Origin of the sequence: Empedobacter sp. GD03797 (assembly GCF_029842105.1) — a bacterium.
In the GTDB taxonomy this organism is placed as follows: Bacteria; Bacteroidota; Bacteroidia; order Flavobacteriales; family Weeksellaceae; genus Empedobacter; species Empedobacter falsenii_C.
Genome location: NZ_JAOCFS010000005.1, coordinates 1 through 57,671, shown reverse-complemented (window position 1 = coordinate 57,671; position 57,671 = coordinate 1). Strand labels below are relative to the sequence as shown.

The window sequence follows — 57,671 nt, the reverse complement described above, 5'->3', positions numbered from 1 at the left end:
TTCTTCTCGTCATCATTTTTCTATTATTAATGATGGTTAACTTCACGTTTGTCAAAGCTTTTTGGTTTGGAGGAAATTTTTGGATAGACGAACCTTTTTTACGCATTGGCATTTTCATGATCTCTTTACTTGCTTCGATGTCAATTTTATATGATTTAACGTTTAATTTGACCTTATTTACGTTAAAAGAAGAAACGTTCGAAATCAGAACAATTTTCAAAAAAGATGAAATTCCATATCGAGCAATTTATTATTTGTACGAAGAAGAAGATATTTTTCGTTTGAATCGTAATCAAGTTTTAACCATTCAAACCAAAAAATCAAAGTTTAGATTACGCAGTTTTTTTGATTCAAATTACGATGAGGTAAAAACTAAATTGACCGAAAAAGCGCAGCAATATGTTAATTTATTGGCTTAATGAGTACCGAAAAATCAACGATAAAAGCTGATGTTGCGATAAGATGGACAATATTAATTGTGTTGTCTATATTTTGCTTTGTGAAAATTATTGGAGAAAGAAATAAATTTTCTTCAAAAGCTTTTGTATTCGTTACTCCTCCAAAATTAGATGAACAAGAAGATAGTTCATTTTATCAAGTTTATAATTATTGGAAAAATCCAATCTATAAATATGATTCAACAATTATAAAGGTGAATTATAATAAAGCTGCTGCGGTTCATTATGCTGAATTAATCCAAAAAATGCAGAAAAATAATATCGAAAAATCTGGAGTTAAATTCAAACTAAATGATAATAATACGTTTGCTGATTTGACGAATTTGTTGCAAATCATAGAAAATGAAAATCATAAAATTTTTACATTCGATTTTGAAAATGATTATTTATATGTTTTAAAATCTAATTCAGATTCTGATAAAATCAAAATGAGAGAAACTCAATTATAAATTAAAAAACGTCGCTCACAGAGTGACGTTTTTTAATTATTACTATTGTTTTTTAAGTAAATCAAAATGTTTTGTATTAGCACTAAAATTGCAAGAGATGTAAAAAACATAAAGCCAACATAAATGGCAACTTGCTTGTCTTGACCAATTTTTATGAAGATAAAATAAGCCAAAAGCGTTCCCATGATTTGCATCAAAACGGCGCGCCAAGCAATTTTTTTTACAACAGCAGCATCTTTGGTTCTAAATCCAGCAATTCCTTGATAAATTGTCGGAAATATCAACATAATAAATGCGATTATTTTTAGAGGTGTTTCCATTTAACAATAAATTTTTTCCCTTTATTTTTTCAAAGTTAAATAGAAACATCTTTATAGCCTAATTCCAAATAAAAGTTGCAACACTATTTGAGGGTAAATTTATTGGAGCAAACTTATTGTTATATTTAATATCAAATTTTTGATCAGTATTTGTTTCATTAAGAGCAATCAAAACTTTTTGCTTATTCGGTAATAAAAAAGCTACGGTGTTGATTGCTCCGAGATGAGAAGAGGCAATTCTTTTAGATCCTGCAGGAACAAATTTCGAAGCTTGAGCAACGATATAATACCCTACATTTTTTTCAATTTTTTTTCCATTTATTGTTAACCCTCCTTTACAAGTTGTACAACCACCTGGTGTGTGAGGTTTGAAATTCTGATCATTTGCCAAATTCCATTCAAAAGCTGCTTTACTCCAGTTATTTAATGATCCGATGATTACGTTTTTCATGTGCCATTTCAAATCATCTTCAAATTTTGTTGTAGTCGCAGTATATTGTTCTGTAAAGTATAAGTTTTTAGTTGGAAAAGCATCGTGTACTTTTGATAAAGCTGAGATATCACCTAAATACAAATGAAATGCAGATCCATCGATATAACGATTTGCTTTTTCGTCACTTAAAACAGTAATAGGATATTCTGGATGATCGCAATTGTGATCGTAAATAATAATTTTCGTTTTGATTGAATTATTCTCAAACGCTGGACCTAAATTATTTTTAATAAAATCAGCTTGCTCTAAAGCTGTCATTACTAAACTTGGCTCGTTACCTGGATGTTCTGGTTCGTTTTGGGGAGTGATAGCAAAAATATTAATTCCATTCCCTTGCATTGCTTTGATATATTTTACAAAGTATTGTGCATAAACTTCATAATATTCTTTCTTTAAACTTCCTCCAATTAATTTTTGATTAGTTTTCATCCAAGCAGGAGCAGACCAAGGTGTTGCAAAGATTTTAACTTTAGGATTAATGTCTTGGATATCTTTTAAAACATTAATTAATTCCTGGTCTTTTGCAATACTGAAATTTTTCAATTCAAGATCAGTTTTCCCTGCAGGCATATCATTGTAAGTGAAGGCAGTTTCGTTTAAGTCAGAAGCAGCAATACTAATACGTACAACATCCATTCCGATACCATCATTTCCTCTTCCAAAAAGTTCTTGAAGTAATGCTGCACGTTGATTTTTTTCTAATTTATTGATTAGTTCAGCACTACCACCAGTTAATGTAAAACCAAAACCATCAATATCTTGGTATTGCTTAGTTTCATCAATCACAATATTATTAGAAGTTGTAGATGATGACGAAAATTGAATTGGATTAGCTTGTTTTTTTAATAAAACTGATTGATCCGCTTTTGTTAACCAAGTTTCTATTGTCGAATTTTTAGAAGAAATATTAGTTTTTGTTGTAGAACATCCTATAAAAGAAAGTGCTAATATTCCTAATGCTATTGTTGATTTAATATTTTTCATTTCAAAATCGTTTAAGATATAATAATAGATTTGATTGAGTTAGCTTCGGCATTCATTTTTACAGCTTGACCTTGAATCCATAAACTATAATCCATCGGTTTACTTGATTGATTCATCACTACGACTACAATTTTTCCGTTTTCGTTAACAAAAGAAGTTGTTAATAAATCACTTCTATTTGATGAGGCAGCAATTCTTTTAGCACCTGGACGGATAAATCTTGAAAAATGTCCCATATAATAGTAAGCATTTGTGTAATGAACTTCGTTTGTGCGAGTATCTGCAATTATTGGAGCAAAACAGAAGTTACCTACGTGATTTGGTCCCCCAGTTTCGTCTAACAAAATATTCCAATCTGTCCATGCAGTTGTTCCATTGTTGAAATCATTAATCATTGCTCTACCATACATTTCTCCTAAATACCATTCGTAGATATCTTCGAATTTGAATTTCTCTTTACATCCTTCTGTAAAAATTAAGTTTACATTTGGAAAAGTTTTATTTACTAATCCAACATTATCATACAGATTTTGGTTTCCATTCCATGTTTCGTACCAATGAAATCCTACTCCCCAAACATATTTTGCTGCTTCAGGATCGTTAAGAATTGTTGAAGCACGTTGGTAAATTAAATCACGATTATGGTCCCAAACAATGATTTTTTTGTCTTGAAATCCATTTTTATGAAAAGTCGGTCCAAGGTAGTTTTTTAAGAAATCACGTTCTTGTTCAGCTGTATAGATACAAGATTCCCAAGTTTGTACTGCCATTGGTTCATTTTGAATTGAAACACCCCAAATAGGCATTCCTAATTTTTCATACGCATTCACAAATTTCACAAAATAGTTAGCCCAAGTTTGGTAATATTCTGGTAATAAACTACCACCTTTGAGCATACTATTGTTATCTTTCATCCAAGCTGGAGGACTCCATGGACTTGCGTAAAATGTAAATTCTTTTTTATCAATTTTTTTCTGAGCTTCTTTAATCATTGGAATCTTATATTTCAGATCATGAGCAATAGAAAAAGTTTTCAAATCTTTATCATGGTCTTTTACATATGTGTATGATTCACTTGAAAAGTCAGATGAATTAATAGTTGTTCTCAATAAATTATATCCACTTCCTTTCTCTTTATCAAAGTAAGCATTGATAATTTCTTGTTGTTTAGTTTTCGGAAGTTTAGCAAATGTTTCTGCCGAAGCATCTGTAATTGCGCCACCAATTCCGACATAATTTTGAAAGCTATGTATTGGATCTACGAAAATACATGGATCTGTTTCTTTTGGTTGATTAAAATCCGTTACAGAATATTTTTGATTAGATTTTGATAAGCGTTCTTTTGTCGCTTTTACAGTGCTATAAACTTCAATTTTTTTCTGTTTTAGATTAAAATTTTGTTGACTAAATGCAATACTTGAAGAAAATAAGGCAAGTAAAAGTTGAATATTATATATCGATTTCTTTTTCATTTTGTGATGAATTAAAGGAAATCCTGCCGTAACAAGATTTCCAAAATGTTATAAAATGTTTAGTATCCTGGGTTTTGCACTAAATTCTTGTTGGCATCAATTTTACTTTGAGGAACTGGCCATATTAATTTTGATGTACTAATGTTAGAGGTATATGGAAGAAGATTTCCTTTTCCGTCTTTTTGTTTTGATAGAATTTCTATTGCTTTACCAAATCGTTTCAAATCGAACCAATATTCACCTTCAAAAGCTAGCTCTAATTTACGTTCATGCAATATTTTTGTTAAAGCATCATCTTTTGAAGTTGCAGTTACAGCATTTAATTTTACTCTCGATCTTACTTGATTAACTAAAGACATTGCAGATGTTACATCTCCATTTTGGGCCAATGCTTCAGCTTTTAATAATAGAATATCTGCAAATCTGAAAATGTAAAAATTCTGAGTTCCATCTGTTTTTCGCATTTTATATGCAAATGGATATTTGTTAGATGGCCAATAATTATCAGACCAAGGAACGGTACTTGTAGCAAACCAAATAGTTGAATTTTTTCTAATTAAATCTCCCTCATCATCATAAGCTGCTACTAAAGCATTGGATGGTGTGTTGAATTTTTTCCAATCTGTTCCATAAAACATAGAGGCTCCCCAGGCACCAATAGAAGAACCCCATCCTTCACCATTTGCTTCGAAAATAGATTCAGCATTTCCTTCATGATTTCCATCAAATAATTGATCATAAGTAGATAATAACGTATAACCTTCAGCAATTACTTTGTCACAATTTTGAATAACTTGATTCCAATCTGGTGATGGTTTAGTTGCATTAACTTTAGCTTTTAATGCATTAACAGCAGCTTTATTAGCTATATATTTTTGATCGCTACTTGGAATATTTGTACTTGCAGCATCTAAATCAGCTAATATTTGAGCATATACTTCAGCTACAGGTTTTCTTTCTGGATAAGTCTGAGCATAAACTTCATCAAAATTATCTTGATTAACTGATGTTATTGCTTTTGTAATGATTGGAAAATCTCCCCAAATTTGAACTGCTTTAAATAAAGTATATGCTCTAAAGAATGAAGCTTCTGCTTTCATTTGTTCTTTACGTTTAGCATCTAAATCTTTTACATCATCCACATAATTTAGGACAAAGTTGCAACGAAATAACATATCAATAATATATCCCCAATCTCTATTCGAAATGGTGTTTGTTGCTACCATTCTATATTCATCGATTTGGAACATCTGTACGTTATCGGCTCCTGCATAAGAGTTATCCGTTTGTGCATCGCCAATGAAGAATTGATCAAATTGCCAGAATTCACCACCTAATTGAGAATATACAGCATTCATTGCTCCTTCTGCTTCAGTTGCATTTTTTATAGGTTGTTCTTCTTTCGTAATCACTTCTACAATGGGTTCTGTGTCTAAATAGTCATTACAAGACGTGTAAAAGCATAATAATCCTAATAAAGCAACACTTTTTATATTTAATATATTTTTTTTCATTTGATTAGCTTTTGAATTTATAAATTAGCTTTAAGTCCAACAATAAACGTTCGTACTTGAGGATAAACTCCATAATCAATCCCGATTATACTACCTCCGTTTGAATTAACCTCTGGATCAAATCCTGAATAGTTTGTGATTGTGAATAAATTTTGCCCAGTTACATAAAGATTTATATTATTAAATCCTAATGCTTTTTTGAAGTTATAACCTAATGTAACAGCTTTTAATCTTACATATGTACCATCTTCTACAAAACGATCTGAAATAAATAAAGCACTTGAACTTCCTGCTTTCGGAACATTTGTAACTTGTCCTGGTGTTGTCCAACGATCTAGTACCGCTGTTGATTGATTTTTGAAATCGTTCATTAATTCTAAATCCAATCTTGAAGCATTGAAAATATCATTCCCAACAGAACCTGTTATTAAGAAGTCTAAATACAAGTTTTTGTATTTGAAATTATTTGTAAAACCAAACGTAAAATCTGGATTAGGATCACCAATAAATGTTCTGTCTCCTACATTAAATTCACCATTGCCATCTAAATCTTTATATAAAAGTTCTCCCGTATTTGGGTCAACCTTGTCAACTTTGTAACCATAGAAAGCACCTACAACATGACCAGGCATTAAACGAACAGCATCTGCACCAACTGTTTCGAAATATCCCATATCACGAATATCCAAATAGTTAATACTTTCTACTTTATTTTTATTGAATGAAATGTTGAATGATGTATTCCATTTAAAATCAGCTGAATTGATGTTGATAGTACTTAAAGAGAATTCGAATCCTTTGTTAGTCATTTCTCCACCATTATATTGGTACGGGACTGGAATACCAGAGAATGATAAACTCATCAATAAATCTTTAGTATTTCTGTGGTAGTAATCTGCAGAAAATCTAATACGATCTTTTAAGAATCCAAAATCAATTCCGATGTTTTTATCCTCTGTTGTTTCCCATGTTAAATCAGAATTTTCTGTTTGTACAGGGTTTAAAACATCACTTCCTATATTAGCTTCTTTTCTTAAAGACCAATAAGAATATGCCGGAATTCCAGAAACATTTCCTGTAATACCCCATCCAGCTCTTAATTTTAAGTAATTGAATGCCTTACTTCCTTTAAGGAATTCTTCGTTAGAGATAACCCAAGCAGCAGAAACTCCAGGAAAATAACCCCATTTATTTCCTGGTGCTAATGATGAAGCTCCTGAAGCACGAATAACAGCCATTAATGAGTATTTATCGTTGTATGTATAATTTGCTTGTCCGAAGTAAGAAACATACCTTGTAATAGATTCGTCACGAGATTGTGTTCTACTATCTTCTCTAGCTAAATTATAATCAAATGAACGTACATCAACAGGGAAATTTCTACCCCAATATCCATGACGTTTATATTTATTTTCTTGTATCGAATTTCCAACTATAAAACCAAAGTCATGCTCATCTTGGTTTAATTTATAGTTCAATGTATTTTCGATATTATAGTTTTGATATAAGTAGTTGTCTAAACTTCCTGTTCCGCTTTCTTGTCTACCATAACTAGTTCTATATGGATCAATGAATTTTTCATTTTTCATGTTCATATAATCCAAAGTAAAAGCAGGTTTCCAAACTAAATTTTTTAATAAATTAACTTCAAAATTTAAGCTTGAAAGAAAACGATCAGTTACATTTTCATCTTTTTGAGATTGATAAGCGACTGGATTTTCCCAAGATGATTGATAAGGATTTTGAGCAAATTGCCCGTCTTTGTATCCATCAATGTATTGTCCTGTAGCAGGATCTGTTTCTCTAACTTTTAATTGTTCAGCATAAATAGGTAAAAAAGCAGGTGTATTTAAAGCAGCAAGTACAATTCCTCCTCTTGCAACACTCTTATTATCACTACTATTGTACATATTAGTTCTTGTATAACTAAAAGCACCGTTTACTTTAAGCCATTTTGCAATATCAGCATCAAAATTTACACGTGATGAAAAACGATTGTTTCGTGCTGGTTTAATGATTCCTTCAATACCTTGATAACCAAATGAACTATAAATTCTGAAGTTTTCTTCACCAAAACCATAGTTAACATTATAGTTTTGATCAATTCCAGTTTGAAATACTTCATTTCTCCAATTAGTATTAATTCCAGCATATTTTTCTGAATTTGCAGTTGCTAAATAACCAGGATTAATCTCATTCAATAACGTTTTGTATTGATCAAGGTTTAAAACATCAATGTTATCAGCGACTTTAGAAAAACCAGCATAAGCATTAAATCCGAAAGTTGTTTTGTTCTTTTTAGCTTTTTTAGTAGTTACGATAATAACACCACTACTTCCGTTAACACCATAAATTGCTGTAGAAGAGGCATCTTTTAAGACAACCATATCTACCACATCATCTGGGTTTATACTTGAAATATCATAGGTTTGTATACCATCAATAACATAAAGTGGTCGTGTACTTGAATTGATAGAGTTTATACCACGAATTCTAACTTCTAATCCAGAACCTGGTTTCCCAGAAGGTTGTACTACGTTAACACCTGCAGCATTTCCTTGTAAACCTTGTTCTAAATTATATATAGGACGATCTTCAAAAACGTCAGCTTTAACTTGCTCTACAGCACTTGTCAAATTTTGTTTTTTTACAGATCCATATCCAATAACTACAACTTCTTGTAAACTTCTCGCAAAATTATCATTGTTTTCTAAAACCAAAGAATCTTTTCTGTTTTTAGAAATGGTGTCTTCTTGAGAATAAGCTTTACTTAATAGTAATGTACCTACTATTCCAAGCAGGAAAAGTTTTAGCCTCATATTGTCTCATTTTTTTGTTTAACACAAATTTAACTTTAAGTTGGTGTAAATTCTACAATTAAGGGCTTAGTGAAATAAAAATGTAGAATATTAAAAACTTAAATTCTTTTATTTCAGTCAGATATTTGATTAAGTGGATATTAAAAAGTAGGTCTGTTTATGAACTATTTTCTATAATTTATGTTAATTTATTATCATTGTCTTAAGTTTTTTTTCATATTTTCGAAAGATGAATAAAGTACTTTTTTTAATCATTCTTTTGTCGCAAATTTCTCAATTTGCATTTGGAAATACTGTTGATTCCCTTCTTACAGAGTTGGATAGAACAATGCACAACCGTGTAGAATATGATTTAAAAAAAGAAAAAGCTTTATCAAATTTTAAAAAAGAGCTTTCATCTGAAAAAAATGAGTTAAAAAAATATTTTTTGATGAATGAGATTATCAAAGAATATATTCCTTATCAATTGGATTCTGCTTTGTTTTACATGAACAAGAATATTTATCTATCGTCTAAGTTTTCTGATAAAAAATACATAGATAAAGTAAAAATTGACTTAGCAGGGGTTTTATCTTCTACAGGAAATTACAAAGAATCAGTAGATATGTTGAATTCTATTGATGAAAGTAATTTGGATGAGGTAACAAAAAATCAATTCTACCATGAGTCAATGTGGACTTATTACCGCTTATTTTTTTACAGTCCTTTACCTGATTCTAAAAAAATATATGGTCAGCTGTATAATGATTATATGAATAAACTTTTAGCAAGGCTGGATAAAAATAGTACATTTTATTTATCAATTATTGAGAGAGTTTATAGAGAAAAAAATGATATTAAGAATAGTATAGCGACCAACAATGAGCTGCTAAAGCGTAATGGTATTGGAACTCGTGAATTTTCAATGATTGCTTTTTCTCAAGCCCTTAATTATAGAAATTTAGGAGATAGAGAGTCTGAGAAGAAATATTTAATTTTATCTTCTATTTCTGATATCAAAGCCTCTGTTAAGGATAATGCGGCTACAACCGAATTGGCCTTGATGTTATTCAGACAAGGTGATTTAGAAAGGGCACATCATAATATCAATTTTGCTTTTGAAGATGCTGCTTTTTTCAATTCAAAATTACGATTTGTATCGATTTCAAATATTTTACCTATTATCGATAAGGCCTACGAAACAGAAATTCATAAGAAGAATAAAAAACTTCAAATTAGTTTGATCGTTATTAGTATCCTTAGTTTGGTAGTTCTGTTCACATCATTTTATATCTATAAACAATATCGAAACTTAGTAATAGCTCGAAAAAAATTAGAAGAAGTTAATAATAAACTAAAGCAGATTAATAAAGAATTGTCAGATTCTTACGATAAGATATCTGAAATTAATCAAGTTAAAGAGCATTACATTGTTAATTTATTGATCAATAATTCCGAAAACATTGATACTTTGGATGTATATGGAAAAACGGTTGTTAAATTGATTATTTCGAAGAAAACGGAAGAGTTATTGAAATTAACAAAGAGTAAAGATTTTCTAGATAAAGAATTAGCCAAGTTTTATTATAATTTTGACAATATTTTCTTGAATATCTATCCTGATTTTGTAGAAAAGTTTAACAATTTATTAAGTGATGAAGAACGAATAATATTGAAACGAGATGAATTATTAAATACAGAATTACGAATTTTTGCTTTAATTCGATTAGGAATAAATGACAGTTCTAAGATTGCAAAAATTCTTCGATATTCTGTTACAACAATCTACAATTATCGTGTTAAAACAAAAAATAAAACCAAGATTAATCGAGATGAGTTTGAGAAAGAAGTGATGAAGATTGGATCTTTAACAAACAAAACCCAAGTAGAATAATTCGACTTGGGTTTTTTTGATATGATTAGTTCAAAGTAAATTTTGAGGTCAAATCAGCATTCGAAGAATTACCAACATACACTTCAAAATCTCCTGGTTCTGAAACAAATTTTAGTTCAGAATTATAAAACTTTAAATCGTCAGGTTTTATCGTAAAAGTAACTTGTTTAGATTCGCCTTTTTTCAAGAATATTTTTTGAAAACCTTTTAATTCTCTAACCGGTCTTACAGTACTTCCGAAAACATCTTTAATATATAATTGCACAACTTCTGCGCCGTCATAATCTCCATTGTTTTTTAGTTGAACTGTAGCTGTTAGCGATTCATTTTGGTTGATAGAAACTTTGTTTAACTTAAGATCTGAGATAGTAAATGTTGTATATGATAGTCCATAGCCAAATGGATAAAGAGGTGTATTACATTGATCTAAATAATTAGAACGATATTTTTCGAATTTACAATTATCATTTGCATCTTTACTAATCGGACGACCTGTGTTGTAATGTGCGTAATAAATAGGAATTTGGCCTACACTACGAGGAAATGTAATAGGCAATTTTCCGCTTGGATTAACATCACCAAATAAAACATCCGCAATTGCATCTCCAGCTTCAGTACCACCAAACCAAGTGTTTAATATGGCTGTTGCTTTCTCGTTTTCTTCTCCAATAGTCATTGCTCGACCTGTGAAAAGAACTACGACGACAGGTTTTCCTGTATCATACAAAGCTTGTAGTAATTTCTTTTGAGTTGAAGAGATGTCTAAGTTTGTTTTACTACTACTTTCACCGCTCATTTCAGATGATTCTCCAACAGCAGCTACAATTACATCTGATTTTTTAGCAGCTTCAACAGCTTCTTTTATTAAGACGTCTGCATTTCTTTCGTCCCATTTTGGCTTTTTTCCAAAGATTGTGGCATTGTCAAAATCAACTTTATTTTCAACTAAATTAGCTCCTTGTGCGTAAATGATATTTTTATTTGATAACGCTTTTTTCAAAGAAATTGCATCATTGTATCTTGCTGCGATTGCCCAAGTTCCAGGCATATTATCAGATGCATCCGCCATAGGTCCAACTAACGCAATTTTAGTATCTTTTTTTAGTGGTAAAACTTGTTTGTCATTTTTCAATAAAACCATAGATCCAGCAGCTACTTTTCTTGCTTCTGATCTATTCTCTTTTGTAAATATTTCTGTCTTTGCACGTTTAGGATCTGTATAACGATATGGATCTTCAAATAAACCTAGTTTATATTTCGCTTCTAAAACTCGCTTTACAGCTTGATCAATTGTTCCAATTTTTACTTTACCTTCATCTAATGATTTTTTGGTTGTAGTTAAAAATCCTTCACCAACCATGTCCATATCTGATCCTGCATTTAAAGACATTGCCGAAACTGTTTGTAAATCTCCAATTCCGTGATTAATCATTTCATTAATCGCTGTATAATCCGTTACAACTAATCCTTTGAAACCCCATTGATTTCTCAAAACTTCTGTCATTAACCATTTATTCCCAGAGGCAGGTATCCCATCAACCACGTTAAAAGAGGTCATTACAGAGCCTACTCCTGCATCAACTGCGGCTTTATATGGAGGAAAATATGTGTTGTACATTGCCCAACGACTCATATCTACATGATTGTAATCTCTTCCAGCTTCAGATGCTCCGTATAAAGCAAAATGTTTTACTGTAGCCATCATAGTGTTTTTAAGAGAAAGATCATTTCCTTGATAACCTTTAATCATTGCTTCACCTGATCTACTTGCTAAATATGGATCTTCACCTGCGCTTTCCGCAATTCGTCCCCAACGCGGATCACGACTAACATCTACCATTGGCGAAAAAGTCCATTGTATTCCGTCAGCAGTTCCTTCTTTAGCAGATATTCGAGCAGACTTTTCAATTGCGTTCATATCAAATGTAGCAGATAAAGCAAGTGGAATAGGGAAAACGGTTTCATATCCATGAATAATATCCATTCCAAATAATAAAGGAATTCCTAAACGACTTTTCTCAATAGCGATGCGTTGCATCTCTTTTATTTTATCAACGCCTTTTATATTAAATAGTCCTCCAACTAAACTAGATTCAATTTTTTTTCCAACATCAGTACTCTGTGCTGATCCTGTTATAAAATCATTAGAAGTGGGGAAATTTAGTTGTCCCAATTTTTCTTCTAAAGTCATTTGACTCATGATTTCAGAAATAAACTGATCTTGAGTTTTTTTTGAATCAAATTTAATTTTTTGACCAAATGAAAAAGACATTCCTAAAGCAGTCACCAATAAGATGAAGTTTTTTCTCATAATGTAATTTTTGTTTTTTTGTGGTAATGTGCTTAATAAAAAGCAAAGAATAGAAAAATAGAATTTCTATTGTTGAGGTAAATTCACTTAACGTGAAAAACCAAATAAGATTCTAATTTAAAAAAAAGAATCTTATTTGATGTTAATTTCTTTCTGCATTTGTTCCACAACTTCATAAGTTGCAGGACAAATTAGCGTATTTTTTAGGGTAAGATGATTAATTTGATAAAACTTTTTGCGATCTGTATGTGGATATTCACGGCAAGCTTTCGGGCGATCTTCGTAAACCAAACAATAATTTTCACTATCCAAAAATGGACAAGGAACTTGTTGCAAAACGTAATCATTGTCCTCATCAATTCGTAAATATTTATCAATAAATTGACTTGGTTTGATGCGAAAAACATGCGCTAAACGCTCAATATCTTTTTGCGTAAAAAGCGGACCAGTTGTTTTGCAACAATTCGCGCAAGAAAGACAATCGATGCGATTGAAAACATCTTCGTGAATTTCTTCCATTTTTTGATCCAAGTTTTTTGGTGGTTTCTTTTTCAACTTTTCCAAAAACTTTTTGTGCTCACGTTGTTTTTCTTTTGCTTTCGCAAAATATTCTTCTAAGAAATGATCTCCCATTTTTCTATTTCTCCTTCTTTTACTTCGAAAATCTCCGCGCAATCAACCATTTTGAGGTTTTCAAATTGTTTGAATCGCTCTGGATCTCTTTGTTCTAACTTCTTTAATAAATGGTTGAATTCATATTGCATTTGACCTATTGTGACCTCAATTTTAATCTTTTTGAAATCAAAATCAATTTTATTTCGGTCAAAGCTATAACCTCGTCTTGTGGCTTCGTCCCAAACTTCTGCCAAATATTGATTAATCGCTTCAAGCGGCTTTTTGACAGCTTTGAAGCGAATTAATTGCGGATGATTTTTATAACCTTTAGTATTGCCTTCCAAAACATTTTTTGCCAAAAGCGTTTCGCGCCAAAGCGCTACAATTCCTTTTGCATCGAGATATTTTGGATGAACAGACCAAATTCGCATTTGTTAGTTTATTTATCTTTTTTGATGTCTTCTACATTTTTTACACCACGTAATCTGCAAAACTCCTCGATAACATTGTGATGTGAAACCGTTTTATCTTTGAAATAATTGACAAAATATTTCTTTTCTTCTTCGGTTGCTTCTAACTGATTTAAGATATTCATTAAGTGCATCTTCATGTGACCTTTCTGAATTCCAGTTGTAACCAAAGAACGCAATGCACCAAAGTTTTGCGCTAATCCAGCAACAGCAACAAATCCCATCAATTCTTTAGCATTCGGTTTTCCAAGAATTCCCATCGCTAATTTTACTAAAGGATGTAAAGCTGTCAATCCACCAATTGTTCCAAGCGCAGTTGGTAAATCAATCCAAAAACGGAAAATTCCATCTTTTACTTCGCAATGTGTTAATGAAGAATATTGACCATCTTTTGCGGCATACGTATGCGCACAAGCCTCTACAGCACGAAAATCGTTGCCTGTTGCAATGACAACAGCATCAATTCCGTTCATAATTCCTTTGTTGTGCGTTGTTGCACGATAAGGCTCTATTTCTGCAATTCGAACAGCGCGAGAAAATTTCTCCACAAACTCTTCTGATGTTACATTTCCTTCTGCTAATTGCTCAACTGGACAAGAAACTTCTGCACGAACAATACAATCTGGCGTATAATTCGATAAAATACACATCACGATTTGAATTGAATCTTTTTCATCATCTGTAAAAGTAGAATCAGCTTCGATTTCGTTTCGTAATGTTTTGGCGAATTGCTCTAAACATGAATTGATGAAGTTAGCACCCATCGAATCCATCGTTTCGAAAGAAGCTTTTATTTGATAATAGTTCTCTAAATTAGCAGTTTTATCAATTAGTTCTAAAGCCAAAATACCACCACCACGCGCACGCATGTTTTTTGTGATATCATTTGTCGTTTCGATTAATTGATTTTTAATCGTTGTTTCAAACGCATTTTGCAATTTTTCTTTATCACCCTCGTACATAAAATGAACGTGACCTAATTTTGTTGTAGATAAAATAGTTGTTTTGAAACCACCACGAGTTTGCCAAAACTTCGCAGCCTTAGAAGCCGCAGCAACAACAGACGACTCTTCAACTGCCATTGGAATAGCATATAATTCGTCGTTGATTAAAAAGTTTGGCGCTAAACCAAACGGCATATAGAAATTAGAAACTGTATTTTCTGAAAATTCGTCGTGCAACTTTTGTAAATCTGCATCATCATTCCAATATTGTTTCAATACTTTGATGGCAGATTCATCACCATTCAAATATTCATTGACAACCCATTCAATTTTTCCTTCTTTCGATAATTTCGAAAAACCTTCTACTGCTTGATGCTTCATATTGGATATTTTTTTATAAGACAAAATTACAAACGTTTTGATTGATAGAATGTATAAAAATACTTAAAACTTTTTGTACATCTTCTATTTATGTTCATTATTCGGTTGAAAGGGGTTTTCTAAAAAATATAATTGTTTATATTTGATTGTTTGAACTCACATGATTAGAAAATTAATATGAAAAAATTTATTTTAAGTTTAGCTGTCCTTGCGATGGGCGCTTATTCTTATGCACAACAAATAACCATTGAAGGGATATATGGCGGAAAATACCGCGAAAATTCATTGTACGGTGTAAACTCTTTGAACGATGGAGAAAATTATACAATCTTGACAAAAGACGGATTGGTAAAACGTTCGTACGAATCGACATTGAAAAAAGGTCAGACTTCTGATGTAGTTGTAGTTCCAGGAAAGTTTGAAGGCTATGAATTTAGTTCTGATGAGCGTTACGTTTTATTACAAACTAATTCGCACCAAATTTATCGTCATTCGTTTACTGCAAAGTTTGAAGTGTATGATACGCAAACAAAATCGAAAGTATTGTTATTTGATGGAAAAGGAATTCAAGAACCTTTGTTTTCGCCAGATGCGTCTAAAGTAGCTTTTGCTTTTGAGAATAATTTATACATTCAAGATCTTAAGTCGAACAAAGTAACTCAAGTTACAACAGATGGTAAAAAGAATAATATTATCAACGGGATTAACGATTGGGTTTACGAAGAAGAGTTTGGTTTCGTAAGAAATTTTGATTGGAATGCTGATGGAACTTCGTTGGCTTATGTTCGTTTTGACGAATCGAAAGTGAAAGAAATTAATATTCCGATTTACCACAATAATCTTTATCCACAAGAATTACGTTACAAATATCCAAAAGCAGGACAAGACAATTCGGAAGTTTCGTTACATGTTTTTGATACGAAGAATAATTCAACTGCAAATGTTAATTTAGGAGGAGTTCAGAATTATTACATTCCGAAAATTAAGTTCTCTACAAAAGCGAATTTATTAACGGTTGTAACGTCTAACCGTCACCAAAATAATGTAGATGTTTCGTTTTATGATATCAACACGAAAAAAGTAAATAAACTATTTACTGAAACAAATAAAGCGTGGATAGAAACGGATAATTTAACGTTAGAATTTTTAGCAGATAATTCGTTCTTATGGACTTCTGAACGCGATGGAAATAACCATATTTACCATTATGCAGATAGTGGAAAGTTAATCAATCAAGTAACAAAAGGAGATTGGGAAGTAACTAATTACTATGGATATAATCCTACGAATAAAACACTTTATTATCAATCTAACTCAAATAATGGAAAACGTATTTCGACAGAAAGACAAATTTCATCAGTTAGTTTAGATGGTAAGAAAACAACAATGTTGACGAAAAATAATGGAACAAATTCGGCTGCTTTCAGTAAGAATTTTACGTATTTCATTAATACTTTTTCGAATACAACAACTCCAAAAACAATTAGTTTAGTAGAATCTAAATCTGGAAAAGATTTGGGTGTTATCGTTGACAATACTTCTTTAAAAGATAAATTGACTACAGATAATATTGGAACAAAAGAATTATTTGTGTTGAAAACTGCAGCAGGAAATGAATTGAATGCGTATGTAATCAAACCAAAAAACTTTGATCCAAACAAAAAATACCCAGTTTTGATGTATCAATATTCTGGACCAGGTTCTCAGAATGTAAACAATGCTTATTTCAACTCGAATGATTATTGGCACATGATGTTGGCGCAAGAAGGTTACATCGTTTTTTGTGTTGACGGTCGTGGAACGGGATACAAAGGAGAAGCTTTCAAGAAACAAACATATTTACAATTAGGGAAATATGAGGTAGAAGATCAAATTGCTGCGGCGAAAGAGATTGGTAAATTACCTTATATAGACAAATCTCGTATCGGAATTTGGGGTTGGTCTTACGGAGGTTTCATGGCTTCGAATGTATTATTCAAAGGGAATGATGTGTTCAAAGCAGCGATTGCAGTTGCTCCTGTAACGAATTGGCGTTATTATGATTCTGTTTATACAGAACGTTTTATGCGTACACCAGAAGAAAATGCGGCTGGTTATGATGACAATTCTCCAATTAATTATGCAAATGACTTAAAAGGTAATTTCTTATTAATTTCTGGTTCTGCTGATGATAATGTACATCCACAAAACACATTCGAATTATCGGAAGCGTTGGTACAAGCGAACAAAGATTTTGATATGGCAATTTATACCGATAAAGATCACGGGATTTATGGAGGGAATACGCGTATTCAGCTTTATCGTAAAATGACAAACTTTATCAAGAAGAATTTGTAAGAAAAAAGCTGTATTTATTAGAATACGCCAATGAATAAGATGAAACATTATTCAAATTGACAAAAATCATACATTAAACAAAAAAAACCTCTGCATTGTCGGAGGTTTTTTTTATTTTCGTTGATTGCTAATAAAATCTAAATGATATATTAGCGCTTAGTTAAAGAAATTATGAGTCAAAAATTAACTTTAGAGCAAATTCAAAACTTTGAAGGGAAATACCCAAAACAGCTTTGGTATTTATTTACAATTGAAATGTGGGAGCGATTTTGCTTCTACGGAATGAGAGGAGTTTTAGTAATTTTTATGACAGACCAATTAGGTCTTTTAGAAAAAGATGCTAATTTAAAATATGGAGCGATACAGGCTTTTATATATGCTTTTACTTTTATAGGAGGTATCTTTGCAGATAAAATTCTAGGATTTAAAAAATCATTGGTTTTTGGAGGACTTATTATGGTTTTAGGTAATTTAATTATTGCCTATGATCCACATTCAATGTTTTACATTGGTATTACGTGTACCATTATTGGTACAGGATTTTTTAAACCTAATATTTCTTCAATGGTAGGAGAGCTCTATAAGGAAGGTGATGTTAGGCGAGATGCTGGTTATGGGATGTTCTATGCAGGTATTAATATAGGAGGTCTTCTTGGAGGAGCGTTATGTGTATATTTAGGAAAGTATTATTCTTGGAATTTATGTTTCTTGGCTGCTGCAATAGTTATGGTAATAGGATTAATAACTTATTTCGTTACAAAGAAAAGCTTAGAACCTATTGGTAACACTCCTTTAGAAAAGGATACTTCGAAGAAAAGAACATTTAAAGAAATAGCAGTATATGTTGGTGCTGTGGTTATATTACCTTTAATATATTTCTTAATTCATAGAAGTGATTTGACTGACTATTTTATGTATGGAATAGGAATTGTAGCTTTAACATACTTAGGTTATGAAATATTAAAATTAGATTATAATTATAAGAAAAAAGTTTTTGCAGCTTTTATTTTCATTTTTATGTATTTAGTTTTTAATACAATATATGAACAGAGTGGTGGGTCTTTATCACTCTTTGCAAAAGATAATTTAGTTCATAATTTGCTTTTCTTTAATATAGATCCAAATATAATAAACAATAGCGCAAACTCATTTTTCATTATTTTAGTTAGCCCTTTAGCGGGGTTGTTATGGATATGGTTAGCTAAAAAGAAAATTGAACCAAATACGGTAATTAAATTTGGAATAGGTTTCTTATTCTTGTCTTTAGGATTCTTTTTGTTCTATTCTCTACGATTTTTTGCGAACGACGCAGGTCAATCATCCCTTAATTTGTTTACTTTCACTTGGTTAGTTATCACTTTAGGAGAGTTGTGTTTAGGACCTATTGGAATGTCAATCATTACTAAATTATCTCCTCAAAAATTATTTGGAATGATGATGGGGATGTGGTTTTTAGCATCAGCTTTTGGTCAATTTTTTGCTGGAAAAATTGGAGCAGAAATGTCTGAAGCAAATACAGGAGGGACATTAATGTCAAAATTGATTGCTTACACAGAGGGTTATAAAGATTTAGGGATTTATGCTTTAATCGCAGGAGTATTATTAATTGCTCTTTCTCCATTTATTCGCAAATTAATGCAAGATGTAAAATAACTTTTAAGATATACTTTTAACAAACAAACATGAGTTCAAAATCGGAAAATTTCTTTGATTCAAAAGTACTAGGACATCCGTCAGGATTGTTCGTGCTTTTCTTTACAGAGATGTGGGAGCGTTTTTCATTCTACGGAATGCGCGTTTTATTAATTCAGTTTTTAACAGCTGCAGTTATTGGGTTAAATCCAGGTTGGGAATGGTCTATAGAAAAAGCAACCGCTTTATATGGAACATACGCAATGTTACTTTACATTACGCCCATCTTTGGAGGGATTATTGCCGACAAATACATAGGTTATCGTTGGGCAGTAGTAATTGGTGCGATTATTATGACTCTTGGTCACGCATTCATGGCTTTTGATACACCTATCTTTTTATATTTAGGATTGGCGTGTTTGGTTATTGGAACAGGATTCTTCAAACCAAATATGACATCTATCTTATCAGAAATGTACAAAGACTTTCCTGAGAAAAAGGATGGTGCTTATACAATTTTCTACATGGGAGTTAACGCTGGTGCATTCTTCGGAATGATGTTGTGTGGATTCTTAGCAGAAAAAGTAGGATGGCACTGGGGATTCGGTTTAGCTGGTATCTTCATGTTATTAGGTACATTACAATTCTGGTTAGCAAAACCATTATTTGGGCATATTGGTGAGGTTCCTTCTAAAACAGGAAATCAAATTACGGCTGACGATGATACACCAAAATACGAACCAGGAGAAAAACCAAATCCTTTTACAGTTTTAGATCAAATCTTAATCGTTATTATGACGCTTTTAGGATTAGGCTATGCGTTCAATGATCCGTTAAATGCAATTGGTGGAATTAACTTATTCCCATTCTCTATCGGAGGTTTATCAGGACAAAATGTTGTTATTTTAGTAGCATTATTCTTGTTCTTTTTTGTGGTAATTCGTCGTTTGGCAAATTATACAAAAGTAGTTCGTGACCGTATGATTGCGGTAATTATCTTTGCATTCTTCGTTATCTTCTTCTGGATGTCTTTCGAGCAAGGAGCTACATCATTGGTAATCTTTGCGCGTGATAATACAGAACGTAACTTGATTGGAGGTGCTGCAATGGCATTCAATGTTTTCAATACATTATTAACAGTTGTTCCATTATTGTTTATCTCGTATGTATTGATTTTATTAGCAAAACAAACATTCAAAAAAGCGGCTGCATCTAATATTGTTTTAGCATTTACTTTCTTAGGAATTTGGGCTGCTGCAATTTGGATGTTAAACTATAACTGGACTTCTCACTCTTACGATGTTTCTTACCAAGCAATTGAAACGGCTAAATTAGACGATGCTGGTAAACAAGTTATGAACGAAGAAGGTCAACCTGTTTTTGATAAAACACCAGTTACGGCTTCTTATGTGGCAAACTCTACAGATAAAATTGTTACTGAAACAATTAATTTAGCTTCTCAAGACGCTTTAACAAAAGGATCTGATATTAATATTCACAAAGAAGGGGACAAATTTGTATTAGTTTCTCCAGAAAGTTTAGTGAAATTAGATACTGAATATAAAAATCAAAATAAACCATCTGAAGTTGTTCCTGCGAAAGTAGCAGAGATTAAAGATTCTCAAGTAGAAATTACCGTTTCTTGGTTCTCTACATTAAACTCATTCTTCATCATTGCATTAGCATCATTAGTTTCTCGTGTTTGGGATTCTAAATATAATCCATCAGCTTCTGTAAAATATGGTTTAGGATTAATTATTATGGCAATCGGATTCGGATTCTTAGCTTTCGGTTCTTACGGAATTTCAGAAGGCGTGCGCGTTTCTATCATCTGGTTAGTTTTAGCTTATTTATTCCACACATTGGGCGAGCTCTGCTTATCTCCAGTTGGACTTTCGTACGTATCGAAATTAGTTCCAGCTCGTATGATTGCATTTATGTTCGGAATGTGGTACCTTGCAATTGCAATTGGTAACAAATTGGCAGCCATTTTAGGAGGTCAAATCGAAAATATTACAAAAGAATATTCGTTATCAACTTTCTTCTTAATTTTTACAATTGTACCAATTGTAGCAGGTTTAATCGTTATCGCATTAAATCCAATCATGAAGAAATTGATGCACGGAGTTAAATAATAAAGATTGAAATTTATGAAATCAAGCTTAGCAATCGCTGCCCTAATTTTATCATCATTTCTTTTCGGACAAGAAATTAAATGGTTATCATTAGACGAAGCAACAAAGGAAATAAAAGCACATCCAGAAAAACCTGTATTGATTAATTTCTACACAACTTGGTGTGGATTCTGTAAGCGTTTGGACAAAGAAACTTTTACAGATAATAAAGTCGCAGATTATGTGAACAAAAATTACATTGCGGTAAAATTTGATGCAGAGACAAAGGATATGGTAAAATTTATGGGAATTCAGTACACGTACATTGCGCCTGCTAAAGCGAATTACATGGCGTATGCCTTTACAAACGGACAATTGAGCTATCCTGCAACTGTTTTGATGAACGGAAAAGGAGATATCAACAAAGTTGTTTTGGGTTATCGCAGTTCGACAGATTTCATAAACGATATCAAAATTTAATCGAGAAATAACCTTGTTGAGAGGTTTTCCATAAAACAGAATCAGAAGTTTCTTCAAGTTCTGTAACAATAGAAGGGTAGTTGCTGGCATCAGCAATTACCCTTTTTAATTTGTTATTATTTTCGAAAGGATAAAGCTTTGATTGATGAATTAACACATAAAAAGGAAGTGTTGAATCTTCTTCATTTAATAAGAGTTTAAATGACTTCGTTTCGATAGAATTTGGATGTTTGATAAAATGTTGATGTTTAAAGTCTGAATCATAAGAGTAGAAACTAACATTTTTTATTCGATCATGGATTTTATAGGGTTTAATCGTAAAATTATAAGTTTTTTCATCCAAAGGATTTTCGCTTAAAATTGCTAAACTTCGTTGATTTCTTATCCCGATAATACTATTCTTATATTGATTAAAAACGATTAATTCATTCGAATGATTGAGTTCATAAATTTGATAATATCGTTCAGATTCAATTAGAAATAAAGATATTAGACAAACGAATAAGGCTAGTTTAGATTTTTTCAAGAATAATGGTTTCGACATATATAAAATAACGCCAATCAAAATAGCAGTGAACAAACTGATATAAACATCTTTCGCAATAAACTTGAAACTTGCTAACCAATAAATATATTGATTTGAATAATAGATAAAATGATTGAAAAGCCACGTATAAATTGGAATATTAAGATCAAAAATGATGAGAAGAATACTAATTATTCCACCGCAAATCATCAAAAAAGAAGCTGGAATCAAGACTAAATTTCCGAATAAAAACAATCCAGAAAATTGATTAAAATACAAGACCGAAATTGGTAAAGTACCCAATTGAGCAGATAAACTTGTTTCAATCATAATCTTGATTTTCTTCAGAAAACTATTTTTTACTTTCCAATAATGCTCGAAAATTGGATTGAGCCAAACAATGAAAAAGACTGCTGAAAAACTTAGTTGAAAGCCAACATCAAACAAATAATTAGGTTGAAAAACTAGAATGATAAAAGCAGAAAGCGAAAGTGTATGAAAAATATTTTTTGGACGATTGAGTAATTCACTGATATAATAAATGGTAATCATCAACGCAGAACGAAAAACTGGCGGTTCCAATTCGACATAAAAAGCAAAAATCCAGATAAATATTAAGCTAATAATTATTCTAATTTTTCGACCATGTTTTAACTTCAATAATGGTTGTAAAACGAATTGTAAAATCATGTAAATCATCATCACATGCAAACCAGAAATAGATAAAATATGAACAACTCCGGTCGCCACATAACTTTGATTTAGTTCTTGAGAAAGCTCTGTTCTATCCCCCAAAAGCATAGACGAAATAATTGCTCTACTTTCGAGCGAATAACCTTGTTCTGTTAACTTTTCTCGAATTTTCACTTTCGATTTTGCAACCCAATTCCTAAAACCATTTCCTTCTTTGTGAATAGAAATAATTTCATCTGTAAAGATTTGAGAATAAATTCTTTTTCTGTTTAAGAAACGTTTGTAATCAAATTGATATGGATTAAATGGTTCTTGAATTTCTCTTTTTTCTCCGAAAATGATGATTTCATCATTAGGATATAAAGTTTGTTGTTGAGATTTTATATGAAGTAATATTTGCTCATTCGTTTCGATATCTTTTACAACGTAATTGGTATATTTTTCAGTTGAATTAGAACTATAAACGACTTTTAGCAAATGAATTTTTGAAACAGATTCGAAGTCAATTCTTGAATGTCGATTATAATTTTGATGAATATAGTAGCCTAAAATCATCGAAATGCCTAAAAAAGCGATGATATTTTGACGATAATTATTTTTTAACAAAGAGATAAAAAGTAGAATAATTAGTAAAAAAAATATAATTCGTAAATTTGTAGCAGGAATTAATAATTCGGATAAAATTATTCCGATTGAGAAACAAATTGTTAGGGTAAAAAAGAGATACTTTTTCATCCTAATAATTTATAATTTTATTTACAAATAGTTGGTTTTAATTATTTGTAAATGAATTAATTTAAAAATAGAGAAATGAAGAAGATTCTTATATTAGTTGTGTTGTTTTTTACGCAAATGGCAATGGCTCAAATTGATGTAAAACTATCAATCACAAACCTTAAGAAAATGAAAGGAAATTTGGCTATAGAGTTTTATAGAAATGTAGAAAATTATACAAAAGGTCAAAATGCATTCAAGAAATTGTACGTTCCAGTTGCTGATATAGATAAGTATGAAACGGTATTTAAAGATATTGAACCAACATTTTATGCGGTAAAAGTATTTTTGGATACGAACAATAATAAACAGCTTGATAAAAGTTTTTTGGGTGTGCGTAAAGAACCGTATGGTTTTTCTAAGAATTTAGATCCTATTTTGCGTGAGCCAACTTTTGAGGAAGCTAAAGTGGAAATGACTGAAGAAAATAATACAATTCTAATCAAACTAAACAATAACAAAGGCGAAGAATAATCTTCGTCTTTTTTGTTAAAATTTAATTGAAAAACCTAAATTTAATCCTAATAAAGATGGGTTTTTAGCGTCAACATTTTTCAATGGATTTAGCATATATCTATAGTTTGGTTCAAGGTTAATGCTTGATTTATTCGATAAATTATACTCTAATTTAACACCTGCATTCGCGCTATAACTCATATCATTCAAGTTGCTTGCCTCACCCAATTTATATTGAGATCTTGTGTTAACATCAGCCAAAGAAATCGTATTTTTTGTGACTACATAATAACTTCCACCAGCTGTTGCAAGAAGATTAAATTTATCAAAACTCGCTAATTTGTATTCAACTTCTAACGGAATCTCGATATAATGCACTTTTTGCTCCATATTATTTGTTTCAGAAGACAACATTGTCATTGTTGTATGTGATATATTATCACCTACAACTCGAATATTCGAATGATATGTGATATTGTTAGATGATTTTGGCATGCTTGCAGAAAGTGCATAAACACCTGTATTGATTCCCGAATTTATATTGGTTGTATTTTGTTCCAACTCAACTTTTGCAATTCCCGAACGAACATTTATCTTATCATTTAATCGAACAGAAACTTTTGCGCCATAAGCAACTGTAATGTTATTTTTGATGTTGTAATCATTAAATTCATTTGCTAAAATAGATTTTGATTCTAACACTTTTGTTGGATTGATGTACGAAGAAATCGTCAGAAGTGGAGATTTCTGTTTGATTTCTACTTTCTCTTTCTTTTTTTCCTCTTCTTGAAGAACTAATTCTAATGGTTTTTCTTCTAAAATTTTAGGATTAGTTTCTTTTTCAGAAACTTCATTTTTTGGATTGATTGAAGAATTATTTTGTACAAAATTATCTTTTTGAGTTGAATTCTTTTGAGATAATTCTAGTGTTTTATCTTCTTTTTGATTTGGAATTGTATTCGAAAATAAAGTTGATTCTCCAATTATATTTTCAAAATATGAATTTGAATGTTGAATTGTTTTTTGATTTGATTCAGTCGAATTTTTTACAGAAGAAACAATCTTTTTATCAGAAGAATTTTCATTCGTATGATCAATATTATTCCAATTTTTTTCGATAGATTCTTTAGAAGTCGATTTCGTTTTTACAACTTCATTCGTTGGAATATGATTAACGTTAACCGCATCATTTTGATTAAAATAATAAATAGAAATCCCAGCAACTAAACATGCGGCAGTAGAACCAATCCAATAAAATAAAGGAATGATTCGTTTTTTCTTCTCTTTCTCGTCTAATTTCTCCTGAATATTTTTCCAAGCATCCATCGGAGGAAGCTGTGGTTGCGAGAGTTTATCTTTAATATGTTGATCAAATTTGTTCATCTTCTGTGACAGTTTTTAATTGATTGAGTTTTTGTTTTAATAAATTTCGTGCTCTTGATAAGTTTGATTTTGAAGTTCCAACCGAAATGGTCAGCATTTCTGCAATTTCTTGGTGCGAATATTCTTCAAAAACGTAGAGGTTAAAAACTTGCCTGTATTGTGGTGGAAGATTATGAACGGCTTCTAACAATTGTTGATAATCAAAATCTTCTTCAACTTCGTTGTCGTCTTCTTGTGTTATAATGAGATTTTCGAAATCTTCAAAAGGTAAATTATTCTTCTTTTTTAGTTTTTCTAAATTAAGATTTACCATTATCCGTTTCATCCAACCTTCAAAAGATCCTTCGAACTTGAATTGATTTATTTTATTGAAGATATGAATAAAACCCTCTTGAAAAATATCTTGCGCATCTTCGTAATTTTCGGCATAACGAAGACAGATCGAGAACAAAACAGGCGAAAACTCAACATAAATTTCTTCTTGAGCTTTTCTATTTTGTTCTTGACATTGCTTGATTAAAATTTCAAGAGAGTCACTATTCAAAACTTATTGGACTTTATTTTTCTTTAATGTTTAAGACAATAGAATCGTTAAAAGTATCTTTATTTTCTGAGTTTTTACCAGTCCAAAACTTTAATGTATATTTTCCTGCTTTTTTAGGAGTAAATTTTAAAGTTTTAGATTCGATAGTTGTTGCAGGTAAACATGATTGTCCATTTCCTTGAGAACCTAAAACTCCAATGTAATGTACAGAATCGTTGCTGCCTTGTAATAAACTAAATTGTATAAATTCTTGACAAGAATTTGTTTTTGAATAATTTACTTTAACATTTGTTGTTTGGTTTATAGGCATAATAGAATCTTGATTAACAGTAACTCCTTCTGTTGTAAAATAACCATAGTTTACAAAATCTGAGTCATCATTATTTAAACAACTAAATGTTGATAAACCTAAAATACCTACCAAAGCAAACATGCTTAATCTTTTCATTAATTTCATTGTATGAGTTTTAATCGTTATAAAAATAAGATATAGATTTTAGAAAAGGTTGCGTGAAAGAATAAGAAATTAATATATAGAATAAGAAAACCCCTTGAAAATCAAGAGGATTACTTTGTTAGAATAGGTGTAAACTTTAATTAAGTCAATCCTGAAACATTTTAATAATTAGATCTGAATGACATCTATAGCTTACAAGATTTAAAAAACAATAAAAGGTTGCGTCAAACTTTTACTTTTTTTTAAATTATTTTTTTAAGTCCTCAATAATTAGTGAAGCGGTTCTTTCTGAAGCACCAATTCCACCAAGTTTATGATACAATTCTTCATAGCTTTTCATGATTTTTTCTCGTTTAGGAGAATTTAAAATTAAATCTAATTCTCGTTTGATATTTTCGTAAGTTAAATCATATTGAATTAACTCTTTCACTACTTCTTCGTCCATAATCAAGTTTACCAACGAAATAAAACGAATGTTTTTTACAACACGTTTTCCGATTTCGTACGAAATAGCATTTCCTTTGTAACAAACAACTTCTGGAACTTTCAGTAAAGCAGTTTCTAATGTTGCTGTTCCTGATGTAACCAAGGCTGCATGAGAAACTCGTAATAAATCATAGGTTCTATTCTCAACAATTTTCAAGTTGTTGCCTGCAATTTTTTTATAATTTTCGATTGGTTGAGATGGAGCACCCGCCACAACAAATTGATAATCGGGAAAATCTTTTTCCACTGAAAGCATCAAAGGTAATTTGACTTTAATTTCTTGTGTTCGACTTCCAGGAAGTAAAGCAATAATTGGTCTTTCGTCTAAATTATTGTCTTTTCTAAATTGTTGTTCATCAATTGGCGGAAGATTATTCAACGAGTCTAATAATGGATTTCCAACAAAATCTACTTTGTAATTGTAACGTTGATAAAATTCTTCTTCGAACGGAAGAATCACAAACATTTTGTCGACAACTTTTTTGATTTTATGAACTCGACCAGTTTTCCAAGCCCAAATTTGTGGCGAAATATAATAATAAACTTTAATTCCAAGACTTTTTACAAATTCAGCAATTCTGAGATTAAAACCAGGATAATCAACTAAAATAACTGCATCTGGCTGATAAGTTTCGATGTCTTTTTTAGCAACCGAAATATTTCCTAAAATCGTTCTTAAATTCATTACAACTTCAGCAAAACCCATAAACGCCAAATCTCTGTAATGTTTGACTAAAGTTCCGCCTTGCATTTGCATCAAATCTCCTCCCCAAAATCTGAATTCAGCTTGTGGATCTTTTAATTTTAATTTTTTCATTAAGTTCGATGCGTGCAAATCGCCCGAAGCTTCACCTGCAATGATATAGTATTTCAATGGAAATCATTTTTCTTCTTACAAAGATAGGAGAAATCTATAAGTGGAGTAGATTTCAATGTTTTTTATTGCGTAAATTTACTCTTTCAAACAAAGAAAAATGTCAGACGAAATTATAAATAAAGTTGCCAATAGTAGTTTAGTAACAATTGATTTACAGGATTATTACCCTGATGGAGATCGTGTTGTTTTTGACTTGAAAGATTGGTTATATGAAGAATTGATTCTTAGAGAAAAGGATTTTAGAGAAAATCTGAAAAATCATGATTGGACACAATATCAAGATAAATATGTAGCGTTAACGTGTACTGCGGATGCGATTGTTCCGTCTTGGGCTTATTTGTTGGTCGCAACCTATTTGTCGCCAATTGCGAAACGAATTGTACATGGAAGTTTACAAGATTTGGATACGATTTTGTACACAGAAATTGTAGATCATTTGCCTTATGAAGATTATGTTGATGGAAAAATAATTGTGAAAGGTTGCTCTCACAAACCTGTACCAGAATCAGCTTATATTCAGTTGATTGAACGTTTACAACCAATTGTAAGTTCGTTAATGTTTGGTGAAGCGTGTAGCACTGTTCCGCTTTATAAAAAGAAGAAATAAAAAAAAGGCTATTTTACGAAATGTGAATAGCCTTTTTTATTTACTTAGTTTTAATGTATAACATAGGATTTGTCACAATTTCGCATTGATATCTTTTTACGACATCTGTTGATGTATTATTGCTTAAATCAGGGTCTACAATTTCATTAGATGAAACATTTACAGTATTAACTATTTGTGTATTCGGCTTTTTTATAGTTCCTTTTACAAAAATACTTCCAGAACTATCTGCTGGTAAACCAATTGTTCCGTTGAAGCTATTGTTTTGATTCAGAATATTTTGATTCGTGACGTTACTTGAATAGGTAATACTTGTAATAGAAAAAAGGTTTGTATTGATTAATGAGCCTCCAACTTTATCTAAAAATTTACCATCAACTTGAATTGAATTTAGTGGTGTTGCATTTGAATTGTTGACATCCACTCGGAAAGTAACCTCTTGTGATTGTTTTTCATTACAAACTAAAGGAATGTCTACAGAATTAAAAACACTTAAATTTCCTGTTGTTGTTATTTGCAAATTTCGAATATCATGATTGTTATAAGCACCTCCAGTAGAAGCAGCAAAACCAATTTTTAGAGTAGAAGGGATGGGTTGTGTAGTTGTATAGTCTATGAGAGGATTAGAACTATAATCAGAATTTAAAGTTTTAGACATATAAACTTTAATTTGATATCTGGTTGTAGATCCTGCTATAGGAAGAATTACAATTTTTACTTTTCTATAAAATAGAGCGTCTGTTGGACGAGTTGGAGTCAATACGTCGTAATCTAATTCACTAATTAGCCGCATTGCACTTCCATTAACACTTCTATCGCCTAGTTTTGCATAGCCTAAGATTGGATTGGATGAAGAAGTTGTTGTTTCGTTTGTAGCACCTCTCAATACAATAGTATTCGGAATTGTTCCATCATTTACATTTGGATCTTTAGGGATTGGTGAATTTGTGCTTGATATTAAACCATTTTTACCTTCTCCAACATTTCCAAAATTTCCATAAGAGTCAAATCCTATACCAACATATCCACCTAACAAACCATTGTTAACAGCAGGAGATGTAGCTGTATTTCTTGCATACCCTAAAGAACCACCGTATCCACCAATTCGGAAAGATGCTGAAGAAATAGAACCGTCAAATAAAAAAACAGAGAATCCATCACCACCAGTATAAGAACCAGATTGTGTTGATCGCCATGCCTTAAATTCAAATTCTGCGGTAATTCCTAGTGCTGAAGGAAAAGCTTCATTGATAAATGCATAGCCTTTTTTGTTTGCTTGTGCAGGTGTAAGTCTTAACCAGCCATCTCCATCAGGATCTGTTTTTCCTCCTGTTAATGTAGCTTCACCTCCAAGAATAATATTACTTGAAACTTTATTTGATTTGAAATTTTCTTTTATGATAAATTGTCCAAATAACGCATTTCCTAATAAAAGGAAAAGGTTAATGATTAAGTATTTTTTCATAGATGAATTATTTAACAACAAATACAATATTCATATAAGAAGAGCTTGTAGCTGATCCAATAACATTATACGTCATTAAACCATTTGCGTCAACAGAAGTTACAGAAAATACATTTGGATCAAAATAGGTTACATAATAATAAAGTTGATCTTTTGTGTAAGTAGGGATTGAAGAAGGAGCACCTTGGCTTCCAACTTTCGGGCTTCCGAATTGACTTAAATAAGCGGCATATAAATCTACTGTTTTTCCTGTTGCTAAAGTAGAAACGTCTAATGTAATAGAAGGCATGTAGAATACTTTTGGTAAAGCCGAGTTTACAACTTTTAATACACCATTTGTATCTGTTGTTACAATCTTATCTGTTATATTATTTCCAGTTTGTAAACCTGTGATAGCAAGTGTATTTGTAGAAGATGTTGCAACAGACGTAGGGCTATTTAAACTTCCTCCTAAAGCAACATTCTGATTAGAATTAATATTCAAACCATTAGTTGCGGAAACTACATTATCTTGACTATTCATTAACTTGACCCATTTCCCAGATGTTGTAGCATTAATTTGTTTCCAATAATAATACCCTTCTGTAACATCATTTTGAGAAGAAGTGTTATAAACTAACATCGAATTTGCTAAAAATTGCTCAGCAATTGTCGTTGCCCCATTTAGTTTATAAGTTGTTGTATTTGTTAGAGCAATTCTAGGAATTAGAATTCCTGCTGTAGAAGATCTAACATCTAAAATAGAAGAGGAATTTGGTGTGTTTGTTCCAATTCCTACCTGAGAAAACGTTGAAATACAAATCGTAATAAACGTAATTGTTAATAATTTTCTAAACATATCCATTCAAATTATTTAGCAAAACTATTTCAAATATGATCTCTATAATGATGATTTTATACATTAAAAAGATGAAAAAAAACATTTAACATTTTTAATAAATTATCTTTTTATATATTAATTTTAGACGTATTAATTCTATTGATTTTTAACATTTTTATCATGATATTTGATTAGATTTATAATAAGAAGAAATAAAAAAATCCGCTCTTTGAGCGGATTTTTTACACATGAATAAAATCGTAATATACTTATTGATTAGTTCTGAAAACTAATTTATTATCTCCAGGTTTTTCTTCGAAATAATCGATTAAAACCGCATCATTATCATTTATTGTTCCTTTCAAAATTTCTTTCGAAAGTTCATTTAAAACATCTTGCTGAATAACTCGTTTCAATGGTCTTGCCCCAAATTGTGGATCGTAACCTTTTCTTGCTAAATAATCAACAGCTTCTGGCGTAATATCTAATGTAATATCGCGTTGTGCTAATTTCTTCGCAACTCCGCTTAAATAGATATTCACGATTCCAGAAATTTGGTTTTCGCTCAATGGACGGAACAAAATAATTTCATCAATACGATTCAAAAATTCAGGTCTAAAGTTTTGTTTCAATTCTTCAAAAACTACATCTTTTGTTTCATCATAAACTTGTGCCACATTGTTTTCGTCAATGTTTGAGAATTTATCTAAAATCGTATGCGAACCAAAATTCGATGTCATAATGATAATCGTATTTTTAAAGTTAACTACACGACCTTTGTTGTCTGTCAAACGTCCGTCATCCAAAACTTGTAACAAAATATTGAAAACATCTGGATGTGCTTTCTCAATTTCGTCCAACAAAATAACTGAATAAGGACGACGACGAACCGCTTCTGTTAATTGTCCACCTTCGTCGTAACCAACGTAACCCGGAGGTGCCCCAACCAAGCGAGAAACCGCATGACGCTCCTGATATTCGGACATGTCGATACGAGTCATTGCATTTTCATCATCGAATAAAAATTCAGCCAAAGCTTTTGCTAACTCAGTTTTCCCAACACCAGTCGAACCTAAGAATAAGAACGAACCAATTGGTTTTCCTTCGTCACTAAGACCTGCGCGAGAACGACGAATCGCATCAGAAACAGCTGTTATTGCTTCTTCTTGTCCAAGAACACGTTTGTGTAATTCGCTTTCTAAATTCAATAATTTTTCGCGGTCAGATTGCATCATTTTCTGAGCTGGAACTCCAGTCCATTTTGATACAACTTCTGCAATATCATCTGCATCAACAAACTCTTTAACGAGTTTATTTTGTTTATTTTCTTCAAGATTATGCTCAGCTTCTTCTAAATTATTTTTTGCATTAACTAAGTCTTCAAATTCTAATTTGGAAGCTTTTGCATAATCATAATCACGTTTTGCACGCTCAATTTCGAATTTGATATTTTCGATAGATTTTCTCAAATCTTGAACTTCATCGGCACGATTTCTTTCCGCTTCCCATTTCGAATTCAATTGATTTCTTTCATCTTGAAGATTAGATAATTCTTCTTTCAAAAGATTCAATTTTTTCTCATCATTTTCACGTTTTATCGCTTCAATTTCGATTTCTAACTGAATAATTCTACGATCTAATTTATCTAAATCTTCTGGTTTAGAATTCATTTCCATTCTCAACTTAGAAGCTGCTTCGTCCATCAAATCGATGGCCTTATCTGGTAAAAAACGATCTGTAATATAACGTGTTGATAATTTTACAGCCGCAATAATTGCCTCGTCTTTAATTCCAATTTTATGATGTTGCTCGTATTTATCTTTGATTCCACGCAAAATAGAAATTGCAGATTCTTCATCTGGTTCTTCAACCATTACTTTCTGGAAACGACGCTCTAAAGCTTTATCTTTTTCGAAATATTTTTGATATTCATTTAAAGTAGTAGCACCAATCGAGCGTAATTCGCCACGAGCCAAAGCAGGTTTTAGGATATTTGCTGCATCCATTGCGCCTTCTCCGCCACCGCCAGCACCAACAAGCGTGTGAATCTCATCGATGAATAAAATAATTTCTCCATTCGAAGCAGTTACCTCTTTTACAACGGCTTTCAAACGCTCTTCGAACTCACCTTTGTATTTTGCACCCGCAACCAAAGCTCCCATATCCAATGAAAAAATTTGTTTATTCAAAAGATTTTCTGGAACATCTCCATTGATGATACGATGTGCTAAACCTTCTGCTATAGCTGTTTTACCAACACCTGGTTCACCAATAAGGATTGGATTATTTTTTGTACGACGTGATAGAATTTGTAAAACACGACGAATTTCTTCGTCACGTCCAATTACAGGATCTAATTTTCCTTCTTTTGCTAAATCTGTTAAATTTTTAGCGTATTTATTTAATGAATTATATGTTCCTTCTGCGTTTTCAGAAGTTACTCTTTCTCCGTTTCTCAATTCTGTTACTAATTTTTTTGTGTTGTCGAATGTTACACCTCTATTTTTTAATAACTGACTTACAGGCGATACATTCTTGATTATACCTAATAATAAATGCTCTAAGGTGATAAAATCATCGTTCATCTCTTTTGCAATTTCTTGTGCAGATTGCAAAATTTGGTTAGATGAATTGGAAAGATGATTTCCTTGTTGGCCTTCAATTTTTGGATATTTATTGATTTCTAAATCCAGCTCAGGTTTCAACATATCCATTTTTACACCTTGTTTTTCTAAGATTAATGATAATACGTTTTCATCAACATCTATCATTCCGCCTAAAATATGAGCTGGTTCTATTGCTTGATTTTTTTGAGCAACTGCAATTTGCTGCGCTGCTTGAATCGCCTCACGACCCTTTATTGTAAATTGATTAAAATCCATTGGTTTTTAGTTTTTTATATTGGTTTTGTTTGGTGTATTCCATCAAAAAATATTCCAAAGTAGAAATAAAACCTAAAAACTGACTTTTTGACTATATTGAATAAAAAAAGGAGACATTTTGACAATATCTCCTTTTGTTTAAAAAATTTTATAGTATTTAAAATAAACCTTCTACTGATAAATAGCGTTCGCCAGTATCGTAGTTGACAGTTAATATTTTCGCTTCTTTATCTACTTCATTCAATGTTTTAGCAACTGCAGCCAACGAAGCTCCTGTCGAAATTCCGACAAATAAACCTTCTACTTTTGCTACTTTTTTTGCAAACTCAAATGCTTCTTCTCTTGTAATTTGAATAGAAGAATCAACAATTGAAGTATCTAAATTAGTTGGAATAAAGCCTGCTCCAATTCCTTGAATCGCGTGTGGACCAGGATTTCCTCCTGAAATGACAGGAGAATCTGTTGGTTCTACAGCGATAACTTTTGTTGAAGAATTAACTTCTTTCAATGCTTTTCCAATTCCAGAAAGATGTCCACCTGTTCCAACTCCTGTGATTAAATAATCTACTCCTTGTGGAAAATCAGAAAGAATTTCTTTTGCTGTTGTATTGTAATGAACTGTCGGATTCGAACTATTCTCAAATTGTTGCGGAACCCAAGCGCCTTCTATTGTTTCGGCTAATTCTTGTGCTTTTGCAATAGCGCCTTTCATTCCTAATTCTTTTGGAGTTAAAACAAATTCAGCACCATAAGCTTCCATAATTTTTCGACGCTCAATTGACATTGATTCTGGCATTGTGATAATCATTTTGTAACCTTTTACAGCTGCAACAAATGATAAGCCAATTCCTGTATTACCCGAAGTAGGTTCTATAATTGTTCCTCCAGGTTTTAAAATTCCAGCTTTTTCCGCATCTTCAATCATTGCTAAAGCAATACGATCTTTAATTGATCCACCTGGATTTTGTTTTTCTACTTTAATATAAACATTATGGTTAGGAAATAATTTATTCAGTTTAATAATTGGTGTATTTCCTATAGTTTCTAATACGTTATTGTAAATCATTGTTGTAAGGTTTTAGATGATATAATTGATATGTTGTTCTTTTTTTTGTTTTTTTATTTGCGGTTTATTCTCTTGATAGACAACAGAATCTTCTTCTATACTTTCTGTAATCCAAACATTTCCACCGATTACAGAATTTTCTCCAATTACAGTTGTTCCTCCCAAAATAGTTGCCCCAGCATAAATTGTGACATTGTTTTCTATTGTTGGATGACGTTTTTTATCAGCCAAATTTTTCGAAACATAAAACGCTCCTAATGTTACGCCTTGGTAAATTTTTACATGATCACCAATCAATGTTGTCTCTCCAATCACAATTCCTGTACCATGATCGATATAAAAATTTTTTCCAATTGTAGCACCAGGATGAATATCAATTCCAGTTTTAGAATGTGCATATTCAGAGAAAAAACGTGGAAGAATTGGCGTATTTAATTTATAGAGAATATGTGCTAAACGATGAATTGCAATCGCGAAAAAACCAGGATAAGCTAAAATGATTTCAATTTCTGATTTAGATGCAGGATCATTTGCATAAAAAACAAAAATCAGTTCTTCTAATTCTTGTCTAAGTTGTGCAAATTGTTCAAAAAAGTATAAACTAATTTGATTCGACTTCTCCTCAGGAACAATTTTTAACAAGATAGAATTGAATTGATTGAGTAAATCTTCTTTCTTATACAAAGGATTTGGTTGTTGAAAAATCTCATCATAAATAATGGATTCTATCAACGGTTCTACTTCTTGTTTTCTAAATGGTAAACTGTATTTCGTAAGCTGATTCATTCTTCAATCTATAAACTCTATAAAAATAGTAGACAAATGTATTCATTTTTTTATTCTTGAAGAAGAAATTGTCGAAAAAATGACAAAAACCATAAAAATGCTTTCTCTTTTATTATTGCTATGTAAGCATAATAATACACTGTTTTGACTTTTATGAATAAAATTTATATTTATTTATTTAAAATTATTTATTAAATTAAACAACTGATAATTAATACTATAAAAGGGTTTGTGTGTTTAAAAAAGATTATTTTAATAAAAAATAAAGCATAGTGTTTTATTTACACTAAAAAATAGTTATTTTAGTGAAATAAATTTTAAAGGATAAAAATATGAAAAAATCAATTTTATTCGGATTATTCTTTATGTTGACATCTTTAATGTATGCACAATCACCAATTGGAATTTGGAAAACAATTGATGATGAGACAAAACAGGCGAAGTCTTACGTAGAGATTTTCGAGAAAGATGGAAAACTTTATGGTAAAGTCACTAAGATTTTAACAAAAGGAAAAGAAGCTGCAAAATGTACAGATTGTTCAGGCGCATTAAAAAATAAACCAATTTTAGGAATGCAAATTCTTTCTGGTCTTAAAAAAGATGGAAAAGAATGGAATGGTGGAAAAATCATTGATCCTAATAGTGGAAAGGAATACAAAGCAAAAATGTCTCTTAACGGAAATGATAAATTAGACGTAAGAGGTTTTATCGGGATTTCTCTTGTAGGAAGAACGCAAACTTGGCAACGAGTTAAATAAAAATCAAAACAAAAACGAAAAGGTTACTCTGAGTAATCAAACCCACAAAATTTTACTCTATAATGACTATTTCTAAAAGAATAGTCATTATTTTTTTTGCGTAAATTTGTAGCTTCAAAACTAAGGTTTTGATTTTCTAAAATAAATCAATGAGTTTAACTAAAAGAGCGTTTTCGTACGCAAAACCATATAGAACTTCGTTTGTTACAGCGATTATATTCAATTTACTTTATGCACTTTTCAATGTAATTGCATTGGCTTTTATGATGCCAATTTTGAGTGTTTTGTTTGGTGAAAAAACAACTGGAGTTATCGCAAAACCTATTTATTCTGGTGATTTGGGTGATTTGAAACAATTTTTTTCAGATTATTCAGCTTATTATATGAATGAGCTTTCTCAAACTCAAGGACCAGTTTATGTGTTAGCGATTTCGTGTGTGATATTTATTATTGCATTTTTATTTCGAAATATTTTCAGTTTTCTTTCAGAAACTTGTTTGGTAGACTTACGTTCGGGTGTGACACGTGATTTACGTGTTGATATTCACAACAAAATTATTGATTTGCCAGTTGCTTATTTTACTGAAAAACGAAAAGGAGATATGATTAATCGTATTTCAAGTGATGTAAACGAAGTAGAATCTAACATCTTAAATTCAATAGTAGAGATTGTTCGTTCACCAATTATGATTATTGTTTTCGTTGTGGTATTGTTTACAGTTAGTTATCAATTAACAATTTTCGCTATTTTAGTTTTTCCAATTATGGGAACAATTATTTCGTTGATTGGAAAAAGTCTGAAAAAAGCTGCAGCTCATGCACAAGACGAATTATCTAACATTATTACTTATGTAGACGAAACACTTTCTTCGCTTAAGATTATCAAAATTTTTAATGCTGAAGATCAAGTAAAAGGTCGTTTTGATGAATCGATTAATCGTTATCGAAAATATCTTCAAAAAGTAATGAAAAAACGTGCTTTGGCCTCACCAACAAGTGAATTTTTAGGAGCTGTTACAATTGGATTAATTGTTTTTTTTGGAGGTAAGTTATCGTTAGAAGGAAATGGTTTAACAGGTTCACAATTCATCTTTTACATCGCAACATTTTATACATTATTAGATCCGATTAAACGCTTTTCTAAGGCTTTATCAGATGTACAAAAAGGAGAAGTTTCTGCAAAGAGAATTTTTGAAGTTTTGGATGCTGATGTTTCGATAAAAGATGTTCCAGATGCTAAAGGAATTGAAGCTTTTGAAGATAAAATTGAGTTTAGAAATGTGACATTTGCTTATGGTAAACATAATGTAATTGAGAATTTTAATTTAACAATTAACAAAGGAGAAACGGTTGCTTTAGTTGGGCAGTCTGGTTCTGGAAAATCAACTTTAGCTAATTTAATTACTCGTTTTTGGGATGTGAAATCTGGTCAAATTTTGATTGATGGAATTGATATCAAACATATAAAATTACATGATTATCGCTTGTTATTTGGTTTGGTTACGCAAGATTCGATTCTGTTTAATGATACAATTTTTAATAATATTTCATTAGGTGATAAATCTCCAAATTTAGAAAAAGTAGAACATGCAGCGCAAATTGCAAATGCGGAAGAGTTTATTGTAAAAATGCCAGAAAAATACCAAGAGTCGGTAGGTGAGGGAGGAAGCAAACTTTCTGGTGGACAAAAACAACGTTTAAGTATTGCACGTGCGGTTTATAAAAATCCACCGATTATGGTTTTGGATGAAGCAACTTCTGCTTTGGATACTAAATCTGAAAAATTGGTGCAAGTTGCGTTAAATAATATGATGCAAAATCGTACTTCTTTAGTTATTGCGCACCGTTTATCAACCATTCAGAATGCAGATAAAATTGTGGTAATGGAAGCAGGAAGAATTATTGAAGAAGGAAATCATCATTCGCTTATCGAGAAAAAAGGAGTTTATGCTAATTTGGTAAACATGCAAAATTTTGAATAAAACTTAACTTTATAAACTAAAAAAATCCGCTTATTAAGCGGATTTTTTAGTTTATATTTTAAATCGATTTAATTTCAAAACCAAGTTGTTTCCAATCTTCCCAAAATGTTGGATATGATTTTTCTACGACCATTTCATTCTCAATTCGAATTGGGTAAATTTGAGCCAAAGGCGCCATACACATTGCCATTCTATGGTCATTGTAAGTCGCTAAAGTCGGCGTTTCTTCAAAATTATGATAACCTTCTATCGTTAAAGAATCGTTTGTAATTGTAATAATTGCTCCAAATTTTTCCAACTCATTTTTAAGTGCAACCAAACGATCGGTTTCTTTAATTTTTAGTGTTTCCAAACCAGTTAAATGACATTTTGCTTTCAATCCCACACAAGTTGCAGCAATCGTCTGTGCAATATCTGGAGTATTGATTAAATTTAATTCGATGATAGATTTTAGAGTGAAATTTTCATTATTCTTCAATGTTAAAACTCCATTTTCAAAAGTTGAAATTACACCAAAATTTTCTGCATAAATATATTGTAAAGCTGAATCTCCTTGTAAAGAATCTTCGAAATAAGTTGAGATTTTTACTTCCGAATTTTTAGATAAAGCAATCAAACTGTAATAATATGAAGCTGAACTCCAATCTGATTCTACTTGTAATGTTTGAGCTTTGATGTTTTCAGTAAAAGGAATTTTGATTGTATTTCCTTCGAAAATTGCATTAATTCCAACTTTATTCAACAACTGAATTGTCATTTGAATATAAGGAACAGAAATAATTTTTCCATCAAGATTTATCGTTAATCCATTTTCTAATTTTGTTCCTATCAAACATAAAGCTGAAATATATTGAGAACTAATATTAGAAGGAATTGTAATGGAATCTTTCGTTATTTTTTTTCCTACAATCGATAAAGGTGGATAGCCTTCGTTTTCTTGATACGAAATTTCTGCACCCAACTCATTCAAGGCGTCAACCAAAACTTTTATTGGTCGTTGTTTCATTCTATCAGAGCCTGTCAACGTTATTTTTCGTCCATCTTGAATAGAAAAATAAGCTGTTAAAAATCGCATAGCAGTTCCCGCGTGGTGAATATCAACTAAATCAGTTTTGTTGGCTAACGCTTTTTGCATTAATTGAGAATCTTCTGAATTTGAAACATTTTCTAATGTCAAAACATTCTCAAATAATTGACTTAATAACAACAAACGATTGCTTTCGCTTTTAGAACCTGTGATGGCTAATTGATTATTTATCGGAGATTTTAGAGCAGAAATTTCAATCATATTTATTTTAATTTATCATTATTTTGATGACGATCGTGGTCACGTTTTGTTTTGTAATCTAATTTTTTGTAAAAAGCTGATTCTAAATCAACACCTGTTTGATTCGCCAAACAAAGTGCTACAAAAATAACATCTGCCAATTCTTCGCCAAGATCTTTGTTTTTATCTGATTCTTTCTCCGATTGTTCACCGTAACGACGCGCAATAATACGAGCAACTTCTCCAACCTCTTCGGTTAGTTGTGCCATATTTGTTAACTCGTTAAAATAGCGAACACCATGTTCTTTGATCCAATTATCAACGTCTGTTTGTGCTTGTTTAAGGCTCATCTTATTTTAAATTTTAAAAGTTAAAGGTACAAAAATAAAAAGCCAACTCGTATTTGGAGTTGGCTTTATTCGATGTTTAGAATATTTTTTATTGTTTTACCAAAATCACTTGCTGACTTTCTGCATTAATGATATTTGTTAAAAATTCTTTCAATGGTTTGTAATATTGCGCAGGTAAAATACTATATGGAATGACTTTTTGGGCTTCAGCGATAATAAAACCATCTTTCTCAATTACTTTATACGCATAACCACCAGTTTGATCGGGCATTGTAAATTGTTTTTCTGTTGGCAAAGATTCGACTTTGTAACCTTCTGGAATTTTAATTTTAACTGTATTTGTATTCGTAGTTGGTGCTCCAAATTCAATGTTATAATTACGTTGATCTAGATTTAAATTATGTTTTGTATTCGCAACAAATAAAAATGGATTGAATAATATTTTATTTCCAGCCACATCTACTTTAATATCATCAAATTTGAATTGATGACGAATTAAATTTTGCTTGTTGTCTTGTGTTTTAAATTCTGAAATTTCAAAATTATAATCTTCTATAAATTCTTTTTCGAACGCTTTTGGATCATCTGCGATTTCACTTTTATCAAACATATAAAAATAATTATCGCGAACATTCGAAAAATTTCCAGTTAATGTTCCGTCTGCTTTTAAATCAGCTGTAATTGATTTTTTATCATTGGTCATAACCGAATTACGCAAAGGAACTTCTTTGATTCCTTTATCATTTACCATAAATCCGCGATCGTTAATTGCTCGAATTGGTAACAAATTAATTTGAGCATTTTTATCAGTTGCATCCATCAAATAAAACTCATTATCTATAGTTGTTCCAACAATTACATAATTCAATTTGCTACGAGAAGGAAACGAATAATTGATTAAACCATTTTGCAACGTACTCAAAACAATTGGATTTGCGTCTAATCCAGCTTTACGCAACATAGTTGTAAGCATAAGATTAATATCAGCAGAATTCCCAGATTTTTCGTTAAAAGTTTTTCTCAACCCTTTTTCTGTTGTTACACCATGATATTCATTCCAAGTAAAATTATTTTTCACATATTCAAAAATAGCAGACACTTTTTCGTTGTTTGTTGCTTTACCAGCAATTATAGCGTTTACAGTTTCATCTAAGAAATTATTTCCATTCAATTGTCTACCAAAATCCTCTTGATCCATTAAATCTTTTCCAATTCGATCCCAAGTTGTTGCATAATTTTCTGAAGTTCTTCCTGGTGCAATAAAAGAAGCTAATTCGAACTGTACACTTGCTAACATATTTCTTGGATTAAGTACATATGCTTCGCGAGAATAAGAAGGTAAATTAGTTAATGAATAGGTTAGTGTATTGATTTTTAATTTTATATTTTCTGTTGTGGCTCCTTGTTTACCAATACCTCCGTTAAATGTAGCTCCTCTTTGTCCAAATGAAGTACTTGTAAACGTATCTTCCTTTGAATTTTTTGAAATTTTCGGAGCAAATCCACCTCTCAAATCTTGTTGATAATTAAAGTATTCCTGATTTTGGAACGTAAAATTACTTGTAACTACAGGAATAGATCCTTGAAAATACCACGTATCAGTTTGTCGAACAAATGGAGAAACTATTTCGTAGGTGTATTCTAAAATAGATCCATTTTTTACATTAGGAAACGTAAAAGTTTGTTTGTCTAAAAAACGATGTACTTTATCTAAGAAAATATCTTTTTTCTCAACTTTTTGTTCAACAATTTTACCATTTTCTAAGTTATAAGTAATAGCTTTTAAGGAGATTAATTTATCTTGATCAGAGCCAGAACTTTTGTAAAGAGGAATTTCAACTTTCAAAACATCATCTGGTGTTTTATCTTTATCAAATACAATTATTCTATAAAAAAACTTTCTTTGTTTGCTCAACACCTCCTTGACTGGTATTAAAAGTGACTTTATAATTTCCGTCGGCATATAAAACTTCAGCAGGAGCATCAGCTTGAATTGAGCTTTTTGTTTTCTCGAAATCTTGTTTTGAGAGTTTTCCAAATTTCACATCTTGTGCAAAGCTCGAAACGGTTGCAACAGTAGCAACAATTGTAAATATTGTTTTCATAAATAGTGTTATAATTTTTCTAAAATTAGTTTTGTGTTGTCGTAACCCGAAATCTGTCTACGAAATTCTACATATTCGTTGTATTTTTCTTTCGAAAAAGTTCCAGAAAATTGTTTGTAAATTCGTTTGATTTCGAATGTATTATTTTCTTTCGGATTGATTTCTAATTGATACTCTCCAAAAGCAGATTTCACGGTAATTGCATCAAATTTTTGTGGCAATTTATAACCAGAAGGAAGCGTCAATGTATAGAAAACTTCGTCAACATATCCTGTTTCGATGTTGAAATCAAACTTTCTGTCTTTCATTTTTTTGACAGAAGTCTCTTCTTTATTTACTGGAATAATATTCAGAATGATGTTATTTCCTTGAATTTTAGCATAATTTGGTGCTGAAAACTCGAAATTTGAAGTAAAAACAGCATTTTTCCAATCATTATTAAATTCTTTCTTTTTGAATGATATTCCTTGCAAATAAGAAAAACGATTTTTTAGACGAACATCAAGATCTTTTTCGCTTAATTGATTAAATCTTGAAAAATTCTCGTAAATCAATCCTTTTGAGGTTTCAGAAAAATTAAAATTTAATGTTCCATCCGCTAAAAGCGTTGCATTTCCATTGACGAATAATTCATTATCTTCAGTTCTAAATTGTTGCGAAGGAATAATTTTTCCACCTTTTTCATCAACAATTAATACTTTTCTATTTCCTGCAAAATCACCCAAATAATTATATGGAGCTGTTTGACTTGTTGCTTCTAACTAAATATCTTTTCCGTTTAGAGGCACATAAACAATCATGTGATTTCCTTGTTGATACATCATTTGTTCGTCAATATCAATTGGATTTCCAGCAAATAATATCGTGTGATACGATTTAATATTTACCGCATCTAACATTCCAATCATATAATTAGATAAGGCTTTACAATCGCCATAACTTTTGCTCTCAACATAAGAATTTGGAAAAGGCGAAAGTCCTCCAATTCCTAATTGTACACCAATATATCGAACTTTATTTTGCAAATGTTTGTACAAAATCTGAACTTTTTCTTCGTCCGATTTTGCATCTTTTACCATATTTTGAAAAGTTGATTTTTGAGATGGAGTAAAATCTAATTTTGAACGAATTAAATTATCAAAAGTCCATTTTCCATAATCATTCCAATTGTCAAAATTTCCTTTAACACCATCGATATTAATTTGATTTGAAGCTAAAATAGCGCGAGGAAATATTTTTTGACTTCCAACCATTTGATCTTCTTCATTAAATGCCAAAACATTATTTAATGAATAGCTCAAATTATTGTTATCTCCTGTTTTTGCTATGTCAAAACCTTTAAAATTATCTTCTTTCAATCGAATAGTAGAAGATGTTTTATTGACAAATTGATAAGATGATTTTTCGATCGATAAATTTGCTGCTCGAATTGGTGACCAACGCGGAATCCAAAGTGTATTTTTGTTCGTTGTAATAATTTTATAATGTATCGTGTAAGGATAATTGGTTGGAGTGTAATTCAAATATTTCACGCGATCATCCGTGTACATTTGTCCACCCGTTACATAACTTTGATCACCAAAATCTTTGGTCTTGAATTTTTTAATTTCCTTTCCGTTTGCATCATACAAAGTTGCTTCGAATAAGTCAATTTTTGTATTCGGATCATAGTTCGCTTGCGCACCAACATAATTATCGCCCGCTTTACTCAAAACCGTTACGACAACATCTTCCGTATATTTTAATTCATCAACTTTTAGAAGTTCTATTTTTTCTTCATTTTTTCGCACAACTGCATAAGCATCTTTTATCAAATCGGCTGGAATTTGATCGACTGCATAGTTTTGCGCAAAAGAAAATGAACTAATTAAAAAAGTTGAAAAAAGTAGAGTTTGTTTCATTCAATATCTATTAATCAAGTTATTCTTTATTTTTTGAATCGATAAAAATGGTTACTGGACCATCATTCAACAATTCGACTTTCATATCTGCACCAAAAATTCCTCTTTGTACAGGTTTAAAATTTGATTCTAAAACGTTCAAAAATGTTTCATATTGTACGTTTGCTAGATCTGGTTTTGACGCTTTGATATATGACGGACGATTTCCTTTTTTCGTAGAAGCATGCAACGTAAATTGAGACACAACCAAAATATCTCCATTTGTTTGCTGTACATCCAAATTCATCACGTCATTTTCATCATTGAAAATTCGGAGTTGAATTATTTTTTTCGAAATCCATTCAAAATCTTCCTCCGTATCATCAGGTTCAAAACCAACCAGAGCTAAAATTCCGTTTTCTATTTTCCCAGTTATTTCTCCATCTACCTTTACAGAAGCATGTTGCACACGCTGTAAAATCACTCGCATAAATATTGTTTTAATTGGTATTAAACTGATTGAAATTTATGAAAAATTTAACAAATAAAAAAGCGTTAAAACTCATCTTTTAAATGTGCAATAACGCTTGTTGTAATTTAAGTTTAGAAAGCAATCGCTATAGGTTTAAGTTAGTTGGTTAAAATAGATTTCCTCATCTGCAATTATCGCATAATCTAACTCATAGAGCTTTGATATTTCTTTTGCTTTGATGATTTCTTGTTCTATATTTTTTAGTTTATTTTCTTTATTTTCAGAATTATCAAATTTAGCAATCCACAATTTATTTGGATTTAATGGTTTCCAATTTAAATCTTCTAAATGCAACAAAAATCTTTCTTTTTGTTCCTTTGTACATTCCACAAAATCTAAAGCGATTTGTACATATAAATTGCTCATTCAATTAATTTTAACAAAAATAAAATGAGAAATTGAATTATTTTTACGGGAAACCGTAATTTGAGAAAATAAAAAAGCCATTTCATAAGAAACGGCTCAAATTTTATTTTTCGGTATAAATATCTTCTTCTAAAAAAGTGAGATAATTTTCGTAGCGAGAAACTGCGATTTCACCATTTTCTACTGCATCACGCACAGCACATTTTGGCTCGTTCACGTGAATACAATTATCAAATTTACAATTGTGTTTCAGTTCTAAAATTTCAGGAAAATAACCTTGTAATTCTGTTTTGTCGATATGAACCAAACCAAATTCTTTAATTCCAGGCGTATCGATAATGAAACCTCCAAAAGGCCATTCGTACATCTGGGCAAAAGTTGTGGTATGTTGTCCTTTGCTATTAAAATCAGAAACTTCGTGCGTTTTTAAGTTTAAATCAGGATTTAACGTATTCAATAAAGTTGATTTTCCAACACCAGAATGTCCCGAAACCAAGCTTACTTTATCTTTCATTCGATCTTTTACAAGGTCTAAATTTAGTCCTGTTTCAGCAGAAATATCAAGACTTTCGTAACCGATAGAATTGTAAATTGATTTATAAATTTCTAACTCAGCCATTTCATCTTCCGTGTACGAATCCATTTTATTAAATAAAATCACAACGGGAATATGATAAGCCTCGGCAGTAATCAAAAAACGGTCAATAAAACCAAACGAAGTTTTGGGATTAGAAAGCGTTACAACCAAAAATGCAACATCAATGTTAGACGCAATAATGTGCGTTTTTTTGGATAGATTAACAGATTTTCGAATGATGTAATTTTTGCGATCATGAATTTTTGTAATGACAGCAATATCATCTTTGTCAATCTCAAACTCAACCTCGTCTCCAACAGCAATTGGATTGGTATGTTTGATATTGGCTATTCTAAATTTTCCTCTAATTCTTGCCTGATAAGTTGTACCATCTTTGGTTAAAAGATGATACCAACTACCAGTAGATTTTATGACAATTCCTTTCAATATTGTTTAAATTTTTTCTTCTTTTTTTACCATAATTTGGTTTTGTTGCGCAACAGATTCTTGGTGAATTGCTTGCAATAATTTGTCAACAAAATCCTCAGATAAACCTAAAGAAACTCCTGCTTTTACAGAATTATCTTTGATTTGTTTCCAACGATCTGGCTGAAAAACTGCCACATTATGTTCTTTTTTTAATTCTCCGATAGAGTTTGCAACTTTCATACGTTGAGCAATTGCATCTAAAATAGAATTATCTAATTCATCAATTTGATGACGTAAATTCTGAATTCCAGTTTTGTAAATTGCATCTGGATCATCAGAAACACGAATTTCTAAATCTTTCAAGATTTCTAATAAACGCGCTGGTGTTACTTGTTGAGCTGCATCAGACCAAGCTTCATCAGGATTGTTATGCGTTTCAATCATCAATCCATTATATTCGAAGTTGAAGGCTTGCTGCGCAACATCAAATAATCCTGTTCTGTTTCCACAAATGTGTGATGGATCACAAATAATTGGCACGTTTGGCAATTTGTTTTTGAAATCTAACGCAATTTGCCATTGCGGATTGTTACGGTATTTTGTCTTTTTGTATGTTGAGAAACCACGGTGAATAGCACCTAAATTTTTGATTCCTTGACCTTCTAAACGTTCCAAAGCACCAATCCATAAATCTAAATCTGGATTTACAGGATTTTTAACCAAAACTGTTTTGTCTGTATCACGTAAAGCTTCAGCAATTTCTTGTACTGTAAAAGGGTTTACCGTAGAACGAGCACCAATCCATAAAACGTCAACATCATATTCTAACGCTAATTTTGCGTGATTTGCATTGGCGATTTCAGTTGCGATTTTCATTCCGAATTCGTCTTTTACTTTTTTCAACCAGTTTAATCCGATTGCACCAACTCCTTCGAAACAATTTGGTTTAGTACGAGGCTTCCAAATTCCCGCACGGAAAACTTGCACATAATCTTTGTCCAAATCTTCAGCGATTGTCATCATTTGTTTTTCACTTTCTGCACTACAAGGTCCAGCGATGATCATTGGTTTGTCGTATTCTTTTATCCAGTTATTGTTTTCCATAACATTTACAAATTTAAGGTTTAATATTTATTTTATTTGAGAGTAATTATTTATTTAATATTCGACGTATGTCGTTTGTGTTTTTTAAATATTGATGAATATCTTCTGCATCTTTTTCTTCGATCATTTTTCTGATTTTAGAAATTTGTGTTTGATAAGCATCAATAGCATTGAGTAAATTTTCTCGATTCTGAATCAAAATTGGCGTCCACATATCTGGTGAACTTTTTGCCAAACGAACTGTAGATTCGAAACCAGATCCAGCCATATCAAAAATTGCATCTTCATTCTTTTCTTCTTCCAAAACTGTTTGTCCTAAAGCGAAAGATGTAATATGTGAAAGATGAGAAACGTACGCAATGTGCGCATCATGCGCATCCGAAGTCATTGTTTTGACATTCATCCAAAGCGATTGATAAATTTTTCTCACTTTTTTTACTGCTTCTTTTTCGCTTTGTTCAACATCACACAAAATCGCAACTTTGTTTAAAAACAATTCAGGAAAAGCTGCTTTTGGCCCAGAATTTTCCGTTCCTGCGATTGGATGTGTAGCAACAAATTGTTTTCTTTTGAGGTGATTTGCTACTTTTTTACAAATTCCAGCTTTTGTCGATCCCATGTCCATTACAATTGTTTTATCATTAATTTGATCTAAAATTTCTGGTAAAACATTTTGAATTGAATTAATTGGAACTGCAATTACCACTAAATCTGATTGAGAAAGCGCTTCATTCAAAGGAGCAATTTCATCTACAATTCCTAATTCTAAAGCTTGTATTTGATGTTCAATATTTTGATCAACACCGATTATTTTTTCGGCAACACCAACTTTTTTTAACGCTAAAGCAAAAGAACCTCCGATTAATCCTAAACCGATTACTGAAATTGTTTTCATGCTTCTAATCTTTTCTTTACTTCAATCAACTTCTCGACGGGTGCGCAAAGTGAGAATCGAATAAATCCTTCACCATTACTTCCGAAAATACTTCCTGGCGTGATAAATACTTTTTTATCGTATAAAATTTCATCAATAAATTCTTTATCATCTTTTCCTTCTGGAAGCTTCGCCCAAATAAACATTCCTGCTGCATTGGGATTATATTTTACATTTAAGAGATCAGCGATTTCCCAAATAATTTTTCGTCTTTCTGCGTAAACTTTTGTCAACTCATCGTACCAAGAATCATCAACTAAAAGAGCTTTTGTAGCGGCTTTTTGTATAGCAAAATTCATTCCCGAATCCATATTTGATTTCACTTTTAAAATAGAATTGATGAAACTTTCTTTTCCGATCACCATTCCTACTCGCCAACCTGCAATATTAAAGGTTTTGCTTAATGAATTCAGTTCTATACAAACATCTTTTGCACCTTCAATTTCTAAAATACTTGTTGGTTCATCGTTCAAAATAAAACTATACGGATTATCATTAACGATTAAAATATTGTGACGAGTTGCAAACTCTACTAATTTTCTAAGAACGTCTTTTGGAGCTTTGGCTCCTGTTGGCATATGTGGATAATTGAGCCACATAATTTTTGGTTTTTGTTCTGCTAGTTTTTCTAACTGATCAAAATCTGGAAGCCAATCATTTTCATTTTTTAAATCGTAAAACAACGGTTCTGCTTGAACTAATTCTGTAACCGACGAATATGTTGGATAACCAGGATTTGGAATTAAAACTTTATCACCTTCATTCAGAAAAGCCATAGAAATGTGCATAATTCCTTCTTTAGAACCCATTAATGGCAAAATTTCTGTAGAAGGATTGGCGTCTACATCAAACTTGTTTTTGTAAAAACTTGCCATAGCTTCGCGCATTTCTGGAATTCCACGATAACTTTGATAGCCATTGATTCCGCTTTGCGAGCTTTTGATTAATTCCTCGATCACATCTGGATGAGGTTGTAAATCTGGACTTCCAATTCCTAATGAAATGATTGGAATGTCGGTTTTCATGTTCGCTATTTCTTGTAATTTTTTCGAGAAATAATATTCCTGAACACTTTGTAATCGTTGGGCTTCTGCTATCATTTTTTTCCCAGTTTATATTCGCCTAATATTTCTAAATCCGTTAATTTTCGTGCAATTTTTCCAAGCAATTCATAATATTGTTCTTTTTGCTCGAACGTAATATCAATGTGGAAAGAGTATTCCCAAGGTTTTTCAATAATCGGAACAGATTGTATTTTGTCCATATTTATTCCACATTCTGCAATTTGATTTAACACGTCAACCAAAGCACCAGACTGGTGTGGAACAGAAAAACGCATCGAAACTTTGTTGAAATCTTCGTAATCGTTATGCTCGCGTTGCAATACAAAAAAGCGAGTGAAATTATCTTGAAACGTCTGAATACTCGAAGCTAAAATATCTAATCCATAAACTTCTGCCGCTTTTCTTGAGGCAATTGCAGCTACATCATGTAAATCTTGCTCCACAATATCTTTGGCTGTTAATGCGGTATCGATATCATTTACAACGCGCCAAGTTGGATGTTTTTCAAGGAACTTATCACATTGTAACAATGCCATTTGGTGCGAACGAACTTCTTTTACATCGTCTAAAGTTTGTCCTTTTTTGACCATCAATTGATGTTGGATTGATAAATAAATTTCTCCAACAACTTTCAAATTATATTTCGTTAGCAACGCATAGTTTGGTAAAATTGCTCCAGCAATTGTATTTTCTATTGCCATAATTGCTGTGTCTACTTTTCCCTTTGTAAGTGACTTTGCTAAAGTTTTGAACGTGTCGCATTCTACAATTTCGATGTCATTTCCTAAATAATTATTGGCAGCTTCGTGATGATATGAACCAATGTAACCTTGTATTGCAACTCTATTTTTCATTTTTTTCCACAAAAAAAGTCCCACAAATTGCGAGACTTTATATTATCTTATTATGAATGTTAACAATCAATTTTGACAACGCAGTCCCTGCTCTCCTGGATAATACCCAAAAAAGTAAAAAAAGAATGCGTTAAAATAATTGAATGTTGCCATTTCGTTTTTCTAATTGTTCTACAAATCTAAAAAATAATTTTTCAGTTATCCAAATCTTTTTTGCTAATTTTATCGAAAATTTTTCATCAAATGGGAATAATCATTACAGATTTAGTAAAAAAATACGGTGAACAAGTGGCTTTAGACAAAGTTTCGTTTTCGATAAATAATGGCGAAGTTGTTGGCTTACTTGGACCAAATGGAGCAGGAAAATCGACATTGATGAAAAGTATTACCAATGCAATAAATGCAGATTCTGGTGAAATTTCTGTGAATGATTTTAATGTTTCGACACAACCAATTGAATCGAAAAAGTTGATTGGATTTTTGCAAGAAAATAATCCATTGTACATGGATATGTATGTAAAAGAGTATTTGGAATTTGTCACAAATATTCGAAATGTGCCTAAATCAAAAATTGATGAAGTCATCGAAAAAGTAGGTTTATCGCCTGAGAAACATAAGAAAATTCATCAATTATCAAAAGGATATAAACAACGTGTCGGATTGGCGCAAGCGATTATCTCGAGTCCAGAAATTTTGATTTTAGATGAACCTACAAATGGTTTGGATCCAAATCAGATTATTGAAATTAGAGAGGTAATTAAAGAGATTGGAAAGGAAAAAACGGTGATTCTTTCTACACATATTATGCAAGAAGTGGAAGCGCTTTGTTCACGTGTAATCTTGTTGAATAAAGGAAAAATTGTGGCAGATCAACCGATAGAAGAGTTTAAAGGACAATATAAAAACTTGGAAGAAGCTTTTCATGTTTTAACACAATAAAAAAGGCACTATTTAAATAAACAACTATTTAGACCAAAATTTTATCTTTACAAAAATTAAAGGAGTTTTACTTTGTTAAAGTATCTTGTGTAGCCTCAGTTTTTACTGAGGTTACTTTATTATAATCAGTATCAAAAATTGTATAATTCCCATAAAGTATAATTTCAAACTAACAGTTTTTGCTGACTTGCCCTATCATTCTTGATGTATTTTTATCATTTATTTTGGTATAAACTTCCTTCATTATTAGGTTAAATCTACAAGCTCCCATAAATGGAAAATATATGGTATTACGGATATATCTGTTGCCTTTTTTTAGATATTTTTGTTTGCTCTTTTACTGATGTTCCTAATTCTCTTCTCATAAAATTATAATCTGCAAAACTCGAAAATTGCTTTATTTTTTTTAACATTTAAAACACATCGTTTCAGTAAGCATCGTTGCGATAGTCATTAATCCAGTACCTTTAATGGTTAGTAGTTTTGAACTTTATTATTCAGATATTCATCCGATTTTATAAGTTTTTCTATTTTTAATTTACAATGAGTAATTTGTTTATTTAATTAAGGAATTAGTTGTTTATTAGTCTTTTAGAATAAACTCCCGTAATTTCCTTAAGAAATACTAATTTAGCTTTCTTAATTATTCACCCATCTTAAAAACTTATTAAAAACCAGTTTATCATGAGAAAAGGTAACATTTTTAGAAAACTCGAATTCTCCTAATACTATAAATCCTTGACTTGCGTCATGGAAAATTGTTCCTTTGTCCTTTAATAGTAAATATATTGTTTTATCTCCTTCTTTAGATATTTAATTTAAATGCAAAATCATATTTTACTCTTCTTTTCATAAAAATACCCCCAAATTGTTTCTAACTTTTTGGGGGTAGTGTTAAATTATTGAGCTTTTTTATTTTATAAAAGTAACAATAACTTTAGAATCAACTTTTCCATCTAAATCTACATCTTCTTCAAGAAGTAAAACCATTTTATTAGATGAAATTTCTTGAATTTTAAAAATAGTTTCGTCATCTATTATGTGTAAGTTTCCTTTTTCTATTTTATATATACCTCCATAAACCTCATTGATACATTTATCAGTTTGATAATCGGTATAATACTCATCACTTTTATACGTATTGTCTTTATTAAAAGTTGTTGTAGACTTTTTAGCACAATCATCAGGATATTCTACTTCATCTGGTGTACCTGTCTCCTGATAAACTGTTTTTTCAAGTTTCCAGATTCCGACAATTTTATCATCTAAAGATTTTCCTGAGTCATCATCATCTTTACAACTAAAGAAGTTCAATGATAAAGCTCCTATTGTTAAAAGACTTAATAATTTTTTCATATTATTGAAATTTACATTGTTAATTAACAAAAATATAATTATCATCTAAAAAAACAATAACTATTAAAAGAAAATAACTACAAACGAATTCCAACTCCGCCCAAAACATTAATTCCGGCTTGAGGGAAATAATATCCACCTTCGTAATAGTAACCATTCGATTCGTATTTCACATCAAATAAATTATTAATCAAAAACGAAAATTCAAGGTTTTTAATTCCTTTTACTTTGGGCGAATATCGAATCAAAAGATCCGAAACCAAATAACTATCTAATTTTCCATCTGCGGGTTCTGTATTTGATAAATATTGTTCACCAACATATTTATTCGTCAAATTAATCAACAGGTTTTTGAAAGGAATAACTTCAAAACCAAAAGCCGAAATCACATCTGGTGAAAGCGCAATTTTTGTCTTTCCGTACTCTTTGACAGAAGAATTTCCATCAGTATCCCAAACTTCTTCTTTGTAATTATCGTGTTTGTTTTCGCTAAACGTAATATTTCCAAAAACATTCAAACGATTCGGAATAATCTTATAGTTTGCATCAAATTCTACTCCTCGTCTATAACTTTTTCCTGAATTTTCGCGAATCGGCGTTCCTACATCATTCAATTTCCCAGTTGGGACCAATTGATTTTTGTACGCCATATAATACACATTTGCGCTCAATGATAACTGTCCTGACTTTTTATAACCCAATTCATAATCTTGTAAAAATTCAGCCGTCGGACGCTTGCCATTATTCTCATAATCTACACGAAGTGGCTCACGATGCGAAATTCCATAAGAAGCATACATCATATTTGAAGAATTAATTTTAAAATTTATCCCAGCTTTTGGATTCACAAAATTGAATTTATCCGAAAATGGTCTGAAATCTTCGTCATCATTTTCTCCATTTGGCAAATATTTCGCATCATAATCAACATAACGATATTGCAAATCACCAAATAATTCAAACTTATTCAATTGATACAACACTTTCGCATATGCAGCCAATTGTTTTTTCACAGAACGATTGTTGTAATATTTGAAATCCTTATCCTTAAAATCTGTTCCTTTTACCCATAAGACATTTCCATAATGATCGCCATCATATTCGTTTGCAGATAATCCGAAAAACACTTTAAAATCGTTTAATTTTTGATTTTCAACTTCAAGATTAAAACCATAAAAATCATTATCAAGATATTCTCGATTGATTAAATTTCTTTTATCTGAAGTTAAATAATCCAATTTATAGCGTTTCAAACCGCGATCATTTTTATAGCTCTCGTAATAACCTTTACCTTTTGTGTAATGAACTGTTAAATTTGATTTCCAATTATTCCCAAAATCTTGTAACCACGAAAGAAAATAATGATTTTGACGATAATTATCAGTGTGATTTTTATAAAAACCTTCAACCTTTCCATTTTCGTCTAAAATCTCTCCTTCAAAATTATATGTTCTATCATTTTTTAAAGTTTTAGCATCTACACCACTCCATGCTTGATACGTTTGTTCTTTTCCAAACATGTTCTGAAATCTAAACTTTGTTTTTTCATTCAATTCATATAGAGCTGTAAAATCATAAGAGATTAAATCTGACCAAGATCTGTCTACATATCCATCCGAATTTATCTTAGAAAAACGTCCATCAATACTCAATTTATTATTTAGTATTTTTCCCGTACCAGCCTGAACTGTATATTTTTGCGTTTTATAATTTCCGAAAGAAACATTTGCTTCTGCAAAAGGAACAGTAGAAGGATTTTGAGATTCGATGTTAACACTTGCTCCAAAAGAAGCCATTCCATTTGATGAAGTTCCAACTCCTCTCTGAATCATCATAGAGCTTGTAGACGAAGCCAAATCTGGCATATTCACCCAAAAAACACCTTGAGATTCAGGATTATTAAGCGGAATTCCATTTAATGTAACGTTGATAGATTGTTCATTAAGTCCACGAATTTTGATAGACGAATAACCAATTCCAGTTCCTGTATCGGAAGTTATAGAAACAGACGTAGCAGAATTTAACAAAGTTGGAACATCTTGCCCCAAATTCTTCTTTTGTAACATTTTATCAGTTACCTTTTCAACTGTAATTGGAAGTTTTTCGACAATTGAAACTTCTCCTAATTGAATTTCTTCTTTTTGAATAGAATCTTTTTCTTGTGCATAAAGAATAGATGCACCAAATAATGACAATAAAAAAATCGACCTTTTCATAATTAATTTTAAAATATATTATGAAAGGAGCCATCTTACACTTTTATAATTTACGCGCGAATGTAATTTGGTGAAGTACCAGTTCCCTTAGCAGCATTACCTGCCCAGGTTCTTTGGGTATAATCTCAGCCTCTTGTAAAGAAGCACCCCTTTCGATTGAATTTCAAAGGTAATCTTTTTTTTGAAATTTAAAAATTTCTTCATTTTTGATTATCTTTAGAAACTTTCGGGCATAAAAAAACCTTCTGGTTGGTATGCCGAAGGTTTTTTTGGGTTTAGTAATAGAAGATAGATTGATTGACTTTTAATAAAAATCAACTGGTCTAGTTGGTATGAATTAGATTTATTGGTTATTAAATCTGAAGCAAAGAAACAGTAGAAATTAGTTTTCACAAAAAAATCGACGCCTCATAATGTCTACAGACAAAAAAAAAAAGCGTCTACGAATTGTCTACAAACTATTTTATTGTATCTTTACTCATTAATTTTAAACTCTTTACCTAAAACCAAAACTGCAAATTTATAAATCATAAACTGCAAATTTTAAAACCTTTTTTATCCTTTTTTATCCTTTTCATTGGAATTTTTCCCGTTTTAGCTCAAAATGATATTCAAAAAAGCATTAATAACATTGAAAAAAACACTATTGATGGAAAATTTAATGATGCTGAAGAAGAATTAAATATTTTACTAAAACGAAATAATGATAATCAACTAAATAAAGTAATTATCTATATAAACTTTGTTAATCTTTATGCAAATAAAGATGATTACGACAATGCTTTAAAATATGCTAATTTAGCTAAAGAAATAGCTGATAAAACAGTTGATAAGTTAGATGACTCATATACATCTTATGCTTTTGCAAAATTGTATTTATTGAATAGTATGTATGATAAAACAATCTATTATTCGAATAAGGCATTAAAAATACTTAATGGTTATTCAGAAGAATATTTATTAAAGTCTAAGATTTATCAATTAATGTCTGTAGTACATTCTTATAATGGTATTTATTCAGAAGAATATGAAAATTACATTAACAAGGCATTCTATTATGCTAAAAAAAGTGGATCTATTTCTGAGCTAATTTCCGTTTACTCTGCTTATATGGTAATGTATTTTAATAAATATCAAAAAACAAATGATCCTAAAGATCTGGACAAAATTTTTGAGAATGCAGAAAATAGCATTAATTATATCAATCAAAATACAATCAATATAATACCTGTAAAAGCTGCATCTATTTCATATAATAATTTAGCCTCGGTCATTAATAATTATCCCTTTAAAAACTTAAGTAATAGTGAGCGATACAATTTAGCTGAAAAGTACATAAATATTGCACTTAATTATGCAAATAAAATTAATAATACTGCATTATTAGCTACTTGTTATGCTACTTATGCAGAAATTATGGAGAATAAAGGCAATGATAAACAAGCTGAAAAGTATTATTTGAAAGCCTATCAAATTATTAAATCTGAAAAGAAAACAAACGATATTAGTTCTTTAAATATCGTTGTCAAAACCATTTCAAATTTTTACGAAAAAAATAATGAGCCATCAAAAGCTTTGAAATTTAACAAAGAAGCTTTGATCTATACACAAAAAGCGTATGAAAAAGCATATGAAAATAAGCGAAATTCATTAGAGGCTTTTTATAATTTTGAACGTAAAAATGAAGAAATTAAGCAATTAACAGAAAAGAATAAAATTTTCACAAAACAGCGTATTTTGTATTTGGTTCTTATTGCGATTTCTATAATTGGGATTGTTTTTATGGTTTATATGTTTATCTACAAACAAAAATTGAATAAACAGAAAACTAATTTATTAGAAGCCGAAAAACAGGAAACGGCATTAACTTTAAAATTAGAATTAGAAGAAAAAGCTAGGCTAACTGCCGAACGCAAGTTAATGGATATTCAACAAGAACAATTGCAGAAAAAAGCATTGGCGACATCTTTACAACTCAATAACAAAAATTCTTTCATTACCGAATTAAAAGAGAAAATAAAAGAAGACAAGAATTTTAATATCAATAAAGTTTTAAAAGACGAACGTCTTACAGATAGTAATTTCACCGGATTACAAACCATTGTACAAGATATTCATCCTAATTTTTTCAAGAAAATGAATGAAATATCTCAAAACAGGCTCTCTACTCAAGATTTAAATTACGCAGCCTTCATCTACCTTAATATGGACAATCAACAGATTTCCAATTTATTAAAAGTTGAAAATAAAACTGTACGAATGACTAAATATCGTTTGAAACAGAAACTTGGCTTAGGTAAAGATGTCGATTTGCAGAAATTTATTCAATCATTAGAATTATAATTATTAAAGTGGATCATTTACAAAATGAAGAGAAAAGTTTGGGTATTATTATTGGTCTTTTTTAGCCAATATTTATCTGCACAAAGTGATTTAGATAAGGATCAACAATTGGTTTACACCTATTTGTATAGCAAAGATTTTGAAAAAGCGAAGCAAATTTTAGAGGAAAAATTTATCAGAAATGATTTTCCAAGCAAGCAAATTATCGGATATGTTTATTTAGCAGATTACTATAATGCTACTAAAGACGAAACTAAGAAGAGCGAAGCTTTAAGTAAGGCAAAAAGCATTTCCGCAAAAACAAAATCTCCTATCGATGATGCGTATGTTAAATTTGGATATGCTCGTTATTATGAAAATCTAAATAAAAATGATCTATTCATTAAATACATTAATGAAAGTATTAACGAATTTTCAAAACATCCGAATGAGAACTTTATTTTAACACAATTATATTTTTTACGATTTAATTTCAATTCGAAAAATCCTTTAGAAAATAACACAAGAAGGGATGCAATTCTTTCTAATAAACATGCTATTGAGTCTAAAAATAACCTATTAATTAATTTTACATACAGTAACTTAGGCTACTTTTATAAACAGAAATACAACGAAACACAAGATAAAAATTATATTGATTCTGCAACAACAAGCTATAAAGAATCATATAACTATGCTCAAAAAATAACATATTCTTACGCCAAAAAAAGATCTACAATTGTTTATTATCTTAATTACGGAAGTTTGGTTACCACAATCAATCAAGGAAACACTTTTGATGAGACAATGAAGAATTATCAAACCATTCTGAATTTAACAGAAAATGATAAGAAATTCAATGAAATAACAGCTTTTACTTATAATAACATAGGTTCTGCCTACGAAAATTCTGAAAATATTGATTTGGCTGAAAAATTTTATTTAAAATCTTATGCTTTAGCAAAAGATAATAACGATATTTTTTCTCGTGTAAAAGTGGTAATATTAGGAAATATAGCTCGAATTTATGAGAAAAAGAATGACTTAAAAAAAGCTTTACAATATGAACGTCAAGCTAAAGATTTAATCTCAACATCAGATCAAGAGCAATTTGATAACAATACTAAGTCATTAGAAATTTTTTACAA

At 30.9% G+C, this 57,671-nt stretch carries 48 protein-coding genes and 1 riboswitch (1 of these 49 running past the window's edge); of the genes, 14 read left to right on the top strand and 34 right to left on the bottom strand.

Going from position 1 to position 57,671, the window contains the following annotated elements; all coding sequences use genetic code 11:
- A protein-coding gene (locus tag N5D90_RS05815) for a hypothetical protein (protein WP_280061881.1) crosses the window boundary here: on the top strand, positions 1–419 show its 3' portion. It extends 31 nt beyond the left edge of the window; 419 of the gene's 450 nt are visible here — the last part of the coding sequence; its start codon lies beyond the left edge, outside the window; its stop codon occupies positions 417–419.
- Positions 419–907 carry a hypothetical protein gene (locus N5D90_RS05810; protein ID WP_280061880.1) on the top strand — a complete coding sequence of 163 codons (489 nt, stop codon included), beginning with the start codon at positions 419–421 and terminating at the stop codon, positions 905–907. Before N5D90_RS05815 ends, N5D90_RS05810 begins: the two co-directional genes overlap by 1 nt.
- Before the next feature lie 32 nt (positions 908–939).
- Here N5D90_RS05810 and N5D90_RS05805 read toward each other — a convergent pair whose 3' ends face one another.
- Genes N5D90_RS05805 through N5D90_RS05785 form a run of 5 tightly spaced genes read right to left on the bottom strand, consistent with a single transcriptional unit; the run spans position 940 to position 8,509 of the window.
- Positions 940–1,227: a hypothetical protein gene (locus N5D90_RS05805; RefSeq protein WP_280061879.1), complete on the bottom strand. Its 288-nt coding sequence runs from the start codon at positions 1,225–1,227 to the stop codon at positions 940–942.
- Positions 1,228–1,285: 58 nt separating this feature from the next.
- Positions 1,286–2,704 (bottom strand): glycoside hydrolase family 30 beta sandwich domain-containing protein, encoded by a 1,419-nt coding sequence (locus N5D90_RS05800; RefSeq protein ID WP_115002309.1) that lies wholly within the window; start codon positions 2,702–2,704, stop codon positions 1,286–1,288.
- Between the two features lie 11 nt (positions 2,705–2,715).
- On the bottom strand, positions 2,716–4,176 hold the full coding sequence (locus N5D90_RS05795) for a glycoside hydrolase family 30 beta sandwich domain-containing protein (RefSeq protein ID WP_115002311.1): 1,461 nt from the start codon (positions 4,174–4,176) through the stop codon (positions 2,716–2,718).
- A gap of 59 nt (positions 4,177–4,235) precedes the next feature.
- Positions 4,236–5,690: a RagB/SusD family nutrient uptake outer membrane protein gene (locus tag N5D90_RS05790; protein WP_280061878.1), complete on the bottom strand. Its 1,455-nt coding sequence runs from the start codon at positions 5,688–5,690 to the stop codon at positions 4,236–4,238.
- Positions 5,691–5,707: 17 nt separating this feature from the next.
- Entirely contained in the window at positions 5,708–8,509 is a 2,802-nt protein-coding gene (locus tag N5D90_RS05785; RefSeq protein WP_084106867.1) for a SusC/RagA family TonB-linked outer membrane protein, read from the bottom strand.
- A gap of 229 nt (positions 8,510–8,738) precedes the next feature.
- Between N5D90_RS05785 and N5D90_RS05780 the strand changes: the two genes are divergently transcribed.
- Positions 8,739–10,382: a DUF6377 domain-containing protein gene (locus N5D90_RS05780; RefSeq protein ID WP_038333307.1), complete on the top strand. Its 1,644-nt coding sequence runs from the start codon at positions 8,739–8,741 to the stop codon at positions 10,380–10,382.
- A gap of 25 nt (positions 10,383–10,407) precedes the next feature.
- On the opposite strand, the gene bglX is transcribed toward N5D90_RS05780, so the two are convergent.
- From bglX to N5D90_RS05760, 4 genes are all read right to left on the bottom strand, one after another.
- Positions 10,408–12,693 (bottom strand): beta-glucosidase BglX, encoded by a 2,286-nt coding sequence (gene bglX, locus N5D90_RS05775; RefSeq protein ID WP_115002320.1) that lies wholly within the window; start codon positions 12,691–12,693, stop codon positions 10,408–10,410.
- 132 nt (positions 12,694–12,825) lie between these two features.
- Complete coding sequence (locus N5D90_RS05770; protein ID WP_280061877.1) at positions 12,826–13,326, bottom strand: YkgJ family cysteine cluster protein; 501 nt, start codon at positions 13,324–13,326, stop codon at positions 12,826–12,828.
- Entirely contained in the window at positions 13,308–13,739 is a 432-nt protein-coding gene (locus tag N5D90_RS05765) for a pyrimidine dimer DNA glycosylase/endonuclease V (protein ID WP_280061876.1), read from the bottom strand. Before N5D90_RS05765 ends, N5D90_RS05770 begins: the two co-directional genes overlap by 19 nt.
- 8 nt (positions 13,740–13,747) lie before the next feature.
- Positions 13,748–15,103 carry a hydroxymethylglutaryl-CoA reductase, degradative gene (locus tag N5D90_RS05760; RefSeq protein WP_280061874.1) on the bottom strand — a complete coding sequence of 452 codons (1,356 nt, stop codon included), beginning with the start codon at positions 15,101–15,103 and terminating at the stop codon, positions 13,748–13,750.
- Positions 15,104–15,280: 177 nt separating this feature from the next.
- On the opposite strand from N5D90_RS05760, the gene N5D90_RS05755 reads away from it, so the two are divergent.
- The 4 genes from N5D90_RS05755 to N5D90_RS05740 all read left to right on the top strand — a co-directional run bounded on the left by N5D90_RS05755 (position 15,281) and on the right by N5D90_RS05740 (position 21,666).
- A complete protein-coding gene (locus N5D90_RS05755; RefSeq protein ID WP_280061873.1) occupies positions 15,281–17,440 on the top strand; it encodes a S9 family peptidase in 2,160 nt (719 codons plus the stop codon).
- Between the two features lie 171 nt (positions 17,441–17,611).
- On the top strand, positions 17,612–19,093 hold the full coding sequence (locus N5D90_RS05750) for a peptide MFS transporter (RefSeq protein WP_038333292.1): 1,482 nt from the start codon (positions 17,612–17,614) through the stop codon (positions 19,091–19,093).
- A gap of 29 nt (positions 19,094–19,122) precedes the next feature.
- On the top strand, positions 19,123–21,207 hold the full coding sequence (locus N5D90_RS05745) for a peptide MFS transporter (RefSeq protein ID WP_115002336.1): 2,085 nt from the start codon (positions 19,123–19,125) through the stop codon (positions 21,205–21,207).
- A 15-nt stretch (positions 21,208–21,222) separates the two neighbouring features.
- Positions 21,223–21,666, top strand: coding sequence for a thioredoxin family protein (locus N5D90_RS05740; protein ID WP_125348917.1), 444 nt, complete (start codon positions 21,223–21,225; stop codon positions 21,664–21,666).
- Here the strand turns inward: N5D90_RS05740 and N5D90_RS05735 are convergent.
- Entirely contained in the window at positions 21,656–23,620 is a 1,965-nt protein-coding gene (locus N5D90_RS05735; protein ID WP_280061872.1) for a ComEC/Rec2 family competence protein, read from the bottom strand. The two genes, N5D90_RS05740 and N5D90_RS05735, sit on opposite strands and share 11 nt — an antisense overlap.
- A 75-nt stretch (positions 23,621–23,695) precedes the next feature.
- Here N5D90_RS05735 and N5D90_RS05730 point away from each other — a divergent pair, with 75 nt between their 5' ends.
- Complete coding sequence (locus N5D90_RS05730; protein ID WP_280061871.1) at positions 23,696–24,133, top strand: DUF2141 domain-containing protein; 438 nt, start codon at positions 23,696–23,698, stop codon at positions 24,131–24,133.
- 15 nt (positions 24,134–24,148) lie between these two features.
- Here N5D90_RS05730 and N5D90_RS05725 read toward each other — a convergent pair whose 3' ends face one another.
- From N5D90_RS05725 to lpxB, 4 genes are all read right to left on the bottom strand, one after another.
- Positions 24,149–25,498, bottom strand: coding sequence for an outer membrane beta-barrel protein (locus N5D90_RS05725; protein ID WP_280061870.1), 1,350 nt, complete (start codon positions 25,496–25,498; stop codon positions 24,149–24,151).
- Complete coding sequence (locus N5D90_RS05720) at positions 25,485–26,042, bottom strand: RNA polymerase sigma factor (RefSeq protein ID WP_115002344.1); 558 nt, start codon at positions 26,040–26,042, stop codon at positions 25,485–25,487. Before N5D90_RS05720 ends, N5D90_RS05725 begins: the two co-directional genes overlap by 14 nt.
- 13 nt (positions 26,043–26,055) lie before the next feature.
- Positions 26,056–26,499 (bottom strand): hypothetical protein, encoded by a 444-nt coding sequence (locus N5D90_RS05715; RefSeq protein ID WP_280061869.1) that lies wholly within the window; start codon positions 26,497–26,499, stop codon positions 26,056–26,058.
- A 247-nt stretch (positions 26,500–26,746) separates the two neighbouring features.
- Complete coding sequence (lpxB, locus tag N5D90_RS05710; RefSeq protein ID WP_280061868.1) at positions 26,747–27,859, bottom strand: lipid-A-disaccharide synthase; 1,113 nt, start codon at positions 27,857–27,859, stop codon at positions 26,747–26,749.
- 100 nt (positions 27,860–27,959) lie between these two features.
- Between lpxB and N5D90_RS05705 the strand changes: the two genes are divergently transcribed.
- Complete coding sequence (locus N5D90_RS05705; RefSeq protein ID WP_221855726.1) at positions 27,960–28,469, top strand: DUF2480 family protein; 510 nt, start codon at positions 27,960–27,962, stop codon at positions 28,467–28,469.
- A gap of 40 nt (positions 28,470–28,509) precedes the next feature.
- Here the strand turns inward: N5D90_RS05705 and N5D90_RS05700 are convergent, their stop codons facing one another.
- The 5 genes from N5D90_RS05700 to epsC form a co-directional block, all read right to left on the bottom strand.
- Complete coding sequence (locus tag N5D90_RS05700) at positions 28,510–29,934, bottom strand: lectin-like domain-containing protein (protein ID WP_280061867.1); 1,425 nt, start codon at positions 29,932–29,934, stop codon at positions 28,510–28,512.
- Between the two features lie 7 nt (positions 29,935–29,941).
- Entirely contained in the window at positions 29,942–30,778 is an 837-nt protein-coding gene (locus N5D90_RS05695) for a hypothetical protein (RefSeq protein ID WP_280061866.1), read from the bottom strand.
- Positions 30,779–31,023: 245 nt separating this feature from the next.
- Positions 31,024–33,636 carry an ATP-dependent chaperone ClpB gene (gene clpB / locus N5D90_RS05690; protein ID WP_038333249.1) on the bottom strand — a complete coding sequence of 871 codons (2,613 nt, stop codon included), beginning with the start codon at positions 33,634–33,636 and terminating at the stop codon, positions 31,024–31,026.
- A gap of 157 nt (positions 33,637–33,793) precedes the next feature.
- Positions 33,794–34,702 (bottom strand): cysteine synthase A, encoded by a 909-nt coding sequence (cysK, locus tag N5D90_RS05685; protein ID WP_280061865.1) that lies wholly within the window; start codon positions 34,700–34,702, stop codon positions 33,794–33,796.
- A gap of 12 nt (positions 34,703–34,714) precedes the next feature.
- The gene (epsC, locus tag N5D90_RS05680) at positions 34,715–35,488 is read right to left on the bottom strand and encodes a serine O-acetyltransferase EpsC (RefSeq protein WP_280061864.1); all 774 of its coding nucleotides are present in this window, start codon (positions 35,486–35,488) and stop codon (positions 34,715–34,717) included.
- Positions 35,489–35,820: 332 nt separating this feature from the next.
- On the opposite strand from epsC, the gene N5D90_RS05675 reads away from it, so the two are divergent.
- Positions 35,821–36,246: a DUF2147 domain-containing protein gene (locus N5D90_RS05675; RefSeq protein ID WP_280061863.1), complete on the top strand. Its 426-nt coding sequence runs from the start codon at positions 35,821–35,823 to the stop codon at positions 36,244–36,246.
- A 149-nt stretch (positions 36,247–36,395) separates the two neighbouring features.
- Positions 36,396–38,228: an ABC transporter ATP-binding protein gene (locus N5D90_RS05670; protein ID WP_280061862.1), complete on the top strand. Its 1,833-nt coding sequence runs from the start codon at positions 36,396–36,398 to the stop codon at positions 38,226–38,228.
- 58 nt (positions 38,229–38,286) lie between these two features.
- Here N5D90_RS05670 and N5D90_RS05665 read toward each other — a convergent pair whose 3' ends face one another.
- From N5D90_RS05665 to N5D90_RS05605, 13 genes are all read right to left on the bottom strand, one after another.
- Positions 38,287–39,516, bottom strand: a complete 1,230-nt coding sequence (locus N5D90_RS05665; RefSeq protein WP_280061861.1) for a 3-phosphoshikimate 1-carboxyvinyltransferase — start codon at positions 39,514–39,516, stop codon at positions 38,287–38,289.
- Between the two features lie 2 nt (positions 39,517–39,518).
- Positions 39,519–39,845 carry a nucleotide pyrophosphohydrolase gene (locus N5D90_RS05660; protein WP_038333238.1) on the bottom strand — a complete coding sequence of 109 codons (327 nt, stop codon included), beginning with the start codon at positions 39,843–39,845 and terminating at the stop codon, positions 39,519–39,521.
- Positions 39,846–39,933: 88 nt separating this feature from the next.
- Complete coding sequence (locus N5D90_RS05655; RefSeq protein WP_280061860.1) at positions 39,934–41,760, bottom strand: DUF3857 domain-containing protein; 1,827 nt, start codon at positions 41,758–41,760, stop codon at positions 39,934–39,936.
- Complete coding sequence (locus N5D90_RS05650) at positions 41,732–41,950, bottom strand: hypothetical protein (protein WP_280061859.1); 219 nt, start codon at positions 41,948–41,950, stop codon at positions 41,732–41,734. The genes N5D90_RS05655 and N5D90_RS05650 overlap by 29 nt, the downstream gene beginning before the upstream one ends.
- An 8-nt stretch (positions 41,951–41,958) precedes the next feature.
- Positions 41,959–42,675: a hypothetical protein gene (locus N5D90_RS05645; protein WP_280061858.1), complete on the bottom strand. Its 717-nt coding sequence runs from the start codon at positions 42,673–42,675 to the stop codon at positions 41,959–41,961.
- Between the two features lie 36 nt (positions 42,676–42,711).
- The gene (locus N5D90_RS05640; RefSeq protein WP_280061857.1) at positions 42,712–43,851 is read right to left on the bottom strand and encodes a DUF3857 domain-containing protein; all 1,140 of its coding nucleotides are present in this window, start codon (positions 43,849–43,851) and stop codon (positions 42,712–42,714) included.
- 19 nt (positions 43,852–43,870) lie between these two features.
- A complete protein-coding gene (dtd, locus tag N5D90_RS05635) occupies positions 43,871–44,320 on the bottom strand; it encodes a D-aminoacyl-tRNA deacylase (protein ID WP_280061856.1) in 450 nt (149 codons plus the stop codon).
- 135 nt (positions 44,321–44,455) lie between these two features.
- On the bottom strand, positions 44,456–44,728 hold the full coding sequence (locus N5D90_RS05630; RefSeq protein ID WP_280061855.1) for a hypothetical protein: 273 nt from the start codon (positions 44,726–44,728) through the stop codon (positions 44,456–44,458).
- 103 nt (positions 44,729–44,831) lie between these two features.
- On the bottom strand, positions 44,832–45,752 hold the full coding sequence (gene rsgA, locus N5D90_RS05625; RefSeq protein ID WP_280061854.1) for a ribosome small subunit-dependent GTPase A: 921 nt from the start codon (positions 45,750–45,752) through the stop codon (positions 44,832–44,834).
- A gap of 6 nt (positions 45,753–45,758) precedes the next feature.
- The gene (locus N5D90_RS05620) at positions 45,759–46,838 is read right to left on the bottom strand and encodes a bifunctional 3-deoxy-7-phosphoheptulonate synthase/chorismate mutase type II (RefSeq protein ID WP_115002148.1); all 1,080 of its coding nucleotides are present in this window, start codon (positions 46,836–46,838) and stop codon (positions 45,759–45,761) included.
- Positions 46,839–46,884: 46 nt separating this feature from the next.
- Positions 46,885–47,733 (bottom strand): prephenate dehydrogenase, encoded by an 849-nt coding sequence (locus tag N5D90_RS05615; RefSeq protein ID WP_280061853.1) that lies wholly within the window; start codon positions 47,731–47,733, stop codon positions 46,885–46,887.
- Positions 47,730–48,872 (bottom strand): pyridoxal phosphate-dependent aminotransferase, encoded by a 1,143-nt coding sequence (locus tag N5D90_RS05610; protein ID WP_280061852.1) that lies wholly within the window; start codon positions 48,870–48,872, stop codon positions 47,730–47,732. The genes N5D90_RS05615 and N5D90_RS05610 overlap by 4 nt, the downstream gene beginning before the upstream one ends.
- A complete protein-coding gene (locus N5D90_RS05605) occupies positions 48,869–49,690 on the bottom strand; it encodes a prephenate dehydratase (protein WP_038333218.1) in 822 nt (273 codons plus the stop codon). The genes N5D90_RS05610 and N5D90_RS05605 overlap by 4 nt, the downstream gene beginning before the upstream one ends.
- A gap of 243 nt (positions 49,691–49,933) precedes the next feature.
- Here N5D90_RS05605 and N5D90_RS05600 point away from each other — a divergent pair, with 243 nt between their 5' ends.
- Positions 49,934–50,629: an ABC transporter ATP-binding protein gene (locus N5D90_RS05600; RefSeq protein ID WP_125348933.1), complete on the top strand. Its 696-nt coding sequence runs from the start codon at positions 49,934–49,936 to the stop codon at positions 50,627–50,629.
- Between the two features lie 912 nt (positions 50,630–51,541).
- Here N5D90_RS05600 and N5D90_RS05595 read toward each other — a convergent pair.
- The gene (locus tag N5D90_RS05595) at positions 51,542–51,985 is read right to left on the bottom strand and encodes a lipocalin family protein (RefSeq protein WP_038333191.1); all 444 of its coding nucleotides are present in this window, start codon (positions 51,983–51,985) and stop codon (positions 51,542–51,544) included.
- Positions 51,986–52,062: 77 nt separating this feature from the next.
- On the bottom strand, positions 52,063–54,201 hold the full coding sequence (locus tag N5D90_RS05590; RefSeq protein ID WP_280061851.1) for a TonB-dependent receptor: 2,139 nt from the start codon (positions 54,199–54,201) through the stop codon (positions 52,063–52,065).
- 66 nt (positions 54,202–54,267) lie between these two features.
- Positions 54,268–54,362, bottom strand: a riboswitch (TPP riboswitch).
- A 727-nt stretch (positions 54,363–55,089) separates the two neighbouring features.
- Here N5D90_RS05590 and N5D90_RS05585 point away from each other — a divergent pair.
- Positions 55,090–56,544: a tetratricopeptide repeat protein gene (locus N5D90_RS05585; RefSeq protein WP_407932342.1), complete on the top strand. Its 1,455-nt coding sequence runs from the start codon at positions 55,090–55,092 to the stop codon at positions 56,542–56,544.
- Between the two features lie 24 nt (positions 56,545–56,568).
- Positions 56,569–57,671: tetratricopeptide repeat protein (locus N5D90_RS05580; protein WP_280061849.1), on the top strand; the 1,103-nt coding region annotated here is incomplete at its 3' end.

Excerpts from the sequence above, each read along its gene's own strand:
- N5D90_RS05810 (WP_280061880.1), top strand. The coding sequence starts at position 419 with ATGAGTACCGAAAAATCAACGATAAAAGCTGATGTTGCGATAAGATGG.
- N5D90_RS05805 (WP_280061879.1), bottom strand. The coding sequence starts at position 1,227 with ATGGAAACACCTCTAAAAATAATCGCATTTATTATGTTGATATTTCCG.
- N5D90_RS05800 (WP_115002309.1), bottom strand. The coding sequence starts at position 2,704 with ATGAAAAATATTAAATCAACAATAGCATTAGGAATATTAGCACTTTCT.
- N5D90_RS05795 (WP_115002311.1), bottom strand. The coding sequence starts at position 4,176 with ATGAAAAAGAAATCGATATATAATATTCAACTTTTACTTGCCTTATTT.
- N5D90_RS05790 (WP_280061878.1), bottom strand. The coding sequence starts at position 5,690 with ATGAAAAAAAATATATTAAATATAAAAAGTGTTGCTTTATTAGGATTA.
- N5D90_RS05785 (WP_084106867.1), bottom strand. The coding sequence starts at position 8,509 with ATGAGGCTAAAACTTTTCCTGCTTGGAATAGTAGGTACATTACTATTA.
- N5D90_RS05780 (WP_038333307.1), top strand. The coding sequence starts at position 8,739 with ATGAATAAAGTACTTTTTTTAATCATTCTTTTGTCGCAAATTTCTCAA.
- bglX (WP_115002320.1), bottom strand. The coding sequence starts at position 12,693 with ATGAGAAAAAACTTCATCTTATTGGTGACTGCTTTAGGAATGTCTTTT.
- N5D90_RS05770 (WP_280061877.1), bottom strand. The coding sequence starts at position 13,326 with ATGGGAGATCATTTCTTAGAAGAATATTTTGCGAAAGCAAAAGAAAAA.
- N5D90_RS05765 (WP_280061876.1), bottom strand. The coding sequence starts at position 13,739 with ATGCGAATTTGGTCTGTTCATCCAAAATATCTCGATGCAAAAGGAATT.
- N5D90_RS05760 (WP_280061874.1), bottom strand. The coding sequence starts at position 15,103 with ATGAAGCATCAAGCAGTAGAAGGTTTTTCGAAATTATCGAAAGAAGGA.
- N5D90_RS05755 (WP_280061873.1), top strand. The coding sequence starts at position 15,281 with ATGAAAAAATTTATTTTAAGTTTAGCTGTCCTTGCGATGGGCGCTTAT.
- N5D90_RS05750 (WP_038333292.1), top strand. The coding sequence starts at position 17,612 with ATGAGTCAAAAATTAACTTTAGAGCAAATTCAAAACTTTGAAGGGAAA.
- N5D90_RS05745 (WP_115002336.1), top strand. The coding sequence starts at position 19,123 with ATGAGTTCAAAATCGGAAAATTTCTTTGATTCAAAAGTACTAGGACAT.
- N5D90_RS05740 (WP_125348917.1), top strand. The coding sequence starts at position 21,223 with ATGAAATCAAGCTTAGCAATCGCTGCCCTAATTTTATCATCATTTCTT.
- N5D90_RS05735 (WP_280061872.1), bottom strand. The coding sequence starts at position 23,620 with ATGAAAAAGTATCTCTTTTTTACCCTAACAATTTGTTTCTCAATCGGA.
- N5D90_RS05730 (WP_280061871.1), top strand. The coding sequence starts at position 23,696 with ATGAAGAAGATTCTTATATTAGTTGTGTTGTTTTTTACGCAAATGGCA.
- N5D90_RS05725 (WP_280061870.1), bottom strand. The coding sequence starts at position 25,498 with ATGAACAAATTTGATCAACATATTAAAGATAAACTCTCGCAACCACAG.
- N5D90_RS05715 (WP_280061869.1), bottom strand. The coding sequence starts at position 26,499 with ATGAAATTAATGAAAAGATTAAGCATGTTTGCTTTGGTAGGTATTTTA.
- N5D90_RS05705 (WP_221855726.1), top strand. The coding sequence starts at position 27,960 with ATGTCAGACGAAATTATAAATAAAGTTGCCAATAGTAGTTTAGTAACA.
- N5D90_RS05700 (WP_280061867.1), bottom strand. The coding sequence starts at position 29,934 with ATGAAAAAATACTTAATCATTAACCTTTTCCTTTTATTAGGAAATGCG.
- N5D90_RS05695 (WP_280061866.1), bottom strand. The coding sequence starts at position 30,778 with ATGGATATGTTTAGAAAATTATTAACAATTACGTTTATTACGATTTGT.
- clpB (WP_038333249.1), bottom strand. The coding sequence starts at position 33,636 with ATGGATTTTAATCAATTTACAATAAAGGGTCGTGAGGCGATTCAAGCA.
- cysK (WP_280061865.1), bottom strand. The coding sequence starts at position 34,702 with ATGATTTACAATAACGTATTAGAAACTATAGGAAATACACCAATTATT.
- epsC (WP_280061864.1), bottom strand. The coding sequence starts at position 35,488 with ATGAATCAGCTTACGAAATACAGTTTACCATTTAGAAAACAAGAAGTA.
- N5D90_RS05675 (WP_280061863.1), top strand. The coding sequence starts at position 35,821 with ATGAAAAAATCAATTTTATTCGGATTATTCTTTATGTTGACATCTTTA.
- N5D90_RS05670 (WP_280061862.1), top strand. The coding sequence starts at position 36,396 with ATGAGTTTAACTAAAAGAGCGTTTTCGTACGCAAAACCATATAGAACT.
- N5D90_RS05665 (WP_280061861.1), bottom strand. The coding sequence starts at position 39,516 with ATGATTGAAATTTCTGCTCTAAAATCTCCGATAAATAATCAATTAGCC.
- N5D90_RS05660 (WP_038333238.1), bottom strand. The coding sequence starts at position 39,845 with ATGAGCCTTAAACAAGCACAAACAGACGTTGATAATTGGATCAAAGAA.
- N5D90_RS05650 (WP_280061859.1), bottom strand. The coding sequence starts at position 41,950 with ATGAAAACAATATTTACAATTGTTGCTACTGTTGCAACCGTTTCGAGC.
- N5D90_RS05640 (WP_280061857.1), bottom strand. The coding sequence starts at position 43,851 with ATGAAACAAACTCTACTTTTTTCAACTTTTTTAATTAGTTCATTTTCT.
- dtd (WP_280061856.1), bottom strand. The coding sequence starts at position 44,320 with ATGCGAGTGATTTTACAGCGTGTGCAACATGCTTCTGTAAAGGTAGAT.
- N5D90_RS05630 (WP_280061855.1), bottom strand. The coding sequence starts at position 44,728 with ATGAGCAATTTATATGTACAAATCGCTTTAGATTTTGTGGAATGTACA.
- N5D90_RS05620 (WP_115002148.1), bottom strand. The coding sequence starts at position 46,838 with ATGGAAAACAATAACTGGATAAAAGAATACGACAAACCAATGATCATC.
- N5D90_RS05615 (WP_280061853.1), bottom strand. The coding sequence starts at position 47,733 with ATGAAAACAATTTCAGTAATCGGTTTAGGATTAATCGGAGGTTCTTTT.
- N5D90_RS05610 (WP_280061852.1), bottom strand. The coding sequence starts at position 48,872 with ATGATAGCAGAAGCCCAACGATTACAAAGTGTTCAGGAATATTATTTC.
- N5D90_RS05605 (WP_038333218.1), bottom strand. The coding sequence starts at position 49,690 with ATGAAAAATAGAGTTGCAATACAAGGTTACATTGGTTCATATCATCAC.
- N5D90_RS05600 (WP_125348933.1), top strand. The coding sequence starts at position 49,934 with ATGGGAATAATCATTACAGATTTAGTAAAAAAATACGGTGAACAAGTG.
- N5D90_RS05595 (WP_038333191.1), bottom strand. The coding sequence starts at position 51,985 with ATGAAAAAATTATTAAGTCTTTTAACAATAGGAGCTTTATCATTGAAC.
- N5D90_RS05590 (WP_280061851.1), bottom strand. The coding sequence starts at position 54,201 with ATGAAAAGGTCGATTTTTTTATTGTCATTATTTGGTGCATCTATTCTT.
- N5D90_RS05585 (WP_407932342.1), top strand. The coding sequence starts at position 55,090 with ATGTATGATAAAACAATCTATTATTCGAATAAGGCATTAAAAATACTT.